The sequence below is a fragment of the Kutzneria buriramensis genome (assembly GCF_003387475.1).
GTDB lineage: Bacteria > Actinomycetota > Actinomycetes > Mycobacteriales > Pseudonocardiaceae > Kutzneria > Kutzneria buriramensis.
In genome coordinates, this window is the sequence record NZ_QUNO01000009.1 from 168,934 (window position 1) to 222,907 (window position 53,974).

General features: G+C 70.6%; 71 protein-coding genes (2 of these 71 running past the window's edge). 50 read left to right on the top strand and 21 right to left on the bottom strand.

The features are described from left to right. From BCF44_RS26325 to BCF44_RS26505, 37 genes are all read left to right on the top strand, one after another. Positions 1-143 carry the 3' portion of a hypothetical protein gene (locus BCF44_RS26325; RefSeq protein ID WP_147328635.1) on the top strand. It extends 73 nt beyond the left edge of the window, so 143 of the gene's 216 nt are visible here — the last part of the coding sequence; its start codon lies off the left edge, out of view; its stop codon occupies positions 141-143. Positions 144-323: 180 nt separating this feature from the next. Continuing rightward, complete coding sequence (locus tag BCF44_RS26330) at positions 324-1,400, top strand: HNH endonuclease (protein ID WP_116177065.1); 1,077 nt, start codon at positions 324-326, stop codon at positions 1,398-1,400. Next, a complete protein-coding gene (locus BCF44_RS26335; RefSeq protein ID WP_116177066.1) occupies positions 1,397-1,936 on the top strand; it encodes a zinc finger domain-containing protein in 540 nt (179 codons plus the stop codon). Before BCF44_RS26330 ends, BCF44_RS26335 begins: the two co-directional genes overlap by 4 nt. Next, on the top strand, positions 1,933-2,307 hold the full coding sequence (locus BCF44_RS26340) for a hypothetical protein (protein ID WP_147328636.1): 375 nt from the start codon (positions 1,933-1,935) through the stop codon (positions 2,305-2,307). Before BCF44_RS26335 ends, BCF44_RS26340 begins: the two co-directional genes overlap by 4 nt. Beyond that, the gene (locus tag BCF44_RS26345) at positions 2,304-2,702 is read left to right on the top strand and encodes a hypothetical protein (protein WP_147328637.1); all 399 of its coding nucleotides are present in this window, start codon (positions 2,304-2,306) and stop codon (positions 2,700-2,702) included. The genes BCF44_RS26340 and BCF44_RS26345 overlap by 4 nt, the downstream gene beginning before the upstream one ends. Beyond that, the gene (locus BCF44_RS26350; RefSeq protein ID WP_116177069.1) at positions 2,699-3,382 is read left to right on the top strand and encodes a hypothetical protein; all 684 of its coding nucleotides are present in this window, start codon (positions 2,699-2,701) and stop codon (positions 3,380-3,382) included. Before BCF44_RS26345 ends, BCF44_RS26350 begins: the two co-directional genes overlap by 4 nt. Next, positions 3,379-3,870, top strand: a complete 492-nt coding sequence (locus BCF44_RS26355) for a hypothetical protein (protein WP_116177070.1) — start codon at positions 3,379-3,381, stop codon at positions 3,868-3,870. The genes BCF44_RS26350 and BCF44_RS26355 overlap by 4 nt, the downstream gene beginning before the upstream one ends. Before the next feature lie 44 nt (positions 3,871-3,914). Next, positions 3,915-4,247 (top strand): hypothetical protein, encoded by a 333-nt coding sequence (locus BCF44_RS26360; RefSeq protein ID WP_147328638.1) that lies wholly within the window; start codon positions 3,915-3,917, stop codon positions 4,245-4,247. A 34-nt stretch (positions 4,248-4,281) separates the two neighbouring features. After that, the gene (locus BCF44_RS26365; RefSeq protein ID WP_116177072.1) at positions 4,282-4,692 is read left to right on the top strand and encodes a DUF6221 family protein; all 411 of its coding nucleotides are present in this window, start codon (positions 4,282-4,284) and stop codon (positions 4,690-4,692) included. Beyond that, positions 4,689-4,892, top strand: a complete 204-nt coding sequence (locus tag BCF44_RS26370; RefSeq protein ID WP_147328639.1) for a hypothetical protein — start codon at positions 4,689-4,691, stop codon at positions 4,890-4,892. Before BCF44_RS26365 ends, BCF44_RS26370 begins: the two co-directional genes overlap by 4 nt. 245 nt (positions 4,893-5,137) lie before the next feature. Further along, complete coding sequence (locus tag BCF44_RS26375) at positions 5,138-5,593, top strand: HNH endonuclease (protein ID WP_211353238.1); 456 nt, start codon at positions 5,138-5,140, stop codon at positions 5,591-5,593. A 236-nt stretch (positions 5,594-5,829) separates the two neighbouring features. Further along, on the top strand, positions 5,830-6,528 hold the full coding sequence (locus BCF44_RS26380) for a P27 family phage terminase small subunit (protein ID WP_147328640.1): 699 nt from the start codon (positions 5,830-5,832) through the stop codon (positions 6,526-6,528). Beyond that, positions 6,476-8,155 carry a terminase large subunit domain-containing protein gene (locus BCF44_RS26385; RefSeq protein ID WP_116177076.1) on the top strand — a complete coding sequence of 560 codons (1,680 nt, stop codon included), beginning with the start codon at positions 6,476-6,478 and terminating at the stop codon, positions 8,153-8,155. Before BCF44_RS26380 ends, BCF44_RS26385 begins: the two co-directional genes overlap by 53 nt. A gap of 13 nt (positions 8,156-8,168) precedes the next feature. Further along, positions 8,169-8,516, top strand: coding sequence for a hypothetical protein (locus BCF44_RS26390; RefSeq protein ID WP_211353239.1), 348 nt, complete (start codon positions 8,169-8,171; stop codon positions 8,514-8,516). A gap of 2 nt (positions 8,517-8,518) precedes the next feature. Continuing rightward, on the top strand, positions 8,519-9,001 hold the full coding sequence (locus BCF44_RS26395; protein ID WP_116177077.1) for a hypothetical protein: 483 nt from the start codon (positions 8,519-8,521) through the stop codon (positions 8,999-9,001). Positions 9,002-9,022: 21 nt separating this feature from the next. Next, positions 9,023-9,316, top strand: coding sequence for a hypothetical protein (locus BCF44_RS26400; RefSeq protein WP_116177078.1), 294 nt, complete (start codon positions 9,023-9,025; stop codon positions 9,314-9,316). Continuing rightward, positions 9,313-10,593: a phage portal protein gene (locus BCF44_RS26405; protein WP_116177079.1), complete on the top strand. Its 1,281-nt coding sequence runs from the start codon at positions 9,313-9,315 to the stop codon at positions 10,591-10,593. The genes BCF44_RS26400 and BCF44_RS26405 overlap by 4 nt, the downstream gene beginning before the upstream one ends. Beyond that, positions 10,593-11,324, top strand: coding sequence for an HK97 family phage prohead protease (locus BCF44_RS26410; RefSeq protein WP_116177080.1), 732 nt, complete (start codon positions 10,593-10,595; stop codon positions 11,322-11,324). Before BCF44_RS26405 ends, BCF44_RS26410 begins: the two co-directional genes overlap by 1 nt. Positions 11,325-11,535: 211 nt before the next feature. Next, the gene (locus BCF44_RS26415; RefSeq protein WP_116177081.1) at positions 11,536-12,915 is read left to right on the top strand and encodes a phage major capsid protein; all 1,380 of its coding nucleotides are present in this window, start codon (positions 11,536-11,538) and stop codon (positions 12,913-12,915) included. A gap of 76 nt (positions 12,916-12,991) precedes the next feature. Further along, the gene (locus tag BCF44_RS26420; RefSeq protein WP_116177082.1) at positions 12,992-13,333 is read left to right on the top strand and encodes a hypothetical protein; all 342 of its coding nucleotides are present in this window, start codon (positions 12,992-12,994) and stop codon (positions 13,331-13,333) included. Between the two features lie 18 nt (positions 13,334-13,351). After that, entirely contained in the window at positions 13,352-13,702 is a 351-nt protein-coding gene (locus BCF44_RS26425) for a hypothetical protein (protein ID WP_116177083.1), read from the top strand. A 4-nt stretch (positions 13,703-13,706) separates the two neighbouring features. Beyond that, a complete protein-coding gene (locus BCF44_RS55660) occupies positions 13,707-14,261 on the top strand; it encodes a hypothetical protein (protein ID WP_170217756.1) in 555 nt (184 codons plus the stop codon). 18 nt (positions 14,262-14,279) lie between these two features. Continuing rightward, a complete protein-coding gene (locus BCF44_RS26440) occupies positions 14,280-15,155 on the top strand; it encodes a hypothetical protein (protein ID WP_116177085.1) in 876 nt (291 codons plus the stop codon). Then, a complete protein-coding gene (locus BCF44_RS26445; RefSeq protein ID WP_116177086.1) occupies positions 15,155-15,607 on the top strand; it encodes a hypothetical protein in 453 nt (150 codons plus the stop codon). The genes BCF44_RS26440 and BCF44_RS26445 overlap by 1 nt, the downstream gene beginning before the upstream one ends. 11 nt (positions 15,608-15,618) lie before the next feature. Further along, the gene (locus tag BCF44_RS26450) at positions 15,619-15,921 is read left to right on the top strand and encodes a hypothetical protein (protein ID WP_116177087.1); all 303 of its coding nucleotides are present in this window, start codon (positions 15,619-15,621) and stop codon (positions 15,919-15,921) included. Next, positions 15,921-16,271 carry a hypothetical protein gene (locus BCF44_RS26455; protein ID WP_116177088.1) on the top strand — a complete coding sequence of 117 codons (351 nt, stop codon included), beginning with the start codon at positions 15,921-15,923 and terminating at the stop codon, positions 16,269-16,271. The genes BCF44_RS26450 and BCF44_RS26455 overlap by 1 nt, the downstream gene beginning before the upstream one ends. Beyond that, entirely contained in the window at positions 16,271-17,470 is a 1,200-nt protein-coding gene (locus BCF44_RS26460) for a phage tail tube protein (protein WP_116177089.1), read from the top strand. Before BCF44_RS26455 ends, BCF44_RS26460 begins: the two co-directional genes overlap by 1 nt. A 34-nt stretch (positions 17,471-17,504) precedes the next feature. Beyond that, positions 17,505-17,945: a hypothetical protein gene (locus BCF44_RS26465; RefSeq protein ID WP_116177090.1), complete on the top strand. Its 441-nt coding sequence runs from the start codon at positions 17,505-17,507 to the stop codon at positions 17,943-17,945. Positions 17,946-18,001: 56 nt separating this feature from the next. Next, the gene (locus BCF44_RS55665; protein ID WP_170217757.1) at positions 18,002-18,166 is read left to right on the top strand and encodes a hypothetical protein; all 165 of its coding nucleotides are present in this window, start codon (positions 18,002-18,004) and stop codon (positions 18,164-18,166) included. A gap of 21 nt (positions 18,167-18,187) precedes the next feature. Then, complete coding sequence (locus BCF44_RS26470; protein WP_116177091.1) at positions 18,188-18,676, top strand: hypothetical protein; 489 nt, start codon at positions 18,188-18,190, stop codon at positions 18,674-18,676. Next, positions 18,676-21,474 carry a phage tail tape measure protein gene (locus BCF44_RS26475; protein ID WP_116177092.1) on the top strand — a complete coding sequence of 933 codons (2,799 nt, stop codon included), beginning with the start codon at positions 18,676-18,678 and terminating at the stop codon, positions 21,472-21,474. Before BCF44_RS26470 ends, BCF44_RS26475 begins: the two co-directional genes overlap by 1 nt. Next, positions 21,474-23,951, top strand: a complete 2,478-nt coding sequence (locus BCF44_RS26480; protein ID WP_116177093.1) for a carbohydrate binding domain-containing protein — start codon at positions 21,474-21,476, stop codon at positions 23,949-23,951. Before BCF44_RS26475 ends, BCF44_RS26480 begins: the two co-directional genes overlap by 1 nt. A 9-nt stretch (positions 23,952-23,960) precedes the next feature. Continuing rightward, positions 23,961-24,533 carry a hypothetical protein gene (locus BCF44_RS26485; RefSeq protein ID WP_116177094.1) on the top strand — a complete coding sequence of 191 codons (573 nt, stop codon included), beginning with the start codon at positions 23,961-23,963 and terminating at the stop codon, positions 24,531-24,533. A gap of 92 nt (positions 24,534-24,625) precedes the next feature. Continuing rightward, positions 24,626-25,057, top strand: a complete 432-nt coding sequence (locus tag BCF44_RS56820) for a hypothetical protein (RefSeq protein ID WP_211353240.1) — start codon at positions 24,626-24,628, stop codon at positions 25,055-25,057. Further along, positions 25,054-25,329 carry a hypothetical protein gene (locus BCF44_RS26495; RefSeq protein WP_116177095.1) on the top strand — a complete coding sequence of 92 codons (276 nt, stop codon included), beginning with the start codon at positions 25,054-25,056 and terminating at the stop codon, positions 25,327-25,329. Before BCF44_RS56820 ends, BCF44_RS26495 begins: the two co-directional genes overlap by 4 nt. Positions 25,330-25,349: 20 nt before the next feature. Further along, a complete protein-coding gene (locus BCF44_RS26500) occupies positions 25,350-26,165 on the top strand; it encodes a glycoside hydrolase family 25 protein (RefSeq protein ID WP_246015613.1) in 816 nt (271 codons plus the stop codon). Positions 26,166-26,177: 12 nt separating this feature from the next. Next, positions 26,178-26,492 (top strand): hypothetical protein, encoded by a 315-nt coding sequence (locus BCF44_RS26505; protein ID WP_211353241.1) that lies wholly within the window; start codon positions 26,178-26,180, stop codon positions 26,490-26,492. Positions 26,493-26,562: 70 nt separating this feature from the next. On the opposite strand, the gene BCF44_RS54820 is transcribed toward BCF44_RS26505, so the two are convergent. From BCF44_RS54820 to BCF44_RS26530, 4 genes are all read right to left on the bottom strand, one after another. After that, positions 26,563-27,273, bottom strand: a complete 711-nt coding sequence (locus BCF44_RS54820) for a hypothetical protein (protein ID WP_147328641.1) — start codon at positions 27,271-27,273, stop codon at positions 26,563-26,565. Positions 27,274-27,395: 122 nt separating this feature from the next. Continuing rightward, positions 27,396-27,632, bottom strand: coding sequence for a hypothetical protein (locus BCF44_RS26520; protein WP_147328642.1), 237 nt, complete (start codon positions 27,630-27,632; stop codon positions 27,396-27,398). 111 nt (positions 27,633-27,743) lie between these two features. Beyond that, positions 27,744-27,968, bottom strand: coding sequence for a hypothetical protein (locus tag BCF44_RS26525; protein ID WP_116177100.1), 225 nt, complete (start codon positions 27,966-27,968; stop codon positions 27,744-27,746). Further along, positions 27,965-28,390 carry a hypothetical protein gene (locus BCF44_RS26530; protein WP_116177101.1) on the bottom strand — a complete coding sequence of 142 codons (426 nt, stop codon included), beginning with the start codon at positions 28,388-28,390 and terminating at the stop codon, positions 27,965-27,967. Before BCF44_RS26530 ends, BCF44_RS26525 begins: the two co-directional genes overlap by 4 nt. A gap of 244 nt (positions 28,391-28,634) precedes the next feature. Here BCF44_RS26530 and BCF44_RS26535 point away from each other — a divergent pair, with 244 nt between their 5' ends. From BCF44_RS26535 to BCF44_RS26540, 3 genes are read left to right on the top strand one after another with little or no spacing between them, the layout of a single operon-like run. Further along, positions 28,635-28,841 carry a hypothetical protein gene (locus BCF44_RS26535; protein WP_116177102.1) on the top strand — a complete coding sequence of 69 codons (207 nt, stop codon included), beginning with the start codon at positions 28,635-28,637 and terminating at the stop codon, positions 28,839-28,841. Continuing rightward, a complete protein-coding gene (locus BCF44_RS55670) occupies positions 28,841-29,374 on the top strand; it encodes a DUF6879 family protein (RefSeq protein WP_170217758.1) in 534 nt (177 codons plus the stop codon). The genes BCF44_RS26535 and BCF44_RS55670 overlap by 1 nt, the downstream gene beginning before the upstream one ends. Positions 29,375-29,385: 11 nt before the next feature. Continuing rightward, a complete protein-coding gene (locus BCF44_RS26540; protein WP_170217759.1) occupies positions 29,386-30,234 on the top strand; it encodes a helix-turn-helix domain-containing protein in 849 nt (282 codons plus the stop codon). Between the two features lie 30 nt (positions 30,235-30,264). On the opposite strand, the gene BCF44_RS26545 is transcribed toward BCF44_RS26540, so the two are convergent. From BCF44_RS26545 to BCF44_RS26565, 5 genes are all read right to left on the bottom strand, one after another. After that, positions 30,265-30,501, bottom strand: coding sequence for a hypothetical protein (locus tag BCF44_RS26545; RefSeq protein WP_116177104.1), 237 nt, complete (start codon positions 30,499-30,501; stop codon positions 30,265-30,267). Positions 30,502-30,638: 137 nt separating this feature from the next. Beyond that, complete coding sequence (locus BCF44_RS26550; RefSeq protein WP_147328643.1) at positions 30,639-32,024, bottom strand: M14 family zinc carboxypeptidase; 1,386 nt, start codon at positions 32,022-32,024, stop codon at positions 30,639-30,641. A gap of 25 nt (positions 32,025-32,049) precedes the next feature. After that, a complete protein-coding gene (locus tag BCF44_RS26555; RefSeq protein WP_116177106.1) occupies positions 32,050-33,162 on the bottom strand; it encodes a CU044_5270 family protein in 1,113 nt (370 codons plus the stop codon). Next, positions 33,159-33,692 carry an RNA polymerase sigma factor gene (locus BCF44_RS26560; protein ID WP_116177318.1) on the bottom strand — a complete coding sequence of 178 codons (534 nt, stop codon included), beginning with the start codon at positions 33,690-33,692 and terminating at the stop codon, positions 33,159-33,161. Before BCF44_RS26560 ends, BCF44_RS26555 begins: the two co-directional genes overlap by 4 nt. 77 nt (positions 33,693-33,769) lie before the next feature. Next, a complete protein-coding gene (locus BCF44_RS26565; RefSeq protein ID WP_116177107.1) occupies positions 33,770-34,123 on the bottom strand; it encodes a YciI family protein in 354 nt (117 codons plus the stop codon). Between the two features lie 128 nt (positions 34,124-34,251). On the opposite strand from BCF44_RS26565, the gene BCF44_RS26570 reads away from it, so the two are divergent. Beyond that, positions 34,252-34,791, top strand: coding sequence for a TetR/AcrR family transcriptional regulator (locus BCF44_RS26570; protein WP_116177108.1), 540 nt, complete (start codon positions 34,252-34,254; stop codon positions 34,789-34,791). On the opposite strand, the gene BCF44_RS26575 is transcribed toward BCF44_RS26570, so the two are convergent. Continuing rightward, positions 34,772-35,665: an AraC family transcriptional regulator gene (locus BCF44_RS26575; RefSeq protein ID WP_116177109.1), complete on the bottom strand. Its 894-nt coding sequence runs from the start codon at positions 35,663-35,665 to the stop codon at positions 34,772-34,774. The genes BCF44_RS26570 and BCF44_RS26575 overlap by 20 nt on opposite strands. Positions 35,666-35,752: 87 nt before the next feature. Between BCF44_RS26575 and BCF44_RS55675 the strand changes: the two genes are divergently transcribed. Next, on the top strand, positions 35,753-35,896 hold the full coding sequence (locus tag BCF44_RS55675; protein WP_170217760.1) for a hypothetical protein: 144 nt from the start codon (positions 35,753-35,755) through the stop codon (positions 35,894-35,896). Positions 35,897-35,906: 10 nt separating this feature from the next. Here BCF44_RS55675 and BCF44_RS26580 read toward each other — a convergent pair whose 3' ends face one another. The 4 genes from BCF44_RS26580 to BCF44_RS26595 all read right to left on the bottom strand — a co-directional run bounded on the left by BCF44_RS26580 (position 35,907) and on the right by BCF44_RS26595 (position 41,986). After that, complete coding sequence (locus BCF44_RS26580) at positions 35,907-38,939, bottom strand: AfsR/SARP family transcriptional regulator (protein WP_116177110.1); 3,033 nt, start codon at positions 38,937-38,939, stop codon at positions 35,907-35,909. A gap of 123 nt (positions 38,940-39,062) precedes the next feature. Then, on the bottom strand, positions 39,063-39,539 hold the full coding sequence (locus BCF44_RS26585; RefSeq protein ID WP_116177111.1) for a hypothetical protein: 477 nt from the start codon (positions 39,537-39,539) through the stop codon (positions 39,063-39,065). An 88-nt stretch (positions 39,540-39,627) separates the two neighbouring features. Continuing rightward, positions 39,628-40,662, bottom strand: a complete 1,035-nt coding sequence (locus BCF44_RS26590) for a S1 family peptidase (RefSeq protein ID WP_116177112.1) — start codon at positions 40,660-40,662, stop codon at positions 39,628-39,630. 136 nt (positions 40,663-40,798) lie between these two features. Continuing rightward, positions 40,799-41,986 carry an FAD-dependent oxidoreductase gene (locus tag BCF44_RS26595; protein ID WP_116177113.1) on the bottom strand — a complete coding sequence of 396 codons (1,188 nt, stop codon included), beginning with the start codon at positions 41,984-41,986 and terminating at the stop codon, positions 40,799-40,801. 40 nt (positions 41,987-42,026) lie between these two features. On the opposite strand from BCF44_RS26595, the gene BCF44_RS26600 reads away from it, so the two are divergent. Then, entirely contained in the window at positions 42,027-42,491 is a 465-nt protein-coding gene (locus BCF44_RS26600) for a MarR family winged helix-turn-helix transcriptional regulator (protein ID WP_246015572.1), read from the top strand. 116 nt (positions 42,492-42,607) lie between these two features. On the opposite strand, the gene BCF44_RS26605 is transcribed toward BCF44_RS26600, so the two are convergent. Beyond that, a complete protein-coding gene (locus BCF44_RS26605; RefSeq protein ID WP_116177115.1) occupies positions 42,608-43,543 on the bottom strand; it encodes a cyclase family protein in 936 nt (311 codons plus the stop codon). 130 nt (positions 43,544-43,673) lie between these two features. Continuing rightward, positions 43,674-45,128, bottom strand: a complete 1,455-nt coding sequence (locus BCF44_RS26610; protein ID WP_116177116.1) for an FAD-dependent monooxygenase — start codon at positions 45,126-45,128, stop codon at positions 43,674-43,676. Positions 45,129-45,205: 77 nt separating this feature from the next. On the opposite strand from BCF44_RS26610, the gene BCF44_RS26615 reads away from it, so the two are divergent. Next, positions 45,206-45,646, top strand: a complete 441-nt coding sequence (locus BCF44_RS26615) for a MarR family winged helix-turn-helix transcriptional regulator (protein ID WP_170217761.1) — start codon at positions 45,206-45,208, stop codon at positions 45,644-45,646. Positions 45,647-45,705: 59 nt separating this feature from the next. Then, a complete protein-coding gene (locus BCF44_RS26620; RefSeq protein WP_116177118.1) occupies positions 45,706-46,395 on the top strand; it encodes an SDR family oxidoreductase in 690 nt (229 codons plus the stop codon). 2 nt (positions 46,396-46,397) lie between these two features. Here the strand turns inward: BCF44_RS26620 and BCF44_RS26625 are convergent, their stop codons facing one another. The 3 genes from BCF44_RS26625 to BCF44_RS26635 are packed head-to-tail and all read right to left on the bottom strand — an operon-like array spanning position 46,398 to position 48,877. Then, complete coding sequence (locus tag BCF44_RS26625; RefSeq protein ID WP_116177119.1) at positions 46,398-47,504, bottom strand: FAD-dependent oxidoreductase; 1,107 nt, start codon at positions 47,502-47,504, stop codon at positions 46,398-46,400. Between the two features lie 12 nt (positions 47,505-47,516). Then, complete coding sequence (locus BCF44_RS26630; RefSeq protein WP_116177319.1) at positions 47,517-48,194, bottom strand: TetR/AcrR family transcriptional regulator; 678 nt, start codon at positions 48,192-48,194, stop codon at positions 47,517-47,519. Positions 48,195-48,235: 41 nt separating this feature from the next. Further along, on the bottom strand, positions 48,236-48,877 hold the full coding sequence (locus BCF44_RS26635; RefSeq protein ID WP_246015574.1) for an alpha/beta fold hydrolase: 642 nt from the start codon (positions 48,875-48,877) through the stop codon (positions 48,236-48,238). 146 nt (positions 48,878-49,023) lie between these two features. Here BCF44_RS26635 and BCF44_RS26640 point away from each other — a divergent pair, with 146 nt between their 5' ends. Further along, positions 49,024-49,908 carry a PIG-L deacetylase family protein gene (locus BCF44_RS26640; RefSeq protein ID WP_170217762.1) on the top strand — a complete coding sequence of 295 codons (885 nt, stop codon included), beginning with the start codon at positions 49,024-49,026 and terminating at the stop codon, positions 49,906-49,908. On the opposite strand, the gene BCF44_RS26645 is transcribed toward BCF44_RS26640, so the two are convergent. After that, a complete protein-coding gene (locus tag BCF44_RS26645) occupies positions 49,896-50,999 on the bottom strand; it encodes an FAD-dependent oxidoreductase (RefSeq protein WP_116177121.1) in 1,104 nt (367 codons plus the stop codon). The two genes, BCF44_RS26640 and BCF44_RS26645, sit on opposite strands and share 13 nt — an antisense overlap. A 98-nt stretch (positions 51,000-51,097) precedes the next feature. Here BCF44_RS26645 and BCF44_RS26650 point away from each other — a divergent pair, with 98 nt between their 5' ends. The 4 genes from BCF44_RS26650 to msrA all read left to right on the top strand — a co-directional run bounded on the left by BCF44_RS26650 (position 51,098) and on the right by msrA (position 53,851). After that, positions 51,098-51,673, top strand: coding sequence for a TetR/AcrR family transcriptional regulator (locus BCF44_RS26650; protein ID WP_116177321.1), 576 nt, complete (start codon positions 51,098-51,100; stop codon positions 51,671-51,673). Between the two features lie 55 nt (positions 51,674-51,728). Continuing rightward, positions 51,729-52,547, top strand: coding sequence for an alpha/beta fold hydrolase (locus BCF44_RS26655; RefSeq protein ID WP_116177122.1), 819 nt, complete (start codon positions 51,729-51,731; stop codon positions 52,545-52,547). A 253-nt stretch (positions 52,548-52,800) separates the two neighbouring features. Then, positions 52,801-53,220, top strand: a complete 420-nt coding sequence (locus BCF44_RS26660; RefSeq protein ID WP_170217763.1) for an AfsR/SARP family transcriptional regulator — start codon at positions 52,801-52,803, stop codon at positions 53,218-53,220. A 112-nt stretch (positions 53,221-53,332) separates the two neighbouring features. After that, positions 53,333-53,851, top strand: a complete 519-nt coding sequence (msrA, locus tag BCF44_RS26665; RefSeq protein WP_116177124.1) for a peptide-methionine (S)-S-oxide reductase MsrA — start codon at positions 53,333-53,335, stop codon at positions 53,849-53,851. On the opposite strand, the gene BCF44_RS26670 is transcribed toward msrA, so the two are convergent. Continuing rightward, positions 53,842-53,974 carry the final stretch of an ArsR/SmtB family transcription factor gene (locus BCF44_RS26670; RefSeq protein ID WP_170217764.1) on the bottom strand. 842 nt of this gene lie beyond the right edge of the window, so the window shows 133 of its 975 coding nt (coding positions 843-975); its start codon lies beyond the right edge, outside the window; its stop codon occupies positions 53,842-53,844. The genes msrA and BCF44_RS26670 overlap by 10 nt on opposite strands.

A 53,974-nucleotide genomic window follows, 5' to 3' on the forward strand; every position in this document is an offset into this window, starting at 1 on the left:
CCCGCGAGGTCGTCGAGGCGTTGGCGGCGACGTGGGACCCGCTCGACAACTGGGCCGAGGTCGAGATCGAGGGCATCCCGGTCGAGCGGCACGCGGTGGCCACCGTCGCCGGCGTGCTGCACACCCACCTGCCCGTCACCTGAAGCCGTAGCCGCAACCCAAGCCGGGCGGCCGGCGCCGCTGACCCCTGTCGCGGCACCGGCCGCCCATCCACATACCGGAGGTGATCATGAGCCGTCCACTCGGGCCGGTCGCGCTCATCTCCTTAAGCGACAACCACGGCAGCACGCATCCCGTGCTGCTGCACCACCTGGGGGTGTGACTTGCCATGGGGCAAGATCGACGACAAGGCCCGCGGCAACGCCAAGCTGCGCGCGATCGGCAAGAGTGCCCGCGGCGGCCTGTGGATGGTGTGGGCCTACTGCGCTGAGCAGCCCACCAACGGCTGGGTGCCCGACTGGGTCGTGCAGCAGGAGCTGACCGCCGCCGAGCTCAAGCTGGTCACCACCGTCAAGGCCAACGGCCGCGCGCCGCTGGTGCACGTCTACGGCGACGGCTCGGACTGCGACTGCCTGATCGGCCACGAGTGGACCGAGGAGATGGGCGGCTACTGGGTCCACGACTGGCTGGTCCACAACCCGTCCAAGGGCGAGAACACCGTGCACCGCGCCAAGCGGCGCGAGCTGGGCGACCTCGACCTGCGCCACGCGGTCCGCCAGCGCGACGGCAACGCGTGCCGCTACTGCGGCATCGTCGTGCCCTGGCAGGACAAGAAGGGCCCGAGCCGGCTGTCCATCGACCACGTCGACCCGACGATCGCCGGCGGCGCGGCCAACCTCGTCGTCGCCTGCACCCCCTGCAACAGCGCCAAGAAGGACGCTCGCACGCCGGAGGCGGCTGGCCTGGCGCTGCTGCCCCCGCCGGTGCCCGGCAGCGTCCCGGAGAACGGGTGGGCCAAGGGCACCGACCCCGCCACGATCGCCCGCGAGTGGCCGCCGGATCACCCCGCGATCGCCGATCCGATCACGCCGATATCGCGCGATCCGATCGGCGATCCGATCTCCGATCCGACCGGTGATCCGAACGCGATCACCGACCGATCCGATCATGACCCCGCACCGGGGCGCAGCCATGCCGAAAACCGGCCCGACCAGCCAGATGCCACCAGCACGGCATCGGCCGATGCGACCGGAGCTGCCCTGCCTCCTGGGAGGGGAAGGGATGGGTCGGGGGGCCGCACATCACCTGATCTACGGGCAGGAGACGCCGGCCCAGCAGGACGACGCCAGGTCATCGGACCAGCCACCACCCCCCGCACCGCGGCCAACCCGCCCACCTACCGCAAGTCCGCCACCAGCAACCCCCCGCCACCTGACCAGCCCCCGGAGGTGCCGCCGTGACCCGCACCCAGCGCACCGAGCCCTCGCTGCAGTGGTGGATGGACCAGCAGCACGCCCTGACCGTGCCCTGCCCCGACCCCACCTGCCGGCAGCCCGTCGGCGAGCCGTGCGTGCGGGCCGACGGCCAGCTGCTGACCGGCCCACCCGCCCACGGCAACCGCCTACGTGACGCCGACCGCGCGGCCGGCGTCCCCCACCCCGCACCGCCAGCACCAGCCCGGAAGGTCGTCGACGCGATGGAGCCCGAGCGGCTCGACCACCACCAGCGGCCGTGCAGCCACTGCCGCGCGCCGATCCTGTGGGCCCGCACCGACGGCGACCGGCTCATGCCCGTCGACGCCGACCCGGTCGCCGACGGCAACGTGCTGCTGACCGTCGAGCGCGACCACCTGCGCGCCGGCGTGCTCGGCGTCAACCAGGCCGCCGGCGCCCGCGACCGCGGCCTGTCGCTGTACCGGCACCACAAGGTCTCGTGTCCGCACGCGGACCGCTGGTGCCGTTCCCCGCGCACTACCCGAAGGAGCACACGGCGATGACCCGACACCCCGCACCCCGGACCTTCCTCGACTGGGCCATGGACCAGGCGGCCGTTCGCTACGGCGACGCCGGCGTCTCGCGGTTCATCCCGCTGGTGCCGGCGCCCGGCGGCACGGTCATGCCGTGGCTGTCGGCGCCGCGGCAGATGGTCCGGACGCTGCCCGCCCGGCTCGACGTGGCCGTGGACGCGTTCGGCTACGACCACGCCGGCCAGCCGGCCGTGCTGGCGCCGGCGCGGCCGCTGGTGCGCATCACCGAGGCCCGTAAGGCCGATTTTCGGTCGTACCGCATGTTCTTCGGCCGGCGCTACGAATTCGCGTTGCATACCGCGGCCGCCGGCGCGCGCTGGACTCCGGCGAGGTGCCGATGAGCTGGTACGGGCGCACGTGCTCCGGCTGTGGCCGCAACGTGGCCGCACGCGAGCCGGAAGGCGTCGGCACAGTGCTGTGCACCACCTGCCACAAGGGGGATTTGCCGTTCACGGTCGTGCGGGCCGATCCCGAACCGCTGCTGCCCACGCCGGCCGCCGCCGGCGACCTGTACGAGCAGCTGGTGCACCTGGCCGAGATCCTGCACGTGTTCGACGCGCCGTACTTCGACCAGATCAAGCTGACCCAGCAGCAACTCGACGCCGTTCGTGCCCGCTTCCCACCCGAGTCGCCCAATCCGGAGCTCAACCCGGCGGCGTGGCTGACGGGCATCCCGATCGTGCTCGTCGACACCGTCGAGGAGTCCACACCATACGAGCGCGGCTGGCTGCCATGAGCCCGCTGTGCCTGATCTGCTCCACACCGGACCGGCAGCGCGCGGCCGAGCCCGAGATGAACATCTGCTTCCGCTGCCACGGACGCATCCTCGGCCGGCTGTCCGATCTGGAGATCTGGCTGCCCACCCTGGACCCCACGCCGCAGGTGCGCGGGGATCACGTGCACTCGCCGGGCTACACCTCGCGGCCGCCGATCAACCTCGACGTGATCGCGGCGCTGGACTGGCGCACGGTTCCCACCGAGGAGGATCCGAACCGGTCGATCGCGGCCAGCGTGCACGGCATCGCGCAGGCGGCCTGGGAGCAGCTTCGCTGGCCCAGCCAGCCGCCGGGCTGGTTTCACGGAGACGTCGCGTGGCTGCGCGAGTACCTGGTCGAGATCGCCGGCCTGGACGACATCGCCGAGATCGACGACGACCTGCGCGAGCTGCACGACCAGTTGCGCCGGCTCGTCGACGAGCAGCGCGAGCAGGTCGCCACCTGCATCAACACCATCGACCTCGGCCGCACCACCCGCGGCTGCCGCGGCCGCGTCTACGAGTACCAGTGGATCGACCAGACGAACGGCGACTCGCACACCGCGGCGCAGTGCAACGACTGCCGCCGGATCTACGTCGGGCTGGACCTGGTCCGGCTCTGGCGCTCCCAAACCCGACGCACAGAACGGAAATCCTCGTGATCGTCACGACCGAAACCACCATCACCATCACCCCGCCGCACGGCTTGTTCCTGCCCACCTCGTTCAGCGAGCACATCGGCCGTCAGGTCCGGGTCCAGGGCCTCGACCACCGCTACGAGCACACGCTGACCGGCGTGCAGGTCGCCGACGACGGCGCGAGGGCCACGCTGACCATCCAGACCCGGCCACCGCACCGGATCGAGGTGCAGCACTACCTGGCGGTGCTCAACGACGCCCCGCACGCCAACATCCGGGTCGTGCACGCCGACACCGGCGAGCAGTTGGCCGAGGCGCGGCTGCACGCGCCGCTGGCGGTCGGCGCAGAGGTGCTCGTCGCCGGCGACCCGCACACCGTCGTCGAGGCCGGCTGGCCCAGCCGCGACCCGGACACCGGCGCGTCCACCGCGGACGTCGACCAGCAGCTCGTGCTGGTGCGGCCTGTGCTGGAACTGCCCGATGTCCAGTTCGACCTGCCGGCGGGATCGTGACGCGCGCGGTGGTGAACGGCACCGCGCGAGTGCAGGATCAGGCCATGCCCAAGCCGACACGCCTCGGTCGAGCCGATGCTCAGAAACGCATCGCCGCCGGATCGGAAGTCCTGCGCACCGCCGGCCGCGCCGCGCCGAGCTGGCGGCGTACCGACAATCCTGACGGCACGATCAGCTACCACGCCGCCGATGGTGAGCACTTGTTCGACCTCGCCGGCATGTGGGCGCTGCCGGTCGCGGTCTACCTCGACGCCGTGCACCCCATCCACGGCGTGGGATTCGCCGAGCTCCTCTGGCAGCTCGGCGGCGGTGGCGGCGACGCGCTCAGCACGGCGGCCGGCGTCGCCGACCAGATAGCGCGGAGTTCGCGAAAGTGATCAAGAACCGGATCGACCGGCACGCGGAGGGCCAGTGGACGAGCTGATCGAGTTCCTTAACCTCCGATACAAGGAAGATGCCGACATCGCCCTGGACGTGCCGAATCAGCGCTGGGAAGCCACACCCAGCTGGGGTGTCCAGACCTTCTCCGGCAAGGTGGGCCCGTTCAAGATCACGCCCGAGCCGGTCGCCGACAGCTGCCGAATGCCCGGTGCGGCGGCGCATATGGCACGCCATGATCCTGATCGCGAGTTGCGCGAGGTCATGGCGAAGCGGCGCGTCGTCGAGCACTACGTCGCGACGCGGAGGGCCCTGGCCGCCGCCGAGGGAACACCCCTTGAGGCCGCGCTGAAGATCAGGCTCGGGGCGTACGAGAACGCGGTGCGGATCCTTGGTGCGGTCTACGCCGACCACGCCGACTACCGGATGGAGTGGGCGGCGTGAGCGCCGCAGAGCCCGCGGCGCGGCGCGTCCCGGCCGCGTTGGCGTTGCTGGCCCTGCGCCAGTCCGGCTACGCCATCGCGGCGGCGACGTTGCGCTCGTGGGTGTTCCGCGGGCACATCACCCGCACCGACGACGGATACGACCTGGACGAGATCACGTCCTACCTGGACCGACGCGCCGAGGATGATCACCGTGCTTGACGTGCAGGTCAGTGGGGTGCAACGCTTTCGGTGGGCGTGAGCTCTGCCCATCGAGCGGCCGGCGGAAGTGCCGATGCAGTGTCCGGACGGCCCAGGCGTACACGCCCTGGCCGCCGGCCGTCCCCCTCGATCTCCCCAAGGAAGGGCCCGGCCGCTTACCCCTATCCGGGATCGCTCGACCAGGCCGAGGCTCGATCACCCTCGGCCTGGTCGATGTCGAATGCCAGGGCTAGGAGGTGCGGTCCGTGCCCCTCCGGCCATGTTTGGACTGCTCGGCGTTGCACCGCAATAGATCCCGGTGCGATTCCTGCCAGGCTCGATGGGACCGTGCGCACGACGCCGGTCGAGGCTCGGCCACCGAGCGGGGCTACGACGCGGCCTACCAACGTCTGGCCGGCCAGATTGTGGCCGAGCACCGCGGCCGCTCCGGCGATTGGTGCCCCGGCTGGCAGCGGCCGGCCCACCAGGCCACCGACCTCACGGCCGACCACATCGTGCCGCTGGCCGCCGGCGGCAGCAACGAGCAGCACAACCTCGCCGTGCTGTGCCGGTCCTGCAACTCGGCCAAGCGTGAGCGCCAGGCCGACGGCCAGGCCGAGCCGGCCGGCCAGCCAGCCCGCGCCGGCGGCCAGCGAGCCGGCCCCCGGCGGGCCGACAGCCCGCGACACGCCGGCTACGGCGCCCCTCGACGGCACCGGTGACGCGGTGTGACACACTGCGGGTGGGCACCCCCCGTGCCGCATACCGGGGGTGGGTATATCTCGCGATGATCCACTAGCCCGGACCCGGCCGCCCGCCTCGCGCGTGCACGCTCAAAACTCCCGCTAGATCACCAATTTTTGATCACAGCGGAGCTGATCACCGACCGCAATCGTCCACAATGGACCCTCGGTCAAGCGTGGCCGAACCGGTGGCCCAAGAGATCCGGGGGGTGGCCATGCCAGGCGGACGCCCACCCAAGCCGGTCGAGCAGAAGGCGGCCGTCGGCCGCTCGGCTGGCCGCGACTCCGGCGGCCGCAAGCTGCCCGAGACGGTCGTCGAGCTGCCCACCGCCGAGGGTGTGCCGGATCCGCCGGCCGACCTGGTCACCTCGGACAAGGCGACGCTGTGCTCGTTCGCCCGGACCAGTCCGCTCGACGAGGACGAGTCCGGCCTGGATTCCCCGGACGCCGCGCGGTGGCGGCCGCCGCCCGGCGAGGCACCGCTGCCGCGCTGCGAGATCTGCGAGGCCGACATCGGCGCCACCGCGTGGCGCGAGCTGTGGACGCAGGGCAAGACCTGGCTGTCGATGCAGCGCGACCGGCACATCATCGTCCGGCTGTGCCGCGCCTACGTCGAAGAGGCCCACCTGCGGTCGGCGCTGGACGAGGACGGCCCGTTCGTGAAGGGCCAGCGCGGCGGCCTGGTCGCGCACCCGGCCGTGTCGATGCTGCGCACGCTGGAAGTGCAGATCACGAAGTGGGAGGGGCTCTGTGGGTTCAACCCCTCCGACGGCGGCCGGCTCGGCATCAAGGTCGGCAAGCGCGGCGCGACGCCGCTCGAAGAGCTCCTCGCCCGGCGCGCGGAGGCCCGCGGTCAACGCGGTGGCACTGCCCAGCGTGCTGCCCGCCCGAAGCGGCCTGCGAGCGGCAACTGACATCGGTGACGGGGTCCGGCTGCCGCGCGGTTCGCCGCCGCGGTGGCCGGCCCGGCTCCCACGCGGGCCGGAACTGTGGGAGCCGGCACAGACCCGGTGGAACGAGACCACCACCGATGGCCTGTTCACCTGCGACCTGATCCAGACCTACATCCGGCTGACCAAGGGCCCGCTGGCGGGCCAGCCGATGCGGTTGCGGATGTGGCAGGGCGACCTGGTCTGCGACATGCTGCGCCTGGACGAGCACGGCCGGCGCGTCTACTGGACGTACCTGGTCCTGTTGCCCAGAAAGAACAGCAAGTCGTTGCTCGGGTCCGGCCTGGCCATCGACGGGCTGCTGGACGAGCCCGGCGCCGAGGTCTACTCGTGCGCCGCGGACAAGGACCAGGCCAAGATCGTGTTCGGCGAGGTCCGCAAGGCCGTCGAGGCCAGCGCGGACCTGGACGCCAAGCAGGGCGGCCTGTTCAAGTGCTACAAGGACGCCATCGAGTACCCCGCCGGCGGGAGCGTCTACAAGGCACTGTCATCTGAGGCGTTCACCAAGGAGGGTCTCAACCCGTCACGGGTGCTGTTCGACGAGCTGCACGCACAGCCCAACTGGGAACTGTGGAACGTGATGAACCAGGGCTCCGACACCCGCGAGCAGCCCCTGATCGTCGCGATCTCCACGTTCGGCGTGATGACCGACACGACCGGCAAGACCTCGGTGTGCAAGGCCCAGCACGACTACGCCGAGCAGATCCGCACCGGCGAGGTCTCTGACGCCCGCTACGGCGCCCGGATCTACGCCACCAACCAGCACCAGCGCGGATTCAACCACCGCGACCCGCGGTTCTGGGCGGCGGCCAACCCCGCGCTGGGTGACTTCCTGCACGCGGACAAGATGGACGCGGCCTGCAAGAAGATGCCGCAGGCCGATTTCCAGACCAAGAGATTGAACATCTGGGTCAACAGCATGTTGCCCTGGCTGCCGGATGGCGCCTGGGACCGGCTGATCGACACCGAGCGGGTGATCGCCGACGGCGACGAGGTCGTGCTGGCTTTCGACGGCTCGTACAACAACGACTCCACCGGCCTGACCGTGGTCGGCTGCCCGAGGACCGTCGACCGCGCCGGCGCGCTGCTGGAAGTCCCGACCAAGCCGCACATCGACGTTGTGGCGTTGTGGGAGAAGCCGGCCGAGGGAACCCCGGACTTCGATCCGGACTGGACGGTGCCGATCCTGGAAGTCGAGGACACGATCCGGGCGGCGTGCAAGCGATGGCAGGTCCGCGAGATCGTCGTCGACCCGGCACGGTTCGCTCGCTCCTACCAGATCCTCGAAGGCGAGGGCCTGCCCGTCGTGGAGTACCCGCAGTCGCCGGCGCGGATGATCCCGGCCACGCAACGGTTCTACGAAGGTGTCACGAACCGGTCGTTCACGCAGTCCGGTGACGCCCGGCTCAAGCGGCACATCGGCAACGCCGTGCTGAAGATGTCCAGCCGCGGCGGCCAAGTCGCCAAGGCAACCAAGAACAGTCCCAACAAGATCGACCTCGGGGTGTGCGCGATCATGGGCCTGGACCGTGCGTGCCAGGTTCCCGAACGCAAGCCCGAGGTGAACTTCATTGCCTGGGACGAGCTGTAGAAGGGAATCCCCGATGACCCCCAACCCCGCAACCCCGCCGCCGAGCATCGTGAACTACAAGCTCAGTGACGGCGACGTCTCCGCGATCGCCGCCCAGCTGCCGCGCGACACCGGCGGCGTGCTCCGCAACCAGGTGCTCGCCGGCGACGTCTACCCGGCGATGGTGGTGCGCACGTTCGACCCGAGCGTGACGACGTCGAATCTGCAGGTGTTCCTCGACGGGAACTGCACTTTCTGGGCGACCTCGCGTGTCGAGGGAACCGTGCCGGGCACCTGGTCCCGGCCGGCGGCCGGCCCGACCGCGCCGGCGCCGGACAACAGCCCCGACGCCGTGCTCGCGCGCTACCGCGAAGGCCAGTAGCCGTGAGCAGCACACCGAGCGGCGCTGGCCCTCGAGTTCGGATCGTCAGCGAGGGCCTGGCCGCCGATCAGGTCCAGGTCCTCGTCGACGACGTGCCGCTGACCAACGTCACCCGGGTGACCTGGACGGCGGCCGCCGGCGACTACACGCGGGCGACGCTGGAGCTCGTCGACGTTGACCTGGACGCGCAGCAGGCCGACGTGATCGCGCTGCTGCGGCCGGTCGGGGCCGAGCCGGCGCCGGCGGTCGTCGAGCTCGCCGAGCTCGCGCGGGTGCAGGCCCGTCCGGGGGACGTGTTCATCGTGACCGTCCCGGCTGAGATCGACATGGAGCAGGCGGCGCGGCTGCGGGAGTGGTTCAGCGCCTGGGTCCCCGGTCACGAGGTCGGGGTGCTCTTCGGCGGCATCAAGGCCTCGCTCATCCGCCGCGAGCACGTCGCCGACCTCGACGAACACACCGCCGCCGCGCTCGACGCCGGCGCATAAGGGAAGCGGAAAGGGGTGGCCATGGACGAGGACCCGACGACCGCGGCCGGCCGCCGGCGCGGCACCGTGCTGTCGACCGTCGTCGAGCTCGCCGGTCTGGCCGCGTTCGTCGCGGCCGGCTGGCTGATCGCGCCATGGCTCGGGCTGGTCGTGGCCGGCTGTGCGCTGCTGCTGATCGGGCAGGCCCTCGACGGCGCGATCGTGCCGTCGCCGGCGGCCGTCTGGGCCCGGATCCCCTGGGCGACGCTGGGCGGCTGGCTGCGGCGTAAGCCGGCCGCGCCGGCAGCCGAGCCGGCTGGGGTGGCCACGTCGTGACGATCGTCCGCCGCGCGTTCTCCCGGCCGGCCGGCGAGCAGCGCGTCTACCTGCCCTCGGGCGCCGGCGACCCGTGGGCGATCCCGTCCAACGGCTCGCTGGCGGCCTACACCTCATCCGGGGTGCCGGTCACCGAGGACACCGCGATGCAGCTCGGCGCGGTGTGGGCGTGCGTCCGGATCCTGTCCACCGCGCTGGCCGGGCTGCCGCTGGACGCGGTACGGATGATGGACGTCGACGGCTACCAGATCCGCAAGACCATCGAGCCGCCCCCGATCATCGTTTCCGATCCGTTCGGCGGCGCGAACAACGTGCGATTCCCGAGTCGTCGCAAGGGGTTCGCGCAGATGATGGTCAGCCTGTTGTTGCGTGGCAACGCCTACGCGCTGATCACCGCACGGGACTACCTGCTGCGGCCGGTCCGGATGCAGGTGCTGCACCCCGACCGGGTCGGTGTCGGCCTGGACGACGACGGCGGCAAGACCTTCAAGATCAACCGCCAGGATGTGCCGGCGGAGAACATGGTCCACCTGGTTGGCATGTGTATGCCCGAGTCGCCGGTGGGCATGTCGGTGATCACCGCGCTACGCGAGGCGATCGGGCTCGGCCTGGCCGCACAGGAGTTCGGCGCCAGGTTCTTCGGGCGCGGCAGCCACATGTCCGGCATCGTCGAGGTGCCCGGCGACCTGGACAACGACCGCGCGCGGCAGCTCAAGGAGCGCATGGAGAGCCGGCACGCCGGCCTGTCCAACTCGCACACCCTGGGAATCCTCACCGGTGGCGCGACGTTCAAGCCAATCTCGATCAGCCCCGAGGACGCCCAGTTCCTCGGCACGCGGGCCGCGCAAAACCTCGACATGGCCATGGTGTTCGGGGTGCCCCCGCACATGCTCGGCCAGGTCGACCGCACCACCAGCTGGGGCACCGGCATCGAGCAGCAGAGCCTGGGGTTCCTCAAGTACACGTTGTCCGACTGGGTGGGCGGGTTCGAGGACGCGTGGAGCGCGATGTTGCCGCGGCCGCAGGTGTCCAAGTTCAACCTGGACGCTCTACTTCGGACGGACACTGCGGGCCGGTTCGCGGTGTACACGCAGGCCCGCAACATCGCCGCGCTGACCATCGACGAGATCCGCGCGAAGGAAGACATGCCGCCGTTGCCGGGTGGCAAGGGCGCCGACCCGTTCGCGCCGCTCAACTCGGCGCACACCGACACCCCCGCGGTCGACCCTGGGTCTGCGACCCCGAAGTCGGCGGCAGAGTCCGGAATGGAGCCGTGATGACCACCGATCTGAGCCAGCGCGCGGAGACGCCGCGCGTCGTCGAGCGGCGGTCGATGCCGTTCCGGGGTGTCGAGCTCCGCGCCAAGCCCGACGGCACTGGCGGAGAGACGCTCGCGTTCACCGGCTACGCCTCGGTGACCGAGACCCCCTACGAGATGTACGACTGGCTGGGCCCGTTCACCGAGGTCATGCGCGCCGGCGCGTTCAAGAAGACGCTCAACGACGGCGCGGACGTCCCGTTCCTGATCAACCACGGCGGCACCACGCTGGCCCGCACCAAGTCCGGCACGCTGCGGCTGTCCGAGGACGACACCGGCCTGTACACCGAGGCCGACCTGGACCCGGCGTCGCCGCCGGTGCAGACGCTGCGCTCGGCGATGCAGCGCGGCGACATGGACGAGATGTCGTTCGCGTTCTGGATCGTCCGGTCGCAGTGGAGCCCGGACTTCGAGCAGCGTGACGTGCTGGAAGTGAACCTGAACAAGGGCGACGTCAGCGTCGTGAACTACGGCGCGAACCCGGCCACCGCCGGCGCCCATCTCAACGCCCGCGAGCTCGGCGCCCGCCTGGCCCAGCTCGACGAGCGCGACCGGCGCGAGGTCTACGAGCGCCTGGCCGCCGAGTTCGCGCCGGCGGCGGCCGCCGCCGAGGCCGAGGCCGCGCCGGCCGGCCGCGGGAACCTTGGCCTGTACCTCGCCCGCGCCCAGGCCATCGGTCTGGGCGCCTAGCACACACCCCTGACAACTTCCCCGGCCGCCGATAGCGGCGCGGGGTATTTGGCCTGCCCGGCGGCCGCGCCGGAGCCGACGCCGGACCCCACGCCGGACCCGCTCCCTCGAGTTCATGGGGCGGGCACCACCTGGGGCACCACCTCGGCCACCACCCGAACCCGCGTGCAGGCACACCGCGAGCAACCAATCCCAGAGAGGGGAGCCTGGAATGTCCAGGACACTGGTCCAGACCCTCGTCGAGCGGCGTGCCGAGAAGCGAGGCAAGCTCGACGAACTACTGCGCACGCCGGTCGCCGAAGAGCGCGACCTCACCCAGCAGGAGCGCGAGACGTTCGACGCGATCGCCGCGGAGATCGGCGAGATCGACGAGCGAGTCGCCGAGCTGTCCGACCTGGTCGTGCGCGACGAGCAGGCCGCCGAGGTGTCCCGCCGCGTGGTCGGCGGCACCCAGGTCATCCGCGAGCCCGAGGTCTACCGCAAGGGCCCGCACGGCCGCTCGTTCATCCGCGACATGTGGAACGCCCGCCAGAAGGGCGACCGTGACGCGCACGAGCGGTTGCAGCGCAACAACAAGATGCGCGCCGACGCGCTGGAGCGGCTGGCAGTCCAGGACGGGCAGCTGCCCGAGCAGCGCGCGATCTCCACCACCGGCGGCGCCGGCGGCGAGCTCGTTCCGCCGCTGTGGCTGGAGCAGGAGTTCATCAAGTTCGTCCGCCCGGGACGGATCACGGCGAACCTGTGCCACGCCTCCGAGCTGCCGATGGGCACCGACCAGATCAACATCCCGAAGATCCTGACCGGTACCGCGACCGCGCCGCAGGCCTCCCAGAACACCGGCGTGCAGCAGACCGACCTGACCACCGGTTCGGTGTCCAGCCCGGTCGTCACGATCGCCGGCGGCCAGGTGGTGGCGCTTCAGCTGATCGAGCAGTCACCGCTGAACATCGACGAGATCGTTCTGAGTGATCTCGCCGCGGATTACGCGAAGCAGTTGAACACGCAGGTGATCTCCGGTTCGGGCACCGGCGGCACCATGACCGGGATCCTGACCCTGTCGGGCACCCAGTCGGTGGCCTGGACGCAGGCCACGCCGGCGCTGGGCGGCGCCGGCGGCCTGTACTCGAAGCTGGGCAACGGGATCCAGCTCATTCACACCTCGCGGTTCCTGCCGCCGACGGCGATCCTGATGCACCCGCGCCGGTGGGCCTGGGCCGAGACGCAGTCCGACAGCCAGGGCCGGCCGCTGGTCGTGCCGCTCGCCGGCGGACCGCTCAATGTGCTGGCCAACCTCGACGAGCAGGTCTCCCAGGGCCTGGTCGGGTCGATGCTGGGTCTGCCGGTCTACGTCGACCCGCTGCTGCCGGTCAACCTGGGCGCGGGCACCAACCAGGACGAGATCGTGGCCGCCAAGATGGACGACCTGTGGCTGTGGGAGGGCCAAATCAAGGCCGAGGCGTTCGCCCAGACCTACGCGCAGAACATGAGCGTGTTCGTGCGGCTGTACAACTACGCGTCGTTCCAGCCGGGCCGCTACCCGCAGAGCATCGCCAGCATCACCGGCACCGGCGCGGTCACCCCCGTGTTCTGACCACCCCCCACCGTCCGGCGGCCCGTCTGCGGGGTCGGGCCGCCGGACCCCCTTACCTGGCAAGGAGAGTCAGCACATGGCCGCAACCATCGTCGCCTCGGCGGCACGCACCGTCACCGGCGCCTCGGGCGCGATCCCGATCGGATCCGGCCCGTCGACCGTCGAGCTGGAGCTGGAAGTCACCGCGGCGTCGGGCACCTCCCCGACGCTGGTACTGGGCGTCCAGTGGTCCGACGACGGCGTGAACTTCGGCAACAACGACGGCAGCGCGGACGCGTTCGCCTCCGTCAACGCGGTCGGCAACGTCGTCAAGAACGTGCCGGTCCGCGCCCCCTACATGCAGATCACCTGGACGATCGGCGGCACCAGCCCCTCGTTCACCTTCGCGGTGCTCGACGCCACGTCGAACGCCATCTGACCAGGAAGGACAGTCGACATGCGACTGGAGAACTACGCCGCCGGTCTCGTCGAGGAGCTGGCCGGCTACGAGCGGGCGGGCATGAAGGACCGCGCCAAGGACGTCCGGGCCGAGCTGGACCGGATCTCCCCGGACCTGCCTCGCGCGCTGGCGGTCGCCGAGACCGACTTCGTCTCGGGCATCAAGCTGTACGACGTCAAGGACCCGGAGCAGGTCCGGGCGGTGTTCGAGGCCCAGCCGGAGGTGCAGCGGCTGCGCCGGCTCGAGAACGACCTGACCGACCTCGGCTACTACGGCGCGAGCCGCAAGCGCACCACCCGGGCACCGGGCGCGCCCGAGACGGTCGTCCCGCCGGCGCCGGTGGCCTGACGCGGTGGCCGGCGCAGCAGTCACCACCGACAACCCGCTGCGCCGGCACCTGCGGCATGTGCGTAGCCAACACCAGGCCCACTGGCACGTCACCACCCGCCGGCACATCGCCGGCGGCCGCCGGTCCGGGCACCACGGCGGCCACTCGCACCACCACGCCCACGGCCGCCACAGCCACGCCCACCACCACGCACGGGCCGGCCAGGTCACCCACGCCCGGCACGTGCGGCACGCCGCCAAGGGCAACCACCTGCGCCGCCAGCAGCACGTGCGGCACGTGTCCCACCACACCGGACACCGCACCGCTGCCCGCGCCGGCCACCGCACCCACCGGCCCGGGGTGCACCACCATCACGTCGGCTCGCACAAGCCCCGCCGCAAGGGCCTGCACCGGCCCTTGACCCACCGCCGGCGACACGTCGCCGGCCACCGCGTCGTGCACCGCCGGCACGGTCTGCACCACCCGCACAAGGGCGTCAAGGGCCACCACAAGCGCATCGGCGCGACGCACCGCGCCCACCACACCGGCCGCCGGCGCGCACGCCGCTACGGCCACTAGAACCGGCAAGGGGGCGACGTGGCGTACATCTTCTTCCAGGGGCAGGACGTGCCGCTGGCCGCGAGCGTGGTCAACGACTCCGGCACGCCGGCGAATGCCACCACCGTGACGCTGACGGTGACCAATCCGGACGGCACCACCCAGACGCCGGCGGTCAGCAACCAGGGCACCGGCTCGTACACCGCGGTGGTGCCGGCCGTGGCGCAGACCGGCGTCTACCTCTATCGGTGGACCGCGACCGGGTCGGGGTTCTCCTGGGCCAGCGAGGGCCAGTTCCAGACGCGCGCCTCGGCGATCGAACTGATGGTCGACCTGCCCTCGGTCAAGGCGCACCTGAACATGCCGCTGAACGACACCAGCCAGGACGACGAGCTGCAGGGGTTCATCCTCGCGGCCGAGCCGATCGTCGAGGACCTCGTCGGCACCGTGATGCCCAAGACCTATGTCGAGTACTTCAACGGCGCGAGCGAAACCGTGGTGCTCTCACATCAGCCGGTCATCTCGATCCAGTCTGTGTACGAGTACTACGGCCTGTCCGCGTTCCTGCTCACCGAGCAACCCTTGGGCGCGCAGATGAACGCGTTCGCGTTCACGGTGGACTACACCACCGGGCAGCTGCTGCGCAGAACGTTCGGCGGCCAGGCCGCGCGGTTCGCGATCGGCGACAAAAACATCAAGGTGTCCTACACCGCCGGCCTGACCACCGTGGCGTACAACATCCGGCTGGGCACGCTGGAACTGCTCCGCCACTGGTGGCAGCTCACCCAGCAGGGACGCCGGCCTACCCGCGGCGGCGGCGACGGCGGCGACGGACACGTGCCGACCGGGTTCGCCGTCCCCGACCGGGTGGTCGAGCTGCTGCAGCCGCAACGCCGGCCGCCGGGGGTGGCCTGATGCCGGTGATCCCGCCCAGCAGCGTCAAGGCCGTCCGGCCGGCGCTGTTCACCCAGCTGCAGACCACCATCACCGGCACGGACCTGTTGGTGTCACTGGGAAAACCGGGCACCTACAACCCGTCGGACATCGTGTGGGTCGGCAACGCCCACCGCACGACCAAGCCCAGCCACATGGTCGGCTCGGGCGGCGCCGGCTGGCTCGACGAGTCCTACCAGATCCAGGTGACCGTCGAGGTGTTCCGCGGCGGCGACGAGGAACTGGTCGTGTGGAACCGCACCTGCGACCTGGTCGACGCGGTCGAGGCCGCCGTGCGTACCGATCCGTCGATCGGCGGGCTGGTGCTGTGGTCCTACCCGCAACAGGCCTCGTACGACTCCGACTGGGAGCCCGAGGGCAAAGGCCGCCTCGCGGTGGCCGAGCTGCTCATCCACTTCGAGGCGATCCAGTAAAGGGGGGCCACGTGCTGAAACGGTTGCAGAACAGGCTGTTCGAGGCGATCGTCGCGTTCGACATCAGCCCGCTGCACATCTACGGGCTGATCGTGCTCGGCGTGTGCCTGCTGACGTTCACCCAGAACACCAGCTTCGAGTTGGTCGGCGGGAACTACACCAACCTGATCTCGGCGCTGGTGTCCACGCTGGTGCTGCGGGAGGCACGCGCCCAGCACCGCGACCTGACCCGCCGGCACCGCTGGCTGTCCCAGGACGTGCAGGCGCTGCACGACCACCTCGGCATCACCACCGACCCCCAGGAGCGTCCCTGATGCGTCTGCGCTACCTCGGCGACCCCGGCCGCCACTACCCCGATCTGGGCCTGCTGGCCTACCCCGACGACGTCCGCGAGCTCGCCGACGATCCGGGCGACGGCCGGTGGGTCGAGGTCGACCCGGACACCCCGCTGACCGAACGCCTCGCCTGCGAACCGGCCACCGCGCCCGTCGACGAGCACCAGGCCGACGCGCAACTCGTCGACAAGGGCCAGGCGCCCGCCGGCAGCGTGGTCGAGCCGGCCGGCGCGGCCGGCGCGGCGCAGGCCGGCGTCGTCGACGGACAGTCCACCTCGGAGCAGGCGAACACCCGTGGTGCGCGCCGCAGCGGCAAGGAGACCACCTGATGCCCTACCCCCCGTTGTTCACCAAGGTCGGCATCGTCAAGGAGACGACCTACGGCACCGGCGGCACCGCCACGAGCTTCGTCGCGCTCAACGGCGAGCCCAAGCCCAAGCCCAACCTCAAGATGTTGGAGGACAAGAGCTGGCGCGGGTGGATGGGTGAAGACCAGGACTTCATCCCCGGCCCCTATGACACCTCGATCGACTGGGACGGCAACGCCTACCCGGACATCGTGGGGTTCCCGATCGTAGGCGTGCTCGGCGACGTCTCCTACTCCGGCTCGACGATCGCCCCGACCGGCACGGTCGGCACCGGCGGCTCGGCGGTCGGCGCGACCTCGATCCCCAGCTCGGTGTCCATCCCGGCCAGCACCCTGATTCAGATCGACACCGGTCTGCTCTCGGAGGTCGTGACCACCTCGGGCGCGCCGACCGGCGCCGGCCCCTTCACCATCCCGGTTCCGGCGCTGAAGTACGCGCACCTGGCGGGCGTCCCGATCACCGCGATCAACACCGCCGGCCCGTTCACCACGGTGGCCTCGGTGCTCAACTCCGGCACCGGGCAGCCCCCGTCGTACGCGATCACCGACGCCTACGGTCCGGCGGCCCGCCAGTACCCCGGGATCATCTTCACCGAGTTCGGGCTCAAGGCCGAAGCCGCCGGGCTGCTCACATATTCGGCCAAGTGCATGGGACTGCCCGAGACCGTGGTGTCCGCGCCGACGGCGTCCTACTCGGCCGAGCGGGCGATCGCCGCCTACAGCGGCGCGGTCACCCTCGGCGGAGTCTCGACCAACATCGTCGAGTCGATGGAACTGACGGTCAAGCGGGAGGCCGAGGGCATCCAGGCCGTCGACGGCACCCAGGCGCCGCGGCAGATCTGGGGCGGCATGGTGTCGACGGACGGCAAGATGACGATCACGGTCGAGGATGAGGTCCAGTACCTGAACTTCATCAACAACTCGCAGCCCTCCCTCGACCTGAACTACGCGTTCGGCACTGGTGTCAACGCCCGGCAGGTCAAGTTCCACCTGAGCAAGGCCGCCTACACCGCGGTGGCGATCGCCCGCGGCAAGAAGTGGGTGCAGCTGGACGTCACGTTCAAGGGCCGGTTCAACACCACAGACGTCGGGCCGTCCGGCGGGGCGTCGCCGATCGCGGTCACGCTGCAGAACGCCATCACCCCCGGCACCTACAAGTAGGGCCGGTTTCCTCTACACAGCAAGGAATAACCCCGTGAGCAAGACCACTGTGGACCTGGGCAAGCACGGCACGGCGACGTTGCGCGACCCGGAGGACGTGCCGGAGAAGCTGCGCCGGCGCGTGCAGCGAGCCAACCTCGCCTCGCAGATCTTCGTCGAGGAGCTCCGCACACGCGGCGACATCCCCGCCGACATCGATCTGTCCGACGTCGACGAGCAGACGACCCGCACCATCGGGCGGATCGTCATGACCGAGCACCCCGAGTACATGGAGCAGCAGCAGGATGCGGTCATCCTGGCGCTGGTCGAGGACTGGCCGTTCGAGTACCCCAAGACCGCCGAGGGCCTGGCGGAGATCCCCGGGACGGCCTACGACAAGCTGCTGGCCGCGTGCAAGGCCCTGGAGCCGCTGCTGAGCCCCAACCTCACGGCGCCGACGCCGCCGGAGGCGGGGAACACCCCTTTCGACAGCTGAGCCGGCTCCGGCTGCACCTGATCGAGGGTCGTTCGTATCCGGAGTGCCTGCTGCCCATGGAGCCCTGGCGGATCTATCGGCTGTGCCGGATGTTCGGCCGGTTCCCGCGGCCGGGCAGCCTCGATGACCAACCGGCGGGGCTCAACGACTGGCTGCTGGCCATCGACGACATCTACCGCGAGCTGGACGCGCGCCGGGAACGGGCGCGCTATCCGGCCTGACCACACGAGAACGGGGGGTGTGTGGTGATCGGCATCTCGACGGTGATCAGCGGGGCCGAGGACGCGATCAAGGAGTTCAACGCGATCCCGCTGCGCGCGAACCGGGCGGTGGCCTCGGCCATCCGCACGGTCGAGCGGAAGATCGTGGCCAAGGTCCGCGCCAACATGGGCGGCAAGCCGCGGTGGAACCACCGTGGCCGTTCCCGGGTCTACGCCACCCCGGTCAATCTCGGCGGTCCCGAGCACAGCCCGCGTGGCGGCGGACCCGGGGTGTTCACCGGCCGCCTCCGCAAGGGTGTGGGCGGCAGCAGGCCGGTGACCCTCGGCAACACCACCACCGCGTGGGTGGGTGTCGGCGGTTCCCGGCTGAACGAGAACAATCTCAAGAAGGGGCGTCTCGAACAGCGCTACCCGTACTTTGAGCCCGGCGTGAAGGCGGCCGAGGACGGTCTGGTCGGCATCTACGAGTCGGCGCTGGACGCCGCGCTCAAGCGCCGTGGTGGCCTGTAGTGGGCATCGAGAAGGTCGGCGTCGAGGTCACCGGCGTCATCGGTGGCCTCGCGACGGCGATGCAGGGCGCCATCGGCTGGATCAAGAAGGTCGAGAAGGCGAACACCGACGGTGCCAGCTCGGCGCAGAAGGCCGCCGCGGTCGGCGGGGCGGCGCTCGCGGTGGTCGGCGGCGCCGCGGTCGCCGCCGGCGTCAAGTTCGTCGGCATGGCCGCCGATTTCGAGTCCTCCCAGACTCGGCTCGCGACCTCGGCCGGCGAGTCGAAGGACAACCTGCAGATGGTCGGCGACGGCGTGCTCAAGCTCGCCGGCGACGTCGGTGACAGCACCAAGGAGCTGGAAGCCGGCATGTACACCGTGGAATCCGCCGGGTTCCACGGCAAGGCCGGCCTGGACGTGCTGAAGTCGGCCGCCGAGGGCGCGAAGGCGGAGAACGCCGACTTGGCGACGGTCGCCAACGCGGTCACCTCGGGCCTGAACGCCTACGGCGTGCAGGCCGACCAGGCCGGCCGCAAGTCGGTCGAGATGACCAACCAAATGATCGCCGCGGTCGGCGCCGGCAAGATGACCATGGAAGATCTCTCGGGCAGCCTCTCGGCGGTGCTGCCCACCGCGGCCGCCGCGAAGCTGAGCTTCGATCAGGTCGGCGGCGCGATCGCCACCATGACCGCGCAGGGCATGTCCGCCCAGCAGTCCGCCCAGGACCTGAACAACACTATCGGCGCGCTGCAGGCCCCCAACCAACAGGCGATCAAGGAAATGGCCCAGCTGGGCCTCAACTCCAACGACGTCGCGCAGAACCTCGGCAAGAACGGCCTGACCGGCACGCTGGAGATGCTGACCAAGGCGATCACTGACCATATGGGCCCGTCGGGTCAGGTCTTGATGAACGCGTTCAACCAGAGCAAGGCGGCGGCCGCCGACGCCCAGGCGATGATCGACAAGATGCCGAAGTCGCTGCAGGGGTTGGCAAAGCAGTTCGCCGACGGCCAGATCAGCGTCAACGACTGGCGCAAGGCGCTCAAGGGATTGCCGGTCGACCAGGCCGCGCTCGCGTCGCAGTTCGCCACCACCGAGACCAACGCCAAGGCGTTCAACCAGCAGCTCCGATCGGGCAGCCCTGAGGCCCAGACCTACAACGCCGCGCTGGAGAAGATGCTCGGCGGCAGCACCGGGTTGACGACCGCGCTGATGCTGACCGGCGACCACATGGCCACGTTCCAGCAGAACGTCAAGACCGTCGGCGACGCGGCCAAGGGCGCAGGCTCGGACGTCAACGGATGGGACGAGATCCAGGGCACGCTCAATCAGAAACTGAGCCAGGCCAACGGATCCATGGAGGCCCTAGGTATCTCGATCGGACAGAAGCTGCTGCCGGTCGCCTCGCAGGCGGTCGGCATGTTCGCCGACGTCGCCAAGTGGCTCTCGCAGCACTCGACCACCGCGCTGGTGCTGGCCGGCGTGATCGGCGGCGTGCTGGTCACCGCCATCAGCCTGTGGACGTTGAGCACCCTCAAGGGATTCGCCACCAGCCAGGCGGCGATGGCCCGCGACATCGTGCAGGGCACGATCTGGCTGGGCCAGAAGATCGCCCAGTATTCCGGTGCCGCCGCCGCGGCCACCACGCAGGCCGCCGGCGCCGCCGGCCGGTGGATCTACTGGAACGGCGTGATCCTGGCCGACCAGATCAGCAGCGGCGTGCGGTGGCTGGCGGCCAGGGCGGCCGCCAGCGCGGCTGCTGCCGCCGGCGCGGTCACCTCCGCGGCAAAGGCCGCCGCGGCGTGGGCGGCCGGCAACGCTGCGATCGTGGCCGACCAGCTCGCCTCGGGCGCGCGGTGGCTGGCCGCCCGCATCGCGACCTACGCCGCGGCGGCCGGCAGTGCCGTCGTGTCGGCCGCGACGACCGCGGCCGCGTGGATCGCGGCCAACGCGGCGATGCTGCTTGCCACCGGCGGCATCGTGCTTGCGGTCGGGCTGCTCGTCGCCGCCGGCGTGTGGCTGTACAACCACTGGGACCAGGTCTGGTCCGGGATCCAGGAGGTCGCCGGCACGGTCTGGAACTGGCTGGACTCCAACGTGTTCCAGCCGATCGGCGCGGCGTTCCGGTGGCTGTATGAGACCTTCGTCAAGCCCTACATCGACCTGTGGATCCTGCAGTTCCGGCTCGTGCAGACCGTCGCGATGTGGTTGTACGACAACGGGATCAAGCCGGCCCTCGACGGAATCGGCGCGGCGTTCTCGTGGCTGGGCGACCACGTGATCGGCCCGTTCCGCGACATGTTCGAGGCCCAGATCCACGCGGTCGGCGCCGCGCTGCAGTGGGTCTACGACAACATCATCCGCCCGGTCGCGGACGCCATCGGCAATGTGATCGGCGGCATCATGTCGGCGATCCACGGCGTGGCCAACGCCGCGAGCGGCATCGGCAACGCCGTCGGCAGCGTGGGACACATGCTCGGGTTCGCCGAGGGCGGCTGGGTTCCCGGCTCGCCGGGGCAGGCGCAGCTGGCGGTCGTGCACGGCGGCGAGTACGTGCTCTCGCGCGACATGATCGCCGGCCGCGTCGCCCCCTCGGCGGATCTGCAGCTGGCCACCGAGCTGGCCGACGGCGCGGCCGCCGGCGGCCGGACGATCAGCGCCGGCGGCGGGGCCGGCGCGGGCGGCGTGACGATCGTCTACGCGCCGCAGGTGCAGGGCTCGCTGATCGCGGAGCGGCAGCTGTTCGCCGACTTCCAGACATGGGTGCTGACCTACTTCCAGCGCAACAGCACCAACGGGTTGAGCGGGGGGTTGGCCTGATGGGCGTGCTGCCGAACCCGAACTGGCCGGTGGTGTCGGTGGAAGTCGACTGCACCCAGGGGCCGCCGAACCTGGTCGGGGCGAGCCGGATGTCGCTGATGGCCCCGAACCGGCAGATGGTCGTCGACGAGATCACCATCAAGCGCGGGCGGCAGTTCGAGCTGAACACCATGGAGGCCGGAACCGCCACGGTCTCGGTGATCGACCCGCTGGAGATGATCAACCCGGCCAACACGGCGAGCCCGTTCAACACCGGCGGGAACACGATCGACTCCTACCGGTGCATCGGCATTTACGCGTACTGGCCGTTGACCGGGAACCTCTACAACAGCACGGTGTTCGCCAACTACGACTCGTCGTTCGAGTCGCAGGTCGGCAGCTTCACCGCCGGCGGCGGCACCACGCTGGCGCTGAGCACGGCGCAGGCCTGGGTCGGCACGCACAGCCTGCTGGTCACCCAGGGCTCGGCCAGCTCGGGCGCCTGGCCCACGGTGCCGTTGGACACCGTGCCGGGCATGGTGCACACCATCGGCGTGCAGGTCTACCTGACCGGCACCGCCACCGTGCAGCTGCGCGTCCCCGACCAGTCCGGCGCGACCATGACCTCGGCGACCGCGAGCACCCCGGGCGTGTGGACCCGGCTGACGGTCACGTTCACCGCGGCCGACTGCATCACCACGCTGACCGTCGCCGGCGCGGTCGCCACCACCCCGACCTACTACCTCGACGGCGTGCAGTACGAGTTCGGCGCGACCGCCAGCGCCTACACCGCCAGCGGGCCGCGCCGCTACCGGCTGTTCTCCGGCTACGTCGAGCAGTGGCCACAGGACTGGGACAAGGGCGGCCAGCGCGGCATCCGCAAGATCGAATGCGTCGACGCGCTCGCGATCCTGTCCCGCACCCCCATCGTGCAGTCGTACGCGGCCACCGTCGCCGGCGACAGCCCGCTGGTGTCGATCCCGTTCGACAACACCGCGTCGATGACCACCGCCGACGTCGGCACCGGCATGACCGGCGCCATCCCGGTGGAGCTGCCCAACTCGTCCAATGGCAGCCTGCAGTGGGGCAGCGACACCAACCTCGACGGCACCAAGGCGCTGACGCTCAACCAGCGCAACGCCGCCACTCCGCCCGCCGGCGGTGGCGTGGTCACCGGCAACCAGACGCTGTTCGAAATCACGAACCGGCCGATCTCCCTGTCGACCACCGGCGCGACCGTCGAGATCTGGGCCCGCAACTCCAGTGGTGTCAACAACTTCATGGGGCTGACCGAGGCCATCGACCCGATCGCCGGCACCGTCAGCGGGTCCTACCTCGACATCGAGACCAACGCCGGAAAACTCCAGTTCCACGTCGTGGACCCGGCATCCTCGACGAACGCGCTGATCAACATCAGCAACGTCACCGGCCTGGTGTCAGGCTACCCGGACGGCCAATGGCACTACTACGCCCTGACCTTCTACGCCAACGGCACCGGCCTTGCGCTCACGGTGGACGGCACCGAGGCTGACTTCGGCATCTCAATGGGCGTGCGGCAGATCGGCTACCTGTTCGCCTTCTTCACGGCGTTCACGGGCTACGGCGACCCGCAGTCACAGGTCTCGGTGTCCCGCATGGCCGTCTACACCCGCGACATCAGCTCAGGCAACCGGAACAACCACTACCAGCGTGGCATCGGCTACGCCGGCGAGATCTCCGGCGCGCGCGTGTTCCGCTTACTCACAGCGAACTGGTCGGCCGCCAACTGGCAGAACTCCGGCAACGGCTACCTGGCGCTGGCCAACGACTTCTCCTACAACGGCCGGTACATGTTGGACGTGATCCAGGAGATCACCGACACCGAGAACGGCCAGTTCTACGCGACCGGCAACGGCCTGCCCACCTGGGAGGACCGCACCGCCCGCTACAAGAGCCAAACGCCGCTGTATGTGTTCGGCGAGCACGCCGACTCCGGGGAGATTCCGTACGTGCCGCTCACCTACGGGTTCGACCCGAATTACACCTACTCGGGCGCCACGCTGTCCCGGCCCGACTCGACGACACCGCTGGTCTACCCGAACCCGCCGGTGGTGAATCCGCCCTACGGGCAACGGATCGTGCAGAAGACGGTCCAGTGCACCAACGACTTCGATTTGCAGCAGGCCGCGATGTTCTACACCACGCGGTACGGCAAGACCAAGCTGCGCGTGAAAACCCTGTCGGTCACGCCGTCGGCGCTGAATCCGGTGACGCGGCCCAACGCGTGGCCAGCGGTGCTCGGCGCGGAGATCTCCCAGCGGCACACGGTCACCCGTCGCACCAGCGCTGGCGTGACCATGACCGGCGACCACTACATCGAGTCGCTGAACCACAAGATCAGCGCGAAGTCGTTGACGTGGCAGACGGATTTCGAGATGAGCCCGGTTTTCGTTCCCCGCGCGTGGGTTCTGGGTGACGCGACATACGGAGCGTTGGGGTCCAACGCGATCATCTACTAGGAGCAACGCATGGTCGCGATGACCGCCCTGACGTCCTTTGTGGATGGCAACATCCCGCATCAGGGAGACCTGAACAACTACGGCACCAACATCGACGCCCTGTGTCAGCTGACCACCGGCAAGACCGCCGCCTCGGGCGTGTCGTCCAAGCCGTTGGTCAAGGTGGCGCTCAACGCCAACCAGTCGATCGCCGGAAACACCCTCACCATCCCGAGCTGGAACGCCGCGAGCGCGAACACGGACAACATGTGGGTGGTGTCCAATCCGACGTTCCTCACGGTCCGCACGGCCGGCTGGTACGCGATTTTGCTGCAGACCAGCTGGGCCAGCGGAACACTGACCGAACGCAACCTCGGCATCATGATCAACGGCACCACCGAGAACACCAACAGCGTCGCCAAGAACGACTACTTTGGCTCGCCCGCAGACAACATCTATTTGCAGGTCACCGCCTACGAACACCTCGCCGTGGGCGCGACGATCTACGGCTACGTCTATCAGACGTCCGGCGGCAGCCTGAACCTATTGTCCGCCGCCCCCGCGGGGACCTACCTCAGCGCCCGCTGGGACGCCCCGTACTAACGCCTCACGTGGTCCGCGGTCGACCAGAACGCGCGGACCCCTCGCTTGTTCCCACGCTGACGGCCACACGGCCCCGACCTCGAGAGGCCGACATGGCTGACACGCACCCGGTGGTGCACGCCCACGACCAGGCGACCACACGCCACTACCTCATGCACTACCCCGCGCACCCGCCCCGGGAGGGCGACCCGCACTACCGCGACTTCGACGAGTTTCGCCGCCGCACCAAGGCGACCGCGCAGTGCGCGTTCGCCGTCGAAACCGGCGACACCTCGGAGTGCCGTGGGGGCCTGGAGCTGCACCACACCCACGTCGAGTTCTCGCTGCAACAGGGCGTGGATCTGGCGCGGTTGGAGCACCTGTATCCGGGCATCGGCAACCCGGACGAGGTCGGGGCATGGATCGAGACCGCGGCCAATCTCGTGTGGCTGTGCGCTTTTCATCATCGCGGGCACGGCGGGGTGCACACCGCCGCCGCGGCCGACTACGAGGCGAGCAAGTGGGTTCGGGGGTTGATCACGTGAGCGCAGAGTTCGGCGTCGAGCACGCATTCGGCCGGGTCGAGGCCAAATTGGACGCCATCGCCAACCAGGTCGGCGGCCATGGCGAGACGCTCGCCAAGCACGACGTGCGGATCGGGCAGACCGAGGCCGACATCCGCGGCATCAAGGCCGGCCTGGTCGGCGAGCAGGGACACCAGCGCAACGGCCGACAGATGCTCATGGCCTCGCTCGCCTCCGCCGGCGCCGGCTCGTTCCTGACCTGGCTGATCACCGCGCTGACCACCCATCACTGAGGAGGCCCGCTGTGCGCACGATGTACGACTCGGTCAACGCCGCGGCGATCCCCGCCAACGCCGGCCTGGTCGCCGGCTACGTCGACGGCCGCTACGCCTGGCCTGCGGCGGACTGGGCCCGGTTCCCGCACGCCGTGCATGTGCCGATCGCAGTGTTCGCCACCACGAACGCCGGCGTGGTGCTGGACTGCGAGACCGGCGACGCCACACCGGCCCAGTGCCCTGGCTGGGTGCGGATGCGCCGCGCCGCCGGCGTCGACCCCACCGTCTACTGCTCGTATTCGGCCTGGTCGACCGTGCGCGCCGCGTTCGCCGCCGCCGGCGAGCCGGCGCCGCACTACTGGATCGCCGGCTACCCCGACCCCGTCGACGCCGACGGCAACCCGGTCATCCCGGCCGGCGCGGTCGCCCACCAATGGATCGACCGCGGCCCCTACGACGAGTCGATCGTCGCCGAGTACTGGCCGGGCGTCGACCCCAACACCCCGGCTCCCATCGAGGAGGAGAACATCATGGGCAACTGGATGCGCTACGTCGACGCGAAAGGCAACGAGGCGTCCGGGCTGCTGCTGGAGTCCGGCGACTTCATCGGCCTGCCACTGCCGAAGACCGTCCGCGACGCGGAGAGCTACTCCAACCTGACCGACGGCACGGACGACGCCGGCGCGCAGGGGCGGTGGCAGGACCTCGTCACCAGGTTCGACCGCGACGCCAAGAAGCTGGCCGCAACGGTCACCGTCGAGGTGAACGGACAGCCGGCCCAGGCCACGCTCAACCCGAGCACCGGCCACTACGAACTCCAGCTGGTGCCGGACGCGCCGGCCACCACGAACTGAGAGGCCTGACCAATGTCCGACAAGCTCACCGCGTGGATCCGCAACGTCGTGCCGGCGGCGTGGTCGGCGCTGATCGCCTACCTGATCACGCTCATCCCCGCCGCGCACGACCTCGCCGCACCGCTGTCCGGTCTGGGCGCTCTGGTGCTGGTGCCGCTCGTGCTCGCCGTCTACAAGGCCGTCGTGCAGCGCATCGAGACGCTGCTGCCCACGTGGCTGACGCGCCTGCTGACCGGCTCGACGCAGACCCCGACCTACCCGCGCACGATCCCGGTCGCGATCGTGCCGCCGCCAGCGAGCACGCCGCCGGCCGGCGCTTCCAGCTGACCACTTCCAGCGCACAGCACAAGGCCCCCGTGCTCCACAGTGGAGCGCGGGGGCCTTGCGGCATGTTCGCTCACTTCGCCGCCACGTGCATCGTGATGGTGGTGTTCGCGGCTACGGCTGTGCCTGCTGGTGGGTTGACGCTCGTGACGACCCACTGCCCTGCCTGGTTGGCCGGGTCGTTCATGACGTCGTGTCCGTCCGGCGCGATGGCGGACACCGTAAAGCACATCAGCGCGTTGCTGGCATCGCTCAGGTTGGCGCCGACCAGCCCGGCCGGTACGGGCTGTGGCCACTTCAAGCCCGTGCAGCCGCTGGGCGGCAGCGACGGCCCGACGGGGACCGTTGTGAGCAACACCGAGGGCGTCGAAGGTGTTGTCCCAAGCGACGAGTGCAGCTGGCTTTGGTAGCTGACGATGGCGTCAGTGCAGCTCACCTTCGTTGCCGTACCGAGCTGCTGCAGGAGTCCGCGCATGAATGCCAGGTTTGTCGTCTGTGCCCCGGACTTGTTGAGCACGGTCACAGCGGTGCTGATCGAGAATGCGATTGCTTGGCCATCTGCGCAATGCGAGGTGATCTGGCCGTACAGCGTCGAGTACGTGGATTGGTCTGACGCTGGGGCCCGGTCGGCATCCCGCAACCCCGTGGCGTCGGTGGCGGCGGTAGATGGTGGGCTGGTCGTGGTGGAGCTCATCGCCGCGGTTGTGCTTGCCGACGGCACCCCGCAGGCCGCCAGGGCGCCAACGACCGCCAGACCAGCCACTACCCGCAACACGCGGATCATGTGCTCTTTCTCCCCTCTCATGGACAGTCGCCGTAGGTCGCGGCCATAGCCACCTGCGTTACAAACACCTGGCCCCGTGCTCTCCCCTCCGGGAGCGCGGGGCCATTCGGCGTGTCCCGGGGTCAGTCGGCGACGGCGGCCGGTAGCGACAGCCAGTCCTGCATCCGGGCGATCAGCGGCGCGTCCGGCACGCCGATCGTCACCACGGTGGCCGAGATGGTGTCGCCGTGGCCCAGCGCCTCGGCCAGGCTCACACGAACCGCCTCGTCATTCGGGTTGTTGCCGATGGCCTCGGCTGGGTACGCCTCGAACAGCTGGGGCGCCGGGGAATCCCGCCGGATCACGACAATCGCGATCATCTTCACTGTGTGCTCCTGCTACTTGTCGGGGGCTTCCCTCGTCGCCGGTGGGCCGGTGGGGGGTCGATCCCGCCGCACTGGCAACGGAGATCATGGGTCAGCACACCCATGTCATCCGTCCTTCCCTGGCAGCATCTCGGGCGGTATCAGGCCGAGCCGTAGGGCGATCAGGTCCGTCACGTTGCGCACGAGCTGCTCGCCCTCGGCCTGCTCGATCTTGCTGAGGTAGGCGTGGGCGCCGTCGACGTCGCCGAGGGACACCATCACCTGGACGATGTCCGCGTGGTAGATGCAGCGTGCGCCGGCGGCGATCTGTTCGGGCGTACGTCCGGTCACGGCGCACCTGCCGGCTGGTCCACGGCGGCGGCGAGGTCGGGTCCGCTCGCCGCCGCCGTGAGTTGGGTGTCCGCCCCGACGCTGGGGGGCACGGATGACAGTGCGTCGTCGGGGCGGACGTAGATCCCGCCAGCGCGCGCACCGGGGATGACGCGCGCCGGCGGAGCTGAGACCCCGGCCAGCATCCGGCGGGTGCCGGGGGTGGCGCCGGCCAGGGCTCCCGCAACCACACGAGGCGTTGCGAGCCTGCGACGGGAGATGGTGGACCCCCATGCCGTCGGGCACAGGCGGGACTCACCTGTCAGCCGGAGAACGCACTCCTGTACCCGCTCGGACCAGTACAGCCGCTTGAAAGCGAGCCATACCGGCCGGGCAAGAAACGGCGCAACGAGGATGGCCACGCCAAGGATCGGGTGGTCCACACCTGCCTCCCTCGTCGAATTGAGGCCCTTACCGACAGCTGCGCTAGGGGCTCCGATCAGCCAATTGCCAGGCCGGCATGGAATCCGGCCAGGCGCTCACCTTGCGCCATCCCGAGCATCTAGACAAGCAATCCGAGCAATCTAATGAGCATGTCCACCCGATTGGCGGACGGCTCGCGCGCCCGCCGAGCAAGTTGAATGGTGAGGACATGCGGCGGAGGCCGCCGAAAAGAGGAGTACGCCCGTGAAGCTGACCCACCTTGCCACCGAGTCCGGTAAGAGCGGCTGTCCGTCGTTCTTCGCTACTGACCGCGGCACCTATGTCGTGCAGGGCTGGCGTATTGAGGATTCCGAAGCGCTGATGGCCCTCGCCGAGCGCGGGCTGCCCGACCACGAGACCGCCGTCGAGATCCCGGCAGCACTGGTCGACCGGATCCGCGGGCTGGCCTGATGACCGAGCGGCTTGACCGCTCGGGGTTCCAAGCGCTGGTTACCGGCTTCGAGCGCTCGGCGTGGCGGTTGGAGATCCAGGGCTGGTACGACGAGCCGGACGAGGGCGAGTTGGTGGCCCAGTGGCTCGCTGACGGCGACCCGGCCCCGACGCTCACCTGGTTTGCCGACTGGCCGGCATGGATCGCCGAGCAAGGCAGAGCTGGCAAGCGGTTCGAGCGCGTCCGTGTGCTGACCGACCCGCTGACCGACTACCTGCGGTGGCAGCTCGACGTCATCACCGAGCCCGCCATCGCCGCCGGCGAAGACATCCGCGTGTTGCCGGCGGCCGCCGCCGCCGATCTCGAGCTCGGTGGTCAGGACTTCTACATCCTCGACGACCGCCAGGTCGCGGTGCTCGACTTCGACGGTGGCCAGGTCATCGGTGCACGGTTGCTCGACTCGGCCGCCGACATGGCCACCTTCCGCGCAATTCGAGCAACGGCATGGGATCATGCCGAGCGATTCAGGGAGTACCGACGCGCGAGAGCTTGATCGAGGGGACCGTGACCAACTTCGAGGCCGCCCGGCTTGAGTTCGGCGACGTGCTGCGCCGCCTGCGCGAACAGGGCGGCCTCGACGGCAAGGACCTGGCCAGCCGACTTGGCTGGCACCCGTCGAAGGTCAGCAAGATCGAGCGTGGTAGGCAGACCGTCACCGACTCGGACCTGCTCGACATCCTCGGCGCGCTCGCGGTGCCGGACGTCGAGGCTGAGCGGCTTAGGCAGGACCTCCGCACGCTGCGGCTGAAGCAGCTCGCCTGGCGGCGCCAGTTGCGCGCCGGCCACCGCGACCGCCAGCGGCAGGACCTCGTCGACGAGCAGACGGCATCGACGATTCGCATCGTCGACCTCATGGCGGTGCCCGGCGTCCTTCAGACCCCTGACTACGCGCCGGCCATCTTCGTCTCGCAGGCCGCACTCCTTGAGATTCCCGCTGGTGACATCGACGAGGCGATCGCGGTAAGGATGCAGCGGCAGCACGTGCTCTACGACTCGTCGAAGACGATCGAGATCTTGATCGCCGAGGCCGCGCTGATGCATCCCGTGTGCACGCCGGCGCAGATGGCCGCCCAGGTTGACCGGCTCGTGTCGGCGACGAGCTTGACTGGCGTCCGCGTCGGGCTGCTGCCGGCGTACCGGCCGGTGCCACACCTACTGCCGCACGGCTTCTGGATCGTCGACGACGTCGTGAGTGCCGAGAAGGTGACCGGCGAAGACCGAGAGACCGATCCGGAACAGGTCGCCGTCTACGAGCGGCTGACGGACAGCTTGTGGTCGGTCGCGGTCACCGGCGATGACGCGCGGGGCGTGCTGCTCGCCGTCGGTCGCCGGTGGGCCGAATTGGCCCGGTAGCCCGATCGACACTGGCGGTGGTCGCCAGGGTCACCGGTCGAGCACCTGCGCGGGCACGGGCGCCGACGCAGCAGGGTCGTCAGGGGTGAGGGTGATCGAGGGTGCCGACCCTTCGGGCTGCGGCAGCGGCGGCCAGGTCGAGCCGGCGAGGCAGAGGCTACACACGATTAGGACGACAGCGGCGACGACGAAGCTGGCCATCGGTAGATGCCGGTCGCTGGCCCGCTCGATGGCGTCCAGGATGCGTGTGAGGCGTCGCGCACTCATGATGAAATCCCCTCGATCAGCTCGGTGTGCCCGAGGCATCGAAGGGATCTCAATCCAAGATAGTGCCGCAGTGACGCTCCGCCGCGACCTCGAACGAAGCGGCTAAGCACAGCGTCTGAGCTGCTTATACTGGGCGGCTATCTGGACTGACACCCGCTCAGGTCAACCGCCCGGGACTCGCCCCGGCCGACCGTCACCGGCACGGAACGGCCGGGGCAGCTCACCGTCCAGCTCTCCTCGACGTTCCGGCCGTCCACGCCCGGCCGGATCGACGGGTTCACGTCCCACGTGAACGCCCCGCCTGCGGCGGTCAACGTCGTACTCAGCTGCGTGCCGGGCTTCGTCAACACCAGCTTCGTGCCCGCGGCGACGTTTCCGGTGATCCGAGCGTGGTACTGGGCGTTCCCCGCCGCCTCGACGTCCCGCAGCAATGCCTCGCGCTCGCCGCCGTGCGCCTTCCCGCTCACGTACTTGCTGGTGCCGAGGTACTGGCCGGGCACGCTGTCCTCCCACGGCCCGTGGTTGTCGTCGCCCGCCAGCTCGGTCTCGAACCCGAGGCTGCCGGTCGTGTGGTACGCCCACTCCTCGGCCGTGCCGCTCGTCTCGTACAGGTCGCGGCTCAGCTTGTTCGGATAGCCGTTGGCGTCGGCCATCGCCGCGCCGATCTGCGCGTACACCGCCTCGTCCGGGGTCAACGGCGCCGCGTTCTGGCCGGGCGGGTGCAGGTTCATGTCCCCGTAGGTGTGCAGGCCGATCTCCACCGTGACCTGGTGGCCGTCGACGAGGTCGCGGATGTTCCGGCTCTCCGGCTCGGAAAACGCCGCCGGCCCGTGGTAGTCGCCGTCGTCGGGATTGGCGCCGGAGCCGACGCCGCCGAAGTTCACCGCGAAGTTCCGGTTCAGGTCGACGCCGCCGGTGTCGTAGCCGGTCTCGGGGTCCTTGGCCGCCGCGCACTGCGCCCGGGTCGCCGGCGTGACCTCGCAGTTCTTGCGTTTCGCGGCGATGTCCCCGCCGCGGGAGACGTCGTAGCCGTCGGGGTTCACCACCGGCACGACGATCACCCGCACCCGGTCCAGCAGCGCCGTGATCCGCCGGTCGCGGCCGTCGTGTTCGGCGAGGTCCATCGCGAACTCCGTCGCCACCTCGACGCCCGGCCACTCGTTGGAGTGGATGCCGCCCATCAGCAGGAACACCGGCTTGCCGTCCGACGCCGACACGTGGTGCGAGATCTCCACCGCCGGCACGTCCTTGCCCAGCACCGTCTTGTGCGGCAACGACTCCACCCGCACGATGTCCGGCCGGGCCTTGGCGATCTGCCGGATGTCCGCGGCGACGTCGGCCGGGTTCCGATAATCCCTGCGGCCGCTGGGAAGTTGCGATGCGCCGGCCGGATGCCTCGCGTCCTCCAAGGCCTTGCCGGCCGCCACCGCGTCAACTGCCGGCTCCGCTTGCGACTCGACCGCCGGTTTCGCCGCCGGCTGCGCGCAGCCCGCCAGCATCAGGGCGCCAACCAGCGCAAACACCGTCCTCTTGATGGCGAACACCCTCTCAGCCGACGCCGTTCACGATCTTGGTGCTGACCGAGCTGCTCTCGATCAGCGTGCCCGGCCGCAGCCAGGGGAAGTCCTGCGAGTGCTCGCCGACGAGCTGCCGCAGGCCGAGGAACTCGCCACTGCCGCCGTCGATGATCACGTCGTCGTGCTCCTCGGCGTCCGAGAGCCCGATCGCGACGCCCGCCCGTCCGTCCACAGTGGCCTGATCCGCGGTGATCGCCACGCCCGGGATCATCGCCATCGCCCGGTACCAGGACGCGCGCAGCTCCGCCGGCATCACGCCGTCGAGCAACACGTTTGTCGCGTAACGGAATTCCGCCAGCGGCGTCGATCCGTGGCCACGGGTTCGAGCAGCCATGAACGCCACCAGCTGCGTCGGATCGCGCGGCAGCTGCTGGTAGAACGCCGCGCTGCCCGAGTCCGTCGGGTCCTCGCACGGCCGCTTCCCGTCCAGGCTGGGGAAGAACGCCCCGCAGTCCGCCCGCCACTCGCCGCTGTCGGTCTTCGTCGGCGTCGGCGGCGACGCCTGCGACTCCGGAATGCTGCCGCCCAGCCACTTCGGCGTGGTCGGCGGCGTCTCCCGGCGCATCACCCACTGCCGCGTCGGATCGGCCGGGATCCACACCTGCTGCCGGTGCTCGACCAGGTAGGAGTAGCCACCCGACAGGTCCAGCTGCTGGCTCACCGAGTCGTACGAATGCGTTGCCACGTAACGGTATTGTCCCGGCATGAGCGGCTGATCCACCGCGTGGACCTGGAGGTCCGCCGCGCCGTTGAGGAACTCCGTCGCCGACGCCAGCGAGATCCTCGGCACAGGGCCAGGCGCAACAGTCGAGGAACGGGTCGCAGGCGGCGCCGAGGGCGACACCACCTGCGACCCCACCAGCAGCACCAGCGCCGCGGCCCCTGCGAGCCACAACACGGGCCGCTGCCGCCCGGCAGCCCCTGCCAGCCACCGCCGTCGTCGCACGGCGGCCCCTGCCATCTGCCGTGACGGTCGATCCGCCGCCGCCAGCACCTTCGCGCGGATCGCGGCCAGGTCCGGCTCGGCGGTCCGCTCCGCCTGGTGCAGCAGGTCCAGTGCCTGATCGAGACGGTCCCCGGTCATCGGCCGCTCCCCTCCTCCAGCCGAGCCCGCAACTTCTCCCGCACCCGCTGCAACTGGGAACGAACCGTGCTCGCCGGCACGCCGGTCGCCGCCGCGACCTCGGCCGGCGTCAGTCCCGCCCACGACGTCAGCAGCAGCACGTCCCGTTCCTGCTGCCCGAGCGCGGCAAGAGCCGCGGCGAGCGACCGAGTGGCGTTCTCGGCGTCGACTCGCTCCGCGGCCCTGGTGTCGTGCGGCTCCTGCTCGGTCGCGGCTGCGGCCCGGGCGGTCGCCCGGTAGCCCCTGATCTCCTGGCGCAGGTGGTTGCGCAGCAGGTTGGTGGCGATGCCGTACAGCCAGCCGCGCACCGGGGCCTGCGCCGGGTCGAAGGTCTCCCACCGGCGCAGGGCCACCAGGAACGTCTCGGCGACGAGGTCGTCGGCGGTGTGCGAGCCGACCCGGCCGGCGAGGTAGCCGCGCAGCGGGCGGGCGTGCTCGTCGAAGAGGCGCGCGAACACCTCTCGGCGGTCGGCGTCCTCGTCAACGTCCATCAGCGAGGTCACACCCGTGCTTGTCCGCGGGCATGGCCCGCGTCCCACCGACCCGACCAGGTGAGACGCAGGTCACATCAGAACCCCACGTGCGGCACCGGCCACAGCTCGACCGGGTCCACGTCGGCCGACGGCATGTCGGCGGCGATCTCCCGGGCCCGGGCCTCGTCGACCACGTCCAGCAGGTAGAAGCTGGCCATGTACTCCTTGGTCTCCAGGTACGGCCCGTCGGTCACCACGGGCGCGCCCTTCACCCGGCGGATCAGCTTGGCCTCGGTGGCGTCGCCCAGCCCGTACGCGCCGAGCAGCTCGCCGGTGTCGCGGTAGCGCTGGTTGAACGCGTCCTGCTTGGCGATCACTTCCTGCCACTGGTCCTGCGGCAGCGACTCCCACTTCTCCTGGTTGCCGTAGATCATCAAGAGGTACTTCATGGACTTCGCTCCCTCGGTATCGGCTCCGTCATCGGCTGGTCGGAGCCGCGCCGCCGTCGTCTACACGCCGGGCGGACATTACCCTGAGAAGTCGATACGGAGAGGTCTCCGCGAAAGGTGGCGAGAACATGGCGCTGCGGAGCGACGCCGCGCAGAACCGCGAGCGCATCCTGGCCGTCGCGCGGGAGGCGCTGACCGAGGACGGCGACGCCTCGCTGAACTCCATCGCCAAGCGCGCCGGCGTCGGCCCCGGCACGCTCTACCGGCACTTCCCCAACCGCGAGTCGCTGGTGCTCGAGGTGTTCCGGACCGAGGTGCAGGGGCTCGCCGCCCGCACGTCCGAGCTGCTGCGGACCGAGCCGCCACTGGACGCCTTCCGGCAGTGGAGCCGCCGGCTCGCCGCGTACCTGAAGATCAAGCGCGGCCTGGGCGAGGCGCTGACCGGGGCCGTGCACGACGCCATGACCACCGAGTCGCACGGCCCGGTCATCGCGGGCATCACCGCGCTGCTGGACGCCGGCGTGGCCGACGGCAGCATCCGCCCCGGCGTCGACCCCGACGACCTGCTGCTGATGATGGGCGCTTTGTGGCGGGTCCCGCCCGGCCCGGCCGGCGAGCGCCAGGCCGACCGGCTGCTGGAGCTGATCGTCAGCGCCCTGCGGCCGTGACCCGTTCCCGGTCGCGGAACGCGCCGGGCGTCTCGCCGGTCTCGCGCTGGAAGAACTTGCCGAAGTTGGTCGGTTCGGTGAAGCCGAGCCGGTCGCCGATCGCCGCCGCCGGCAGGTCGGTATGCACGAGCAGGCGCTTCGCCTCCAGCGCCACCCGTGCGTCGACCAGCGCCTTGGCCGAACGCCCGGCGGCGGCCTCGCAGACCCGGTTGAGCGTGCGAAGCGAGTAGCCGACCTTCGCCGCGTAGTCGGCGGCGCTGCGGGTGGTCGCGAACGACCGCTCCAGCTCGTGCTGGAATCGGGTGTACGTCTCGTCCTGCGCCGCCGGCCGACCGTCCGCCGGCAGCCTCGCGATGCGCAGCAACAGGGCCCCGAGCAGCTGGCGCAGCAGGTCGACGGTGATCGGCTCGCCCCGGTCGACCGCCCGCTGGTACTCCGTCATCAGCTCGCGGACCGCCCTGGTCAGGTCCGTGCGGTCCGGCTCCGGCACCGTCCACGCCACCGGCCCGAACGGGCTCAGCAGCGGGCGGACCGCCTCCGGGCGGTGCGGGAACGTGTCCGTGAACAGCACCATCAGCGCTTCCAGCCGGCCCCCTCCGGTCGGCCGGGGCAGCCGCAGCACCCGGCCCGGGCTGACGGACACCAGCGTGCCCGGCACGCACTCGTGTTCGACAAAATCGACCATCGCCGCGCCGGTGCCGCCGGTGATCAGGAACAGCTGGTGGAAGTCGGTTCGGTGCACTGTGGACAGCGTCGAGGCCGGCAGCCGAGCGGCGAGCTTGGCGAAGTCGACCACTTCCAGGCCCAGCCGGGGTCGGTCCGGGTTGCTGAACCCGAACTCCGCCACCGCCGACCGCTGTCCACTTCCCACCATGACGGCCGCCGATCGTACCCGTCCTCAATCTTTCCTCAATCCCCGGCGGTCACGCTCTGAACGTCAACCGACAAGGGGAGGCACGAGATGGTGAGCAGGCTGATGGTCGCCCTGGCGCTGGTGGCGGCGGCCGTCGCGGGGGGAATCACGGTGACGCAGGTGTCGGCCAGCGGGATTCCCGCGCCGACCGGCACGCCGACGCCGACACGGCACGGTCACGGGCTGGTCTGACGGGGGTCAGTCACCGACCCAACCGGGGGAGCCAGAGCCGGCCGCCGGTCGAGACGAAGATCTCGGCCGCGCGGTCGGCCTGGGCGGCGGCCGCCGAGTGATCGCCGAGCCGCCGGTGGACGTCCGCCAACACGGCGTGGGCGTGGCCGGCGAGCAGGCGGTACCCCGCTCGCTCGGCGGCCGCCAGTGCTCCCGCACAGTGCTCCAGAGCCGACACCGCACGGTCGAGGCCGAGCGAGGCGTCGGCGAGGCCGATCAACGCCTCGGTCTCGGCGCGTCGGTCGCCGGTCAGGGCGGCGAGTTCCAGGGCGACCTCGTGGTGGCCGATGGCCTCGCGGTGCCGGCCGAGCCGCTGGCAGATGGACCCGAGCACGTTGACGGCGCTGGCCTCGATCCGCCGGCCGCCGATCCGCTGGGCCAGCACGAGCGCGGCCCGCGCCTCGTCGAACGCCTCCGTGAGCCGGCCCCGATCCCGTTGCACCGCGGCGATGCTGACGAGCGCGGTCGCCTCGTCGGCGCCGTCGCCGACCTCGCGGGACAGCCGGACGGCGTCGGTCAGGTCGGTCATCGCGGCGTCCAGCAGGCCCATGTCGTGCCGCACGCAGCCGAGGTTGAGCAGCGAATTGGCCCGTGCGACCAGCGATTCGTGCAGTTCGAGGGCCTCCGTGAAGTGGGCCTCGGCGTCGGCCAGCGCGCCCTGTTCCCAGTCCACGTTGCCGAGGTTGCTCAGCGTCGCCGCCCGGCGGCCCTTGTCGTGGTGCATGGCCAGCGCTGTCGAGTAGTGCTGACGGGCCAGATCCAGCTCACCCCGTTCGACGTTGACGCTGGCGAGGTTGCCGAGGATGGTGGCCTGCCCCTCGGTCCAGTCGGCGTGCCGCGCCAAGTCGAGGGCCGCCGCGTAGCCGGCGATCGCCTCGGCGTGCCGACCGACACTCCAGTGCACGTCGGCGATGCTGAGCTGCGCGGACGCCTGCGCGAGCGGATCCCCTTCGGCGGCCGCGAGTGCCGTGCGGGCGACGCCGAGCCAGTCGCCGGCGTAGCGGCGGAGCCAGAAGTAGCCGCGCAGCGCATCGGACAATTGCCACGCAAGGGAAGGCGGCCCCGCCGAGGCCGCATGCGACACCAGGGCGACCAGGTTGGCCCGTTCGGCGTCGAGCCAGGCCAACGCGTCGGCGGGCGCGCCGAACCGCTCGCGGTAGCCGGCACGGCCGGGCAGCCGCAGGATCTGCGGATACAGGACGGCAGCGGCGGATTCCGTTGCCTCCAGGTAGTACGCGGCGAGCCGGCCCATCGCGGCCTCGCGGTCGGGATCGCCCTCGACCAGCTCGGCGGCGAACAGCTTGAGCAGGTCGTGGCAGCGGTAGCGGTCGTCGCCGGCGGCCTCGACGAGGTGCGCCGCGGCGAGGACTTCCAGCAGCCGCGCGGTGGATTCCACCGATTCGCCGGCGACGGCGGCGACGCCGGCCGCGGTGAGATCCGGGCCGGGCAGCAGGCCGATCCGCCGGAACAGCAGCTGGGCCCCGGGTTTGAGGGTGGCATAGGACAACTCGAACGCGGCGCGCACGGCCGCCTCCTGATCGCCGTCGACCTGCAGCGCGTCCAGCCGGTTGCCGAGGCGCAGCTGCTTGACGTAGTCGGCGATCCGCCGTTGCGAGTAGTTCGCGAGGTTCGCGGCGGCGATCCGTAACGCCAGCGGCAGCCGCACGCACAGCTCGACGAGCTCGTCGACGGCGGTAGGCTCGGCCGATACCCGTTGCACGCCAAGGAGTTTGCCCAGCAGACCGACGGCCGTCGATGGCGACAGCACGTCCAACGTGAGCCGCCACGCGCCGTCGCGAGCGACGAGCCCACCGAGGCGGTTGCGACTGGTGATCACCACGCCGCAGGCGGGATTGCCCGGCAGCAGCGGCCGCACCTGCTCCGGCCCCCTGGCGTCGTCGAGCACGACCAGCACGCGCCGATCGGCCAGCACGCTGCGATACAGGGCGGCGGCCTCGTCGACGTCCAGCGGCAGCTGATCCGGCGGAACACCCAGCGCCCGCAGGAACTGCGACAACGCGCTCAGCGGGTGCAGCGGCGGGCCCGGCGAGTAGCCGCGCAGGTTCACGAACAGTTGTCCGTCAGGGAATCGTGACGCGACGCGCCGGCCCCAGTGGATCGCCAGGGCGGTCTTGCCCATGCCGGCAGCGCCATCGATCGCCAGCACCGGCGTCTCCCGAACGGCGTCCAGCTGGGCGATTTCCCCGTCCCGGCCGGCGAAATCCGAGGTCACCGCGGGAAGCTGGCGCGGCACCGGCCGGGTGGCGGCCTTCGGCGTCCGGACCATCAGCGCCGGGTCGTTGCCGAGGATCTGTCGTTGCAGCGTCTGGAGTTCCGGGCTCGGATCCAGCCCCAGCTCGTCCTTGAGCAACGCCCGCGTCGTCGCGTACGCGGCGAGGGCGTCGGCCTGCTGCCCGCAGCGGTACAGCGCGGTCATCAGCTGCCGGGTGACCCGTTCATCCAACGGTTGCGCGGCGGCGAGTTCCCTCAACTCGGCCAACAACTCCGCGTGCCCGCCGGCGCGTAACGCGATGTCGTTGCGCAGCAGCGTCGCCGCCATCCGCTCGGTTTCCAGGGTCGCCGCGAGGTTGGCCAGCCACCGCGAGGACGTGTCCGCGAACGCCGGCCCGCGCCACAGGCCCAGGGCCTCGGTCAGCAGCGCCGGATCCTCGGCCAGCCGCGCGCGTCCGACGAGGTCGCGGAACCGGTGCATGTCCACCAGGTCCGGATCGACGGAAACGGCGTAGCCGCCGGGACATCGCTCCAGCGCGACGCCGGGGCCGGCGATCACCGTCCGCAGCCGGGTGATGTACCCCGACAGCACGTTGCGCACCCGGTTCGGCGGATCCTCGCCCCACACCCGGTCGATCAGCTGCTCGGTCAGCACCGTCCGGTTGGCCTCGGCCAGCAGCACCGCCAGTACGCAGCGCTGCCGGGGGTGCCCCGTCGGCACCACCCGGCCCGCCACCACGAATTCCACCGGTCCGAGGACGTGGAACTCCATGCACAGCCCCCAACCCGGTTCCGCCGACTGCCCCAGGACTATTCCCCAACTCGCCCGGGGAGGGAAGTCATCGGCGGAACCGGGTCGGGCTGGGCGTCACCCCTCGACGGCGCCCGGCGTCGGTCAGAAGCAGGAGTCGTGCGTGTACACCGCGATCGGCGTGATGCCGGCCGCGCCCACGAACAGGCACGAGCCCCTCGGATCGGTCAGCTTCTTCACGTAGTCGGCCGCCGCGTTGCAGACGAAGCTGAGCCAGCCGAAGCCGTGCGCGTTCAGCTGCGACACGCAGAACGCGGCGGCCGCGTTCACCCCGTTCTTGATGGCGTACGTGTAGATCGTCTCGGTCAGGCTCTTGCTGAACACGAAGCCGCACGCGTTGATCGGGTGCGCGATGCACACCAGGCCGTCCGGCCGGGCCACCGCGTCCGCGCCGGCGGGGATGGCCAGCGAGTGCGCGTGACCCGGGCCGTCCGGCACGATCAGCGTGCCCTGCACGGCCACGTGCTGGGGCGCGGGCGTGGTCGCCGCGTTCGCGAGGCCGGCCAGGCCGAACATCGCGGCCAGCGCCGCCAGCACCGTGATCGCCAATCTGGTTCGCATGAGGTGTTCCCCTCTGATCGGAGCGTTACGCGAACCAGGCTCGGCGGCCCGGATTGGGGGCCGATGCAGGAATCGTTGAAGGACGAGGTCAGGGCAGGCTCAGGCCGTACGCGCCGAGCGCGGCCGGCACCGGCTGGAAGAACGTCTCGCCGCCGGACTCGCAGTCGCCGCTGCCGCCGGAGGTCAGCCCGAGCGCGGTGTCCCCGTCGTACATCGAGCCGCCGCTGTCACCGGGCTCGGCGCAGACGTCGGTGTCGATCAGGCCGCTGACGCTGCCCTCCTCGTAGTTCACGGTGGCGTCGAGACCGGTCACCGTGCCGGTGTGCACGCCGCTGGTGGAGCCGCTGCGCGTCACCGACTCGCCGACCGTCGCGTCGCCGGCCCGGTCGATCTGCTGGCCGGTGTTGACCGCGCTCGGCGCGTCGACGCCCTGGTCGAAGACGGCGTACGAGTAGTCGGTGCCGGGGAAGTTGGCCTGGGCGGTGGTGGCGATGTGCTCGTTGTCGCCCTGGTCGGCCCACCAGTCGTTGGTGGCGACGCCGCAGTGGCCGGCGGTGAGGATCGCCGGGTTGCCGTTGGAGTCGTGCACGTTGAAGCCCAGGGAACAGCGGAGTCCCTGGCCCCAGATGGCGTCGCCGCCGGCGATCAGCGGGCGCAGCTTGCCGGCGGTGGTCTTCAGCCGCGCCTTGCCGCCGTACTCCTTGACGGCGCTGGTCAGCGCCGCGAGCCTGGCGCCGGTGACGGTCGAGTCGGCGGTCACGAGCACCTGGCCGGTGTGCACGTCGATTCGCCAGGCGGTGCCGGGAATCCGTGCCTTCTGTCCGAGTTGTGCCGTCACGGCGGCGAGTTCGGACGCGCGGTAGGGCACCTTGGCCGGCACGGCGCCCAGCGCGCGGACCTTCGCGGCCGCGGCGTCGTCGGTGACGGTGACGACCAGCCGCTTCGTGGTCTTGTCGTAGTAGGAACCGATGGTGTGGTCGCCGAGCAGGGACTTGGCGTTGACACCTAACTGCACCGCTTGCCGCGCCTGTGACGGCTGGGCGTTCGCGGTCGGAACCGCCAGGGCCATGCCGGCGACGAGCAGACCGGCGATGGTCAGGCAGCGATGACGGGCAGGGATCATGAGCCGTCTCTCCGTTCGTTTGGTCACCAATGAGCAGGGGGCACCGGTGCCGCCGGAGTGCGCGCGGGCCCAAGGTAGGGCGGCCATGTGGCGGCCGGCCACCCGCCGATAGTCGCGCGCCGCTCACATTTAGCAGTTACGTGCCGAGGACCGGCGCATTCGGACCGTACGCGTTCGCGCGGGCGGCTCGCTTTCGGACGCCCGGCAGCGCGGTTATCAGCCGTAGCAGCCTGGCCGGCACGAGCGGGCGGCCCAGTTCGCGGGCGCGGGCCGCCCGCGTCTCGATGCGCACTTGGTCGTTCTGCACGATTCTGATCGCCGGCTCGCGTTCGGCCTGGACTGCGGCCAGCACCTCGTCGCGTACCGGGCCGTTGCGCAGGGCCGGCACGAGGTGATTGGCCGCGGCGACGGCGTCCTGGATCGCCATCAGGATGCCGTTGCCGCCCACCGGCGAGATCACGTGTGCGGCGTCACCGACCAGCAGCAGCCCCGGCCGCCACCACTGCCGAACCCGCGAGATGTCCACGGACAGCAAGGTGGTCTGGGCGAAGTCGGTCAGCAGGTGCGTGCGGTCGGCCAGCCACGGCACGTGCTCATCGAGGAAAGCCCGAATCGGTTCGACACCATCGGCGCGGGCCTGGGCGTAGCCGCCCTTGGGGACGCTGTAGCCGAGCTGCCAGCCCTGCGTGCCAGTGAGCAGGCCGACGTAGTGGTCACGGCCGAAGAACAGGTCGACGTCAGCGTCCGGAGGGTCGCTTTCCTTGTGCGGCAGGCGGAACCAGACCAGGTCCGTCCGCGCTCCCAGCGACTCCGCCGGCAGGTCCGCGAGCCGACGCAGGCGCGAGTAGCGGCCGTCCGCGCCGATCACCACGCCCGCCTCGATGTCCTGGACGCCGACGATCCGGCCGTTCTCGCGCCGGAGTTCGGTGACCTTGCTGCCGGTGCGGAGCTCGCAGCCGGGCAGCGCCCGGAACTCGTCCGCCATGAAGTCGAGGAATCTCGCCTGCGGCATGAGCGCGACGTAGTTGAACCGCGTGGGCAGGCGACTGTAGTCGGCCGTGGTCACGGAGCCGGTGGGCGTGTGCAGGCGGAACTGCCTGGCCCTCTCGTGCGGGAGTTCGAGGAGCTTGTCCGCCAGGCCGAGCCGGTCCAGCAGCTCCAGCGTGTAGGGGTGCAGCGAGTCGCCACGGAAGTCCCGGTCGAAGTCCTTGTGCGACTCGAGCAGCGTGACCGGGACGCCGGCGCGCCCGAGCAGGTACGCCAGCATCATGCCGCCCGGACCAGCGCCGACGACGACCGCAGGGTCGCTAGAAGTTCTAGCCATGTCGCCATGGTACCTAGATTTCCTAGCTATCATCGACCGGGTGCGAGACGAGCGGATCGGCCTGGCCCTGCGCCGGATGTTGCAGGCGGGGCGGGAGATGCAGAGCGCGGTGGCGCGGCGGATGGGCGTGCGGCTCACCGACGTGCAGGCCGTGGACCATGTGGTGTCGGCTGTCGACCCGCTCGGGCCGGTGGAGCTCGGCGCGCGGCTCGGCATCCGCTCCGCGTCCGCGACGGTGCTGGTGGACCGGCTCGTGGCCGCCGGTCACCTACGCCGCTCGGCCGACCCGTCGGACGGCCGGCGGGTCGTCCTGCACGCCACCGATCACGCCCGTGAGGAGGTGCACGCCGCCCTCGCTCCCCTGCTCACCGAGATCGACGCCATCGTCTCCCGCCTCACCCCCGCCGAGGCCGCCACCGTCCACACCTTCCTCGACTCCGTCACCACCGCCATGCACACCTATGCCAACCCCGGCGAGTCGCGCTCTCAGACAGGGCGAATGTAGGTTTCAGGTAGATCAACAGCGCTGAGCAGCCCCAAATCGAGCCTAGCCACGACCCCCGACAGTCCTGGATACCCCGGCGAGTCGCGCTCTCAGACACACCGAATGCACGTTTCGGGTCAGAAGGTGGCGATCGGGTTGACGGGGCTGCCGGAGGTGCCGGCGAAGCGGACCGGCGCGACGGCGAACTGGAAGTCCCACTGACCGAGCTCGGTGGCCGTCGCCAAGCACGCCTCCAGGTCGCAGTTGTCGAGCAGCCACAGACCCATCGCAACCAGACCCACGGCGTGCACCGGCATCAACACGTCGTCGTACCCCGACGGCTGAACATCCTGGGGCGTGTCGGCGCCGATCAGCGAGACCTGGCGATCATGCAGCCACGGCAGGCAGGACGCGTGCCAGCCGGCCTGCGTGAAGTTCCCGGACGCGCCGGCCTCGTGCCGGGAGCGGCCGTAACCGGTCCGCAACAGCACCGCATCGCCGGGCCGTACCCGCACGCCCTGGCGACGCTCGGCCTCCTCGAGATCCTCGGGGAACACACCCTGCCCCGGCTCCAGCCATGGCACATCGCGGACCGCCGCGATGTCGAGCAGGACTCCGCGTGTGATGATCCCGTTCGCCGCCGCCGTGACGGCCGCCCACGCCGATCCCGTCGCAGAGTCGACCAACGAGTGCGGCCGCCCGTTGTACATCTTGCCGTCCCAGAAGATGTGGCACGGCGAGTCGACATGGGTGACGGTGTTGCCGTGGAACATGAAGCCGAGCCGTTCGTGCGAGAAGCCCCAACGCCGGTCGTTGTGGAACGGCGCTGGCATGCCTTCGGCACCCGGCATGTCGGCGGCGCACGGGCACGCCGTCGTCGATCGCTCCATTTCGTCCGGTGCGGCAAACTCCCACGCGCACGACACGCTCCGGCCGTGGCGCACGGCCCGCGCCGCCGCCAGCCGCACGTCGTCGGTGATGTGGTTCAGCGTGCCGAGCTCGTCGTCCTCGCCCCACCGCCCCCAGTTCGACAGCGTGTCGAAGTATCCGATCACGTCGTCCTGTGTGGGCATCGGCCGTCCTGCCGTCATCCCAGCATCGCCCCCTCCGGTCACCAAGATCCGCTGAACTCCCCCGACACTAGATCAGACACCCCCGCGAGTCCCGCTCAGCGTCACACCGAAATCCGGTTTCGTGCAGTTGTCACATGGAGCCGAACCACCGCGCGAGGGCCGTCCGCAACTCGTCGGGGTCCCCGCCGGCCCAGGCGATGTAGCCGTCGGGGCGAACCAACCGCCCCTCCCCCGACACCTGCTCAGCGTCCACTCGATCCGCCCACGCGGCAACGACATCCGTATCGGGACCGAGATAGCGGCCGCGGCCGTCGAGCAGCTTCACGTCGGTGGCGAAGGTCCCGATCAGCGGGTTTTCCGCTGAGCCGTAACGGATCCGCAGCCCGTGGTTCAGTTCGAGCAGGGTACGGGCGGCCTCCGCGGATTGCAGCACGTCGCCGAGGACGCCGCGAAGGGCCTCGGTGTGGGGATCGGTGCGCAGCAGGGCGCTCTCGGCCCGACTGTCGCGAAGCACCTGCGCGCCAACGGGATGCCGCTCGGCGGTGTAGGTGTCGAGCAACTCGGCGCCGGCCAGTCCGCGGGCGACGAGGGCGAGCTTCCAGCCGAGGTTGGCGGCGTCCTGGATGCCGAGGTTGAGGCCCTGACCGCCGATCGGGGAATGCACGTGCGCGGCGTCGCCGGCGAGCAGCACCCGACCGCGCCGATACGTCGAGGTCTGGCGGGCATTGTCGGTGATCCGCATCGGCTCCGCGATCTCCGTGACGGCGATGTCCCGACCGCTGACCCGCCGCAGGCTGGTCTCGAACTCGTCGGCGGTGAGCGGTGACTCCCGGTCGAACGGCGCGGGATCGAACTCGATGGTCATGGACGGCCCGGGCGCGGGCGAAGCGGCGAGGATGCCGCCGGGCAGGCGGTGAATACCGGGCTCGAAGGGCAGTTCGGCGTACGTGGCGACGGCGCCCCTGGCCAGCATCGACGGTTCCGTGCCGGGAAAGTCGAAGCCGGCGCGCCGGCGGACGACGCTGCGGCCGCCGTCGCAGCCGACGAGCCAGTCGGCGGTGGTCCGCCCGCCGTCGGCCAACACGGCCGTGACGCCGAATTCCGACGCCTCGACGTCGACGACCTCCACGCCGCGGCGCACCTCGACGCCGAGGTCGGCGACCCGCTCCGCGAGCAGCCGCTCGAACTCGCCCTGCATGACCATCAGCGGCGGCGCGAGATCCGCGAGCCGGCCGTCGCGATCGATCAACGGCAGCATCGCGAAGTCGCCCTTGAAATCGGCCATGCCCAGCGCCGCCAGCAGTTCGGCGAGGTCGCGGGGATCCTCGGCCGCCGTCCGCTCGCTGAAGCCGGCGAGCCGGCGCAGCGCCGCCTCGGTCATGGCCCGCACGAGATCGCCCAGTCCGCGCAGGTCCAGGGTCTGCACGGTGCGCGCCGACAACCCCCGGTCGTCGTCGCCCTTGCCCTGTCCCGGCGCCGCCGTCCGCTCCACTACCAGCGGCGTCACGCCGGCCAGCCGCAGCTCCGCGGCCAGGAACAACCCGACCGGCCCGCCCCCGACGACCAGCACCGTCACGTCCGTCATGGCACCCTCCCCGAGTCCCAAATACTTCACATGATGTGAACAGTATGCATGCCGTAAACTATCGACGGGAGGTTTTCGTGGAGGAAAGAGACCGGCTGATCGCCCGGATCGAGCACGCCGAGGACGAGTTCCTGCGGCTGACGGCCGGCGGCGCCGCGAGCCCGCTCCAGGCGACGGACCTGACCATGCGGCAGCTCACCGTGCTGCTGATCCTGTCGTACCGGGACGGCGCGTCCGGCCAGGACCTGGCCCACGCGCTCGGCGTCGGCCTCGCCGCGGTCACCGGCATCACGCACCGGCTGGCCGCCCGCCACCTCATCCGCCGCGCGGTCGACCCGCACGACCGCCGCATCCGCCGGATCTACCTGACCGACAAGGGATCCGCCACCCTCGCCGAGATCCGCGACGCCGGCCGTGCCACCAAGCGCCGGCTGCTCAAACGTCTCGACACCCACGCCCTCACCCAGCTGGCCGAGGCGATGGACGCGCTCAATGCCGCCGCGGAGGAAGAAGCCTGAACTCTGCCCCTTCGGCCAACGCCGGCGACCGGCGGGAAAGCGCGTGCCAGGATGTTCGAATGGGAACGAACGTAGTCGTCGGCGGCAGCCACGGCATCGGCCGGCTGCTGGCCGAGCGAGCCGCCGGGCGCGGCGAGACCGTGGTGATCACCAGCCGGGACAAGGGCCGCGCGCAGGGCGTGGCCGCCGAGATCGGCGGCGCGACCACCGGCATCGCGCTGGACCTGGCCGCCCCCACCACGATCGAGGCGGCGCTGGCCGAGGTCGGCGAGGTGGACCACCTGGTGATCACCGCGATCGAGCAGACCCAGCAGACCATCGCCGCCTTCGACATCGCCGACGCGATCAACTCGGCGACGATCAAGCTCGTCGGCTACGCCGAGACCGTGCGCGTGCTGCACGGCCGGTTCGGCCCGGACGCCTCGGTGGTGCTGTTCGGCGGCCTGGCCAAGGAGCGCCCCTACCCCGGTTCGACGATGGTCACCACGATCAACGCCGGCGTCGCCGGCCTCATGCGCACGCTCGTCCGGGAGCTCGCGCCGGTCCGGGTGAACGCGCTGCACTCCGGCGTGGTCGGTGACAGTCCTAAGTGGATCGCCCAGAAGGACACGCACCCGGCGGTGGCCCGCACGCCGGTCGGACGGCTGGTCACCATGGCGGAGGTGGCCGACGCCACGGAGTTCCTGCTGCGCAACGGCGGCATGAACGCCCATGAGCTCAACGTGGACGGCGGCTGGCTGATCTCCTGAGGTCAGCCGGCCATCCGGGCGAGGAGCCGGGCGGGGCCGTCGGGCTCGAAGCACACGACGAGGTTGGTCGCCGACTCCCGGGCGGCCGCCTCGGCGCGGGGGAACATGGCGGCCTCGTAGGCGGTGAGCGCCTGCTCGACGTCGTCGTGCGAGGTCAGGGCCAGCGCGAGCTCGGCGCCGTCGAGCATGGCGAGGTTGGCGCCCTCGCCGGCGAACGGGGACATCAGGTGGGCGGCGTCGCCGAGCAGCGTGACGCCGGGGACGCGGGACCAGTGGTGGCCGACGGGCAGGGCGTGGATGGGCCGCGGCACGAAGACGTCGTCGCCGTCGGCGATCAGGGCGCGCAGCGGCTCGGCGAAGTCATCGAAGATCTCCAGCAGCCGAAGCCGGGTCTGCACGGGATCGGCGGGGTCGACGACGTCGGCGGCGACCCAGTTCTCGTCCGCGGCCCGCATGGCGATGTAGACCCGGATGCGACCGTCGCCGTTGCGCTGGGCGATCACGCCCTTGCCGTCGGCGAGGGCGAACATCGTTCCGGGGCCGACAAAAGCCGCGGAGCCCGGATACTTGGCGTCCACATCGGACAGATGCGCCTCGACGAAGGACAGCCCGGAGTAGACCGGACGGGCGTCCGACAGCAGCGGCCGGACCTTGGACCACGCGCCGTCCGCGCCGACGATCAGGTCGGACTCGACGGTGGTGCCGTCGGCCAGCGTGATGACGGCCGGATCGACGCCGACAACCTTGGTACCCCAGCGAACCGTGTCGACCGGCAGCGACTGGACGAGGATCCGCTTGAGCTCGCTGCGGTCGACCTCGGGCCGGCCGCCGGGCTCGTCGGGAACGTCCTCGTGGTACACGAAACCCTTGCCGTCCAACAGGCGCATCGCCTCGCCCTCGTCCCGGGCGACGGCGCGGAACTCGTCGTACAGGCCGGCGGCGCGCAGCGCCCGCTGGCCGGACTCCTCGTGCATGTCGAGCGTGCCGCCCTGGTCGCGGGCGGTCGGCGACGCGTCGAGCTCGTACACGGTGGCGTCGACGCCGTTGACGTGCAGGACCCGGGCGAGCGTCAGCCCGCCGAGCCCGCCGCCGACAATGGTCACCTTCATGGCGGATCTCCTTCACGGTAGGGAGGTGTCGAGCGCGCCGTTGAGCAGGACGTTGAACATCCAGCGCGCCCGCTTCGACGCGGGACCGGCCGTCAGCTCCTCGGCGTGCGCAACGATGTTGGGGTGGCTCTCCGGATCGGCGTCTCGAACCGCGCGCAGCATCAGGTCGTGGTCGGCGGCCGAGGCGTCGGGGTGTTCGGCGCGGGTGCCCTGCTCGACGGCGCTGGCGGTGGAGATCAGCAGCAGCATGTCGACCGCCCACGCGGCCTGCGCCCGGGGCATGCCGCCCTCGGCGAGCCGGGCCAGCACCGCCTCGATCACGGCCAGGTAGTTCGGGCCGCTGAGCCGGGTGACCAGCGCGACCCGGGCCAGGCTGGGGTGGTCGTACAGCACCTGCTGATAGGAGGTGATGACCTTGTGCAGCCGTCCCCGCCAGCTCGGGGCGTCACCGGGGTCGAGGTCGACCTCGCCGAGCAGCTCGTCGAGCATGGCGGCGTGCAGCTCCTCGGTGTCCTTCACGTACACGTAGAGCGAGGCCGGACCGGTGTCGAGCTCCTTGGCCAGCCGGCGCATGGTCACCTTGTCCATGCCGTCGGCGCGCATCACCGCCAGCGCGGTGGCCACGATGCCGTCGCGGGTGAGGGCCGGCTTGGCCGGGCGTTCCCGCCGGTTGTAGGTCTTGTCCGTCATGAGCGCGAGCCTAACGGACGCGTTCGTGACGAACATGTTCGTCACGAACGGAGAAAATCGGCGATGAGGTCCAGCGTGCGCTCCTGGGCCTGCATCAGCGGCGCGTGCCCGATGCCCGGCAGCGTCACGAACTCCGCCTTCGGGAAGTTCGCCGCATAGGCGCGGCCGTAGTCGAGGCTCGCGACCTGGTCGTCCTCGCCCCAGACGAACAGGGTCGGCACGGTCAGGCGCGCCACGCGACGCGGCAGCCGCGGGTCGCCCAACGGATGACGTGCCGTGTAGTGCGCCAGCACCGCGAAGTTGTCGCGCACCTCCTTCGGCAACCTCGGGTCGTCGGCGGCGGGCGTGGCGATCGGCAGCCCCGGGATCTGCGGGCCGATCACGTCGATCAGCACCAGGCCGGAGATCCGCCGGCCGCGGTCGCGGATCGCCATCTCGGCGGCGACCCAGCCGCCGAACGAGGTGGCGACCAGCACCACGTCCTCGATGTCCCCGTCCTCCACCAGGTCCAGGTACTCGATGGCGAGGTCGTCCACGCCCTCGTACCAGTCGGGCCGGGGCGTGCCGTCCCAGCCGGCGTGGGTCGGCGCGAGCACCCGATGGGTGCCCCCGAAGCGGTCCACGATCGGCTGCACCATGCGCCGCCCCGGGCCTCCATGCAGTGCGAACAGTGTCTGTGTCATGCGATCCACGGTAACGAACATGTTCGTTACGAACAAGTTCGTGGTGACCGCCATCACAGGACAGGCCCGGGACAGCCCCGTGTCGTTCGAGACCGGTGACGGTCTGTCCCGGTGCCCATACCGACAGTTCTCCAGGAGGAGCCCTCGTGCGACCAGACTTGACACTGTCCCGCCGCCGCGCCCTCGCCGTCGCCGCAGCAGCGGCGGGCGGCGCGATCCTGCCCGGCCGGTCCCCCGCCACTGCCGCGGCCACCAGGCCGCCGGTCTTCTTCTACTCACCGCACCAGGACGACGAGGCGCTCGGCTACGCCGGGCAGATCCGCGCCGCCCAGGCCGCCGGCCGCCCGGTCTACCTCGTGCTGGTCACCCAGGGCCAGAACGGGGCAATCGCCGAGCTGATGAACGAGGGCGACGACACCCAGCTCGGGGCCCGCTGCTCGTTCCCCGGCCACTACCACGCGTTGGGCTGGAACGAAGGCCCCGACAACACCGACACCCCCGAGGTGGTCGCCGGCCGCACCGCCGAGTTCTACCAATCGGCGCGGGCGATGGGCGTCGACCAGGTGATCAACTGGGCCGTGCCGGAGATCTACATCAACGGCCAGACCTACGACCAGTTCGTGGCCACCGTGACCGACCGGCTCCGCGCCCTGGTCCGGCGCCATCCCGGCGCAGCGCACCGCTTTCCGGCCGGATGGCTGGACCGGCAGGCCACGCACAAGGCGATCTCCGACGCCGCGTACGCCGTCCGGCCGCCGGACTCACTGTTCACCTACATCCACATCTACGGCGACCTCGACACCCAGGCACAGCGCGACACCGTGACCGCCGACCGCATCCTGCGCATTCCCGACGCCGACATGGCGGTCAAGCGCGCCGCGATCCTCGCGTACAACACCTACGACCCGACTCACGGCCTGTACTGCCTGGGGTATCACAGCTATCACGACGGCCTCGAGCAGGCGTACGCCGATCCGCGTGAGTGGATCTACCGGCTGCCCGCCGACTACCAGCCGGGTCAGCTCGACTGACGACTCCGGTACTCGGCCGCCGCCGCCCGGTAGCGGTCGTGTTCGAGCTGGTGATCCGGGATGTGCGAACCGGTGCTGTAGAACCGGTCGAGCGCCTGGTTGGCCGCCACCGCCAGCTCCCCCGACCGCGGCAGCATGTCCTTCTCGTACCGGCGGATCGCCACGTCCAGGTCCCGCTCCTCGGCGATCGCCCGGCCGAGCTCGGCGCCGTCCAACATCGCGAGGTTCGCGCCGTTGCCGCCGAACGGCGACATCAGGTGCGCGGCGTCGCCGAGCAGCGTGACGCCGGGCGTGTGCGGCCAGGTCAGCGGCGCCGGCAGCACGTGGAGCGGGCGGTTGATGAAGGCCGATCCCTCGCGGATGACCCGTTGGAACGGCTCGGCCCAGTCGTCGAACGCCGTCCGCAGGTCGATCGGCTCCCCCAGCCCGACCCGCAGGCCGATGTAGCCACGGATGTGGCCATTGCTGTTGCGCTGCAAGATGATCGCCCGGCCGGCGCCGTTGTTGGCGAACATGTGGCCGGGGCCGACGAGCTCGGCGATCTCCGGGTGTCGGCGGTCGACGTCGTCGAAGCGGACCTCGACGTGCGTCACCCCGCTGTAGACCGGCGTCGCGTCGCTGACCACCGTGCGCACCCGCGACCACGCGCCGTCCGCGCCGACCACCAGATCGGCGGAAACGCTGGTGCCGTTGGCGAATTCGAGACAGCCGGCGGCGACGGACACCAGTTTGTGGCCCCAGCGAACGGATCGCACGTGCGAGGCGAGCAGCGCGCGCAGCTGGCCTCGGTCGATCTCCGGCGCCGCGTTGTCGTCGCCTGTCGGCACGAACTCCTTCAGCACGGTGCCGTGATGGTCGAGGCGGCGGTTGGCCTGGCTCTCCGGCCGTGCCAACTCGGTGAACTCGGCCAGCAGTCCGACGTCCTCCAGCGCGATCTGGCCGGAGTCGGCGTGCAGGTCCAGGGTGCCGCCCTCGTCGCGGGCGTCCAGGGAGGCGTCGGCGTCGTACACCGTGACGTCGATGCCGTGCTTCTGAAGCGCGAGCGCGCAGGTCAGCCCCGCCGGCCCGGCTCCGATGACCGCGATCTCCATGGTCTTCCCCTCTCGATCGGTGTGCCGCCAGCGTAGGTGCAACCGCTACAAAAGTGCAACCGCTCAACTTTCATACCGGTTCCAGTATGCTCGGGGGCGTGACCGAGACCGTGGGGCGCCGCGAGCGCAAGAAGGCCGCGACCCGGCAGGCGCTGGCCGACGCCGCGCTGGAGCTGTTCCTGGCCCGCGGCTACGACGCCGTCGGCGTGCGCGAGATCGCCGACGCCGCCGACGTGTCCGTGACCACGCTGTTCAAGCACTTCCCCGACGGCAAGGAGGCGCTCGTCTTCGACGACGACGCCAACCGCGAGGCCACGCTCGTCGCCGTCGTGCGCGACCGGCCCGCCGGGCTGTCGATTCCCGCCGCGCTGCACCGGTTCCTCCGCGCCGAGCAGGCCGGGCTGGGCGCGCAGCCCCGATTCGCCGACTTCCTCCGGCTCGTCCGCGAGACCCCCGCGCTCCAGGAGCACGCCCGCCGGATGTGGCTACGCCACGAAGTCCGCCTTGCCGGCGCCATCGCGGACGAATCCGGACTTCCTCCCGACGACGCCGCCTGCCAGGCGCTGGCCCACTTCGCGCTGGAAGCCGTCGGCCTCGCCCGCGGCCACGCCGATCCCGGCGCCGCGCTGGACCGGATTTTCGGTCTGCTCGCCGACGGCTGGGGCAAGTCCTGAGGTCCGCCGGGTCGCAAGATCCACCCGATCCGGCGCGAGCTGCGACAATGCGGCCGTGCGCCTTCCCGTCAACGACATAGAGCTGCACGTCGAGGAGAGGGGCTCCGGCCCGGCCGTGCTCCTGGTCCACGGATTCCCCGACACGTCGCTGCTCTGGCGGGAACAGGTGCCCGAACTGGCCGCCGCCGGCTATCGGGTGATCACCCTCGACCTACGCGGTTTCGGCCGCTCCGACATGCCGGCGGACGTCGACGAGTACCGCCCCGACAAGCTCGTCGGCGACCTCGAGGGCGTGCTCGACCGGCTCGACGTGCCGCAGGCGCACCTCGTCGGCCACGACTGGGGCAGCGTGCTCTCCTGGGTGTTCGCCGCGACCCGGCCGGAGCGGGTCACCAGCCTCGCCTGCCTGTCCACCGGCCATCCCGCCGCCTACCGCGCCGCCGGCTGGCGGCAGCGCCAGCTCGGCTGGTACGCGCTGCTGTTCCAGTTCGACGTCGCCGAGCAGTGGCTGCTCCAGGACGACGCCCGCAACCTGCGGGAGTTCCTCTCCGAGCACCCCGACGTCGACGAGGTTCTCGACAGCCTCCGCCGACCCGGCATGGTCACGCCCGCCCTCAGCCTCTACCGCGCGTGGTCGCCACCGGAGTCCCTGGTCGAGCCGATGCGCCCGCTGCCGAAGATCCCCGTTCCCGTGCTGGGTGTCTGGAGCAGCAACGATCGCTTCCTCACCGAGGACCAGATGACCGGCTCGGCCGCGCACGTCTCCGGCACGTTCCGGTACGAGCGGATCGAGGACGCCGGCCACTGGATACCGTTGGACTGCCCGCGCCGCACCACCGACCTCCTGATCGACTTCTTCGAGAAGGGCGCCTAGCGGGTCCCGTCGCTCGGCGACACACCGACCGCAGAGCCTGATCACACGGGGGAATCCGGACGTGCCTGAAGGATGGCCAGCTCCGACTGCTGGGGCCGTTGGACGTTCGGCACGACGGGGCGCCGGTGCCCGTCGCCGCCCCGAAACAGCGGATCCTGCTCGCGGCTGGCGAGCCGGTCGCGGTGGAGCGGCTGATCGCGTGTCTGTGGGACGACCAACCCCCGCCCAGCGCCGCAACACGCTTCAGAACCATGTGCTCCGACTGCGGCGCATCCTTCAGGTCGATGCCGAACCGCGCCCGTTGGTCGGCACGGCCGCCGGATATCGCCTCGACGTGCACCGGTTCCGTTCCTTGGGGCAGTCCGCCCGGGCAGCCGACAAGCCGGAGTCGGGAGCGCTGCTGGACGAGGCGCTGGCGCTGTGGCGCGGGGATCCGCTAATGGATGTGCCCAGCGCCGTGCTGCACCGCGAGGTGGTGCCGGGGCTCGTCGAGATGGGCGACGTCCCCCACACCGCCACCGTGCTCGACAGAATCGGCCACTCGCACGCCGCCCTCGGCGGACACGAGCAGGCTCGTTCGGTCTGGCGGAAGGCACTCGAGATGTTCCGGGCGCAGGGGCGCGATCAGGACGCCGACCGGGTCCGGCGACAGCTCGACGGGGTCCGGCTGTGAACCACAGGCATTACGTACTGCTTACGCTGGACCGGACGCACGTCACAGCGGGGACCAAAACCGGCCTGACCGGTGTTGTATCGACCGTAGGCACGAGATCAGAGAGGGAGCGATGAGCAACACGACCGAGACCGCGGTGCTGGCCGGTGGCTGCTTCTGGGGCATGCAGGACCTGATCCGCCGCCAGCCCGGGGTGCTGTCCACCAGGGTCGGGTACACCGGCGGCGACACGCCCAACGCGACCTACCGCAACCACGGCACGCACGCCGAGGCGGTCGAGATCGTCTTCGACCCGACGGCGACGAGCTTCCGGGACCTGCTGGAGTTCTTCTTCCAGGTGCACGACCCGAGCACGAAGAACCGGCAGGGCAACGACATCGGGCTGAGCTACCGGTCGGCCATCTACTACACCAGCGACGAGCAGCGCCGGGTGGCCGAGGACACGATCGCGGACGTGGACGCGTCCGGGCTGTGGCCGGGCAAGGTGGTCACGGAGGTGCAGCCGGCGGGCCCGTTCTGGGAGGCGGAGCCGGAGCACCAGGACTACCTGCTGCGCTACCCCAACGGCTACACGTGCCACTTCGTCCGCCCGGGGTGGAAGCTGCCGAAGCGGGCCGAGGCTCAGAGCTGACGGTCCAGTAGCTGCCGCCCGAGCGGTGTGAGGGTGTGCAGCACGGCGGCGCCGCGACGGCGGGTGCTGATCAGGCCCGCGTCGCGGAGCACGCCGGTGTGCCGGCTGACGGCCGACAGCGAG

What these genes read in the sequence shown, in the direction of transcription:
- BCF44_RS55665 (WP_170217757.1), top strand. Translation starts at nt 18,002, where the DNA reads ATGGAGCCCTGGCGGATCTATCGGCTGTGCCGGATGTTCGGCCGGTTC.
- BCF44_RS26415 (WP_116177081.1), top strand. Translation starts at nt 11,536, where the DNA reads ATGTCCAGGACACTGGTCCAGACCCTCGTCGAGCGGCGTGCCGAGAAG.
- BCF44_RS26590 (WP_116177112.1), bottom strand. Translation starts at nt 40,662, where the DNA reads ATGATCCCTGCCCGTCATCGCTGCCTGACCATCGCCGGTCTGCTCGTC.
- BCF44_RS26605 (WP_116177115.1), bottom strand. Translation starts at nt 43,543, where the DNA reads ATGCCCACACAGGACGACGTGATCGGATACTTCGACACGCTGTCGAAC.
- BCF44_RS54820 (WP_147328641.1), bottom strand. Translation starts at nt 27,273, where the DNA reads ATGATCCGCGTGTTGCGGGTAGTGGCTGGTCTGGCGGTCGTTGGCGCC.
- BCF44_RS56820 (WP_211353240.1), top strand. Translation starts at nt 24,626, where the DNA reads ATGGCTGACACGCACCCGGTGGTGCACGCCCACGACCAGGCGACCACA.
- msrA (WP_116177124.1), top strand. Translation starts at nt 53,333, where the DNA reads ATGAGCAACACGACCGAGACCGCGGTGCTGGCCGGTGGCTGCTTCTGG.
- BCF44_RS26410 (WP_116177080.1), top strand. Translation starts at nt 10,593, where the DNA reads ATGACCACCGATCTGAGCCAGCGCGCGGAGACGCCGCGCGTCGTCGAG.
- BCF44_RS26485 (WP_116177094.1), top strand. Translation starts at nt 23,961, where the DNA reads ATGGTCGCGATGACCGCCCTGACGTCCTTTGTGGATGGCAACATCCCG.
- BCF44_RS26635 (WP_246015574.1), bottom strand. Translation starts at nt 48,877, where the DNA reads ATGACACAGACACTGTTCGCACTGCATGGAGGCCCGGGGCGGCGCATG.
- BCF44_RS26575 (WP_116177109.1), bottom strand. Translation starts at nt 35,665, where the DNA reads ATGGTGGGAAGTGGACAGCGGTCGGCGGTGGCGGAGTTCGGGTTCAGC.
- BCF44_RS26610 (WP_116177116.1), bottom strand. Translation starts at nt 45,128, where the DNA reads ATGACGGACGTGACGGTGCTGGTCGTCGGGGGCGGGCCGGTCGGGTTG.
- BCF44_RS26630 (WP_116177319.1), bottom strand. Translation starts at nt 48,194, where the DNA reads ATGACGGACAAGACCTACAACCGGCGGGAACGCCCGGCCAAGCCGGCC.
- BCF44_RS26545 (WP_116177104.1), bottom strand. Translation starts at nt 30,501, where the DNA reads ATGAGTGCGCGACGCCTCACACGCATCCTGGACGCCATCGAGCGGGCC.
- BCF44_RS26420 (WP_116177082.1), top strand. Translation starts at nt 12,992, where the DNA reads ATGGCCGCAACCATCGTCGCCTCGGCGGCACGCACCGTCACCGGCGCC.
- BCF44_RS26645 (WP_116177121.1), bottom strand. Translation starts at nt 50,999, where the DNA reads ATGGAGATCGCGGTCATCGGAGCCGGGCCGGCGGGGCTGACCTGCGCG.
- BCF44_RS26360 (WP_147328638.1), top strand. Translation starts at nt 3,915, where the DNA reads ATGCCCAAGCCGACACGCCTCGGTCGAGCCGATGCTCAGAAACGCATC.
- BCF44_RS55670 (WP_170217758.1), top strand. Translation starts at nt 28,841, where the DNA reads ATGACCGAGCGGCTTGACCGCTCGGGGTTCCAAGCGCTGGTTACCGGC.
- BCF44_RS26565 (WP_116177107.1), bottom strand. Translation starts at nt 34,123, where the DNA reads ATGAAGTACCTCTTGATGATCTACGGCAACCAGGAGAAGTGGGAGTCG.
- BCF44_RS26345 (WP_147328637.1), top strand. Translation starts at nt 2,304, where the DNA reads ATGAGCTGGTACGGGCGCACGTGCTCCGGCTGTGGCCGCAACGTGGCC.
- BCF44_RS26350 (WP_116177069.1), top strand. Translation starts at nt 2,699, where the DNA reads ATGAGCCCGCTGTGCCTGATCTGCTCCACACCGGACCGGCAGCGCGCG.
- BCF44_RS26595 (WP_116177113.1), bottom strand. Translation starts at nt 41,986, where the DNA reads ATGGCTAGAACTTCTAGCGACCCTGCGGTCGTCGTCGGCGCTGGTCCG.
- BCF44_RS26625 (WP_116177119.1), bottom strand. Translation starts at nt 47,504, where the DNA reads ATGAAGGTGACCATTGTCGGCGGCGGGCTCGGCGGGCTGACGCTCGCC.
- BCF44_RS26455 (WP_116177088.1), top strand. Translation starts at nt 15,921, where the DNA reads ATGCGTCTGCGCTACCTCGGCGACCCCGGCCGCCACTACCCCGATCTG.
- BCF44_RS26560 (WP_116177318.1), bottom strand. Translation starts at nt 33,692, where the DNA reads ATGGACGTTGACGAGGACGCCGACCGCCGAGAGGTGTTCGCGCGCCTC.
- BCF44_RS26520 (WP_147328642.1), bottom strand. Translation starts at nt 27,632, where the DNA reads ATGATCGCGATTGTCGTGATCCGGCGGGATTCCCCGGCGCCCCAGCTG.
- BCF44_RS26425 (WP_116177083.1), top strand. Translation starts at nt 13,352, where the DNA reads ATGCGACTGGAGAACTACGCCGCCGGTCTCGTCGAGGAGCTGGCCGGC.
- BCF44_RS26460 (WP_116177089.1), top strand. Translation starts at nt 16,271, where the DNA reads ATGCCCTACCCCCCGTTGTTCACCAAGGTCGGCATCGTCAAGGAGACG.
- BCF44_RS26585 (WP_116177111.1), bottom strand. Translation starts at nt 39,539, where the DNA reads ATGCGAACCAGATTGGCGATCACGGTGCTGGCGGCGCTGGCCGCGATG.
- BCF44_RS26580 (WP_116177110.1), bottom strand. Translation starts at nt 38,939, where the DNA reads ATGGAGTTCCACGTCCTCGGACCGGTGGAATTCGTGGTGGCGGGCCGG.
- BCF44_RS55675 (WP_170217760.1), top strand. Translation starts at nt 35,753, where the DNA reads ATGGTGAGCAGGCTGATGGTCGCCCTGGCGCTGGTGGCGGCGGCCGTC.
- BCF44_RS26500 (WP_246015613.1), top strand. Translation starts at nt 25,350, where the DNA reads ATGTACGACTCGGTCAACGCCGCGGCGATCCCCGCCAACGCCGGCCTG.
- BCF44_RS26505 (WP_211353241.1), top strand. Translation starts at nt 26,178, where the DNA reads ATGTCCGACAAGCTCACCGCGTGGATCCGCAACGTCGTGCCGGCGGCG.
- BCF44_RS26340 (WP_147328636.1), top strand. Translation starts at nt 1,933, where the DNA reads ATGACCCGACACCCCGCACCCCGGACCTTCCTCGACTGGGCCATGGAC.
- BCF44_RS26400 (WP_116177078.1), top strand. Translation starts at nt 9,023, where the DNA reads ATGGACGAGGACCCGACGACCGCGGCCGGCCGCCGGCGCGGCACCGTG.
- BCF44_RS26480 (WP_116177093.1), top strand. Translation starts at nt 21,474, where the DNA reads ATGGGCGTGCTGCCGAACCCGAACTGGCCGGTGGTGTCGGTGGAAGTC.
- BCF44_RS26570 (WP_116177108.1), top strand. Translation starts at nt 34,252, where the DNA reads ATGGCGCTGCGGAGCGACGCCGCGCAGAACCGCGAGCGCATCCTGGCC.
- BCF44_RS26390 (WP_211353239.1), top strand. Translation starts at nt 8,169, where the DNA reads ATGACCCCCAACCCCGCAACCCCGCCGCCGAGCATCGTGAACTACAAG.
- BCF44_RS26555 (WP_116177106.1), bottom strand. Translation starts at nt 33,162, where the DNA reads ATGACCGGGGACCGTCTCGATCAGGCACTGGACCTGCTGCACCAGGCG.
- BCF44_RS26380 (WP_147328640.1), top strand. Translation starts at nt 5,830, where the DNA reads ATGCCAGGCGGACGCCCACCCAAGCCGGTCGAGCAGAAGGCGGCCGTC.
- BCF44_RS26620 (WP_116177118.1), top strand. Translation starts at nt 45,706, where the DNA reads ATGGGAACGAACGTAGTCGTCGGCGGCAGCCACGGCATCGGCCGGCTG.
- BCF44_RS26445 (WP_116177086.1), top strand. Translation starts at nt 15,155, where the DNA reads ATGCCGGTGATCCCGCCCAGCAGCGTCAAGGCCGTCCGGCCGGCGCTG.